The sequence below is a fragment of the Mangrovimonas sp. YM274 genome (assembly GCF_030908385.1).
Lineage (GTDB): Bacteria > Bacteroidota > Bacteroidia > Flavobacteriales > Flavobacteriaceae > Mangrovimonas_A.
The window spans coordinates 3,517,917-3,575,587 of record NZ_CP133091.1; the positions used below are offsets into that span (position 1 = coordinate 3,517,917).

Annotated in this window: 42 protein-coding genes and 1 tRNA gene (2 of these 43 cut by a window edge); 12 read left to right on the top strand and 31 right to left on the bottom strand. The window is 39.7% G+C overall.

Annotation, left to right across the window (positions count from 1 at the left end):
* The 10 genes from RBH95_RS15460 to msrB all read right to left on the bottom strand — a co-directional run.
* Positions 1-603: the 5' end (the start) of an arginine decarboxylase gene (locus RBH95_RS15460; protein ID WP_307900464.1), read on the bottom strand. Its footprint begins 798 nt before the window's first position; the window shows 603 of its 1,401 coding nt (coding positions 1-603); it begins with the start codon at positions 601-603; its stop codon lies beyond the left edge, outside the window.
* Positions 604-924: 321 nt separating this feature from the next.
* Positions 925-1,764, bottom strand: coding sequence for a pseudouridine synthase (locus RBH95_RS15465; RefSeq protein ID WP_307900465.1), 840 nt, complete (start codon positions 1,762-1,764; stop codon positions 925-927).
* 44 nt (positions 1,765-1,808) lie between these two features.
* Positions 1,809-2,723 (bottom strand): geranylgeranylglycerol-phosphate geranylgeranyltransferase, encoded by a 915-nt coding sequence (locus tag RBH95_RS15470; protein ID WP_307900466.1) that lies wholly within the window; start codon positions 2,721-2,723, stop codon positions 1,809-1,811.
* A 13-nt stretch (positions 2,724-2,736) separates the two neighbouring features.
* Positions 2,737-3,666 (bottom strand): mevalonate kinase, encoded by a 930-nt coding sequence (locus RBH95_RS15475; RefSeq protein WP_307900467.1) that lies wholly within the window; start codon positions 3,664-3,666, stop codon positions 2,737-2,739.
* A 37-nt stretch (positions 3,667-3,703) separates the two neighbouring features.
* Positions 3,704-4,786, bottom strand: a complete 1,083-nt coding sequence (locus RBH95_RS15480) for a diphosphomevalonate/mevalonate 3,5-bisphosphate decarboxylase family protein (protein WP_307900468.1) — start codon at positions 4,784-4,786, stop codon at positions 3,704-3,706.
* Positions 4,787-4,795: 9 nt separating this feature from the next.
* Complete coding sequence (locus RBH95_RS15485) at positions 4,796-5,326, bottom strand: DUF1697 domain-containing protein (RefSeq protein ID WP_307900469.1); 531 nt, start codon at positions 5,324-5,326, stop codon at positions 4,796-4,798.
* Positions 5,323-6,552, bottom strand: a complete 1,230-nt coding sequence (locus RBH95_RS15490) for an NAD(P)/FAD-dependent oxidoreductase (RefSeq protein ID WP_307900470.1) — start codon at positions 6,550-6,552, stop codon at positions 5,323-5,325. Before RBH95_RS15490 ends, RBH95_RS15485 begins: the two co-directional genes overlap by 4 nt.
* Positions 6,549-7,415: an acyl-CoA thioesterase II gene (locus RBH95_RS15495; protein WP_307900471.1), complete on the bottom strand. Its 867-nt coding sequence runs from the start codon at positions 7,413-7,415 to the stop codon at positions 6,549-6,551. Before RBH95_RS15495 ends, RBH95_RS15490 begins: the two co-directional genes overlap by 4 nt.
* A 57-nt stretch (positions 7,416-7,472) precedes the next feature.
* Positions 7,473-8,021, bottom strand: a complete 549-nt coding sequence (gene msrA, locus RBH95_RS15500) for a peptide-methionine (S)-S-oxide reductase MsrA (RefSeq protein ID WP_307900472.1) — start codon at positions 8,019-8,021, stop codon at positions 7,473-7,475.
* The gene (msrB, locus tag RBH95_RS15505) at positions 8,014-8,472 is read right to left on the bottom strand and encodes a peptide-methionine (R)-S-oxide reductase MsrB (protein WP_307900473.1); all 459 of its coding nucleotides are present in this window, start codon (positions 8,470-8,472) and stop codon (positions 8,014-8,016) included. The genes msrA and msrB overlap by 8 nt, the downstream gene beginning before the upstream one ends.
* 204 nt (positions 8,473-8,676) lie before the next feature.
* Between msrB and RBH95_RS15510 the strand changes: the two genes are divergently transcribed.
* On the top strand, positions 8,677-11,877 hold the full coding sequence (locus tag RBH95_RS15510) for a T9SS type B sorting domain-containing protein (protein WP_307900474.1): 3,201 nt from the start codon (positions 8,677-8,679) through the stop codon (positions 11,875-11,877).
* Positions 11,878-11,884: 7 nt separating this feature from the next.
* On the opposite strand, the gene RBH95_RS15515 is transcribed toward RBH95_RS15510, so the two are convergent.
* The 8 genes from RBH95_RS15515 to RBH95_RS15550 all read right to left on the bottom strand — a co-directional run bounded on the left by RBH95_RS15515 (position 11,885) and on the right by RBH95_RS15550 (position 24,999).
* Positions 11,885-13,543, bottom strand: a complete 1,659-nt coding sequence (locus RBH95_RS15515; RefSeq protein ID WP_307900475.1) for an alpha-amylase family glycosyl hydrolase — start codon at positions 13,541-13,543, stop codon at positions 11,885-11,887.
* A gap of 3 nt (positions 13,544-13,546) precedes the next feature.
* Positions 13,547-15,355: an alpha-amylase family protein gene (locus tag RBH95_RS15520; protein WP_307900476.1), complete on the bottom strand. Its 1,809-nt coding sequence runs from the start codon at positions 15,353-15,355 to the stop codon at positions 13,547-13,549.
* A gap of 93 nt (positions 15,356-15,448) precedes the next feature.
* Positions 15,449-17,353, bottom strand: a complete 1,905-nt coding sequence (locus RBH95_RS15525) for a glycoside hydrolase family 13 protein (RefSeq protein WP_307900477.1) — start codon at positions 17,351-17,353, stop codon at positions 15,449-15,451.
* Positions 17,354-17,358: 5 nt separating this feature from the next.
* A complete protein-coding gene (locus tag RBH95_RS15530) occupies positions 17,359-19,473 on the bottom strand; it encodes a glycoside hydrolase family 97 protein (RefSeq protein ID WP_307900478.1) in 2,115 nt (704 codons plus the stop codon).
* Positions 19,474-19,521: 48 nt separating this feature from the next.
* Positions 19,522-21,831, bottom strand: coding sequence for a glycoside hydrolase family 65 protein (locus RBH95_RS15535; protein WP_307900479.1), 2,310 nt, complete (start codon positions 21,829-21,831; stop codon positions 19,522-19,524).
* A complete protein-coding gene (pgmB, locus tag RBH95_RS15540) occupies positions 21,828-22,484 on the bottom strand; it encodes a beta-phosphoglucomutase (protein WP_053976176.1) in 657 nt (218 codons plus the stop codon). Before pgmB ends, RBH95_RS15535 begins: the two co-directional genes overlap by 4 nt.
* Positions 22,477-23,826, bottom strand: a complete 1,350-nt coding sequence (locus RBH95_RS15545; RefSeq protein WP_307900480.1) for an MFS transporter — start codon at positions 23,824-23,826, stop codon at positions 22,477-22,479. Before RBH95_RS15545 ends, pgmB begins: the two co-directional genes overlap by 8 nt.
* 132 nt (positions 23,827-23,958) lie before the next feature.
* Positions 23,959-24,999 (bottom strand): LacI family DNA-binding transcriptional regulator, encoded by a 1,041-nt coding sequence (locus RBH95_RS15550; protein ID WP_307900481.1) that lies wholly within the window; start codon positions 24,997-24,999, stop codon positions 23,959-23,961.
* Positions 25,000-25,228: 229 nt separating this feature from the next.
* Here RBH95_RS15550 and RBH95_RS15555 point away from each other — a divergent pair, with 229 nt between their 5' ends.
* From RBH95_RS15555 to RBH95_RS15575, 5 genes are read left to right on the top strand one after another with little or no spacing between them, the layout of a single operon-like run.
* The gene (locus RBH95_RS15555; protein WP_307900482.1) at positions 25,229-28,165 is read left to right on the top strand and encodes a TonB-dependent receptor; all 2,937 of its coding nucleotides are present in this window, start codon (positions 25,229-25,231) and stop codon (positions 28,163-28,165) included.
* 11 nt (positions 28,166-28,176) lie between these two features.
* Positions 28,177-29,757 carry a RagB/SusD family nutrient uptake outer membrane protein gene (locus RBH95_RS15560; RefSeq protein ID WP_307900483.1) on the top strand — a complete coding sequence of 527 codons (1,581 nt, stop codon included), beginning with the start codon at positions 28,177-28,179 and terminating at the stop codon, positions 29,755-29,757.
* Positions 29,758-29,769: 12 nt separating this feature from the next.
* The gene (locus tag RBH95_RS15565) at positions 29,770-30,825 is read left to right on the top strand and encodes a SusE domain-containing protein (protein ID WP_307900484.1); all 1,056 of its coding nucleotides are present in this window, start codon (positions 29,770-29,772) and stop codon (positions 30,823-30,825) included.
* Between the two features lie 6 nt (positions 30,826-30,831).
* Entirely contained in the window at positions 30,832-32,637 is a 1,806-nt protein-coding gene (locus RBH95_RS15570) for a SusE domain-containing protein (RefSeq protein WP_307900485.1), read from the top strand.
* Positions 32,638-32,692: 55 nt separating this feature from the next.
* A complete protein-coding gene (locus tag RBH95_RS15575) occupies positions 32,693-35,590 on the top strand; it encodes an alpha-amylase family glycosyl hydrolase (RefSeq protein WP_307900486.1) in 2,898 nt (965 codons plus the stop codon).
* A gap of 60 nt (positions 35,591-35,650) precedes the next feature.
* Here RBH95_RS15575 and RBH95_RS15580 read toward each other — a convergent pair whose 3' ends face one another.
* Genes RBH95_RS15580 through RBH95_RS15600 form a run of 5 tightly spaced genes read right to left on the bottom strand, consistent with a single transcriptional unit; the run spans position 35,651 to position 42,340 of the window.
* Entirely contained in the window at positions 35,651-38,242 is a 2,592-nt protein-coding gene (locus RBH95_RS15580; RefSeq protein WP_307900487.1) for a hypothetical protein, read from the bottom strand.
* 17 nt (positions 38,243-38,259) lie between these two features.
* Positions 38,260-39,288, bottom strand: a complete 1,029-nt coding sequence (locus RBH95_RS15585) for a UDP-glucose--hexose-1-phosphate uridylyltransferase (RefSeq protein WP_307900488.1) — start codon at positions 39,286-39,288, stop codon at positions 38,260-38,262.
* Between the two features lie 12 nt (positions 39,289-39,300).
* Positions 39,301-40,449, bottom strand: a complete 1,149-nt coding sequence (gene galK, locus RBH95_RS15590) for a galactokinase (protein ID WP_307900489.1) — start codon at positions 40,447-40,449, stop codon at positions 39,301-39,303.
* Positions 40,450-41,331 (bottom strand): aldose 1-epimerase, encoded by an 882-nt coding sequence (locus RBH95_RS15595; RefSeq protein ID WP_307900490.1) that lies wholly within the window; start codon positions 41,329-41,331, stop codon positions 40,450-40,452. It lies immediately after the preceding gene.
* 10 nt (positions 41,332-41,341) lie between these two features.
* Positions 41,342-42,340: a GntR family transcriptional regulator gene (locus RBH95_RS15600; RefSeq protein ID WP_307900491.1), complete on the bottom strand. Its 999-nt coding sequence runs from the start codon at positions 42,338-42,340 to the stop codon at positions 41,342-41,344.
* 124 nt (positions 42,341-42,464) lie between these two features.
* On the opposite strand from RBH95_RS15600, the gene RBH95_RS15605 reads away from it, so the two are divergent.
* Both RBH95_RS15605 and RBH95_RS15610 read left to right on the top strand, forming a co-directional pair.
* Entirely contained in the window at positions 42,465-43,607 is a 1,143-nt protein-coding gene (locus RBH95_RS15605; RefSeq protein WP_307900492.1) for an arabinogalactan endo-1,4-beta-galactosidase, read from the top strand.
* Between the two features lie 12 nt (positions 43,608-43,619).
* Entirely contained in the window at positions 43,620-46,061 is a 2,442-nt protein-coding gene (locus RBH95_RS15610; protein WP_307900493.1) for a DUF4982 domain-containing protein, read from the top strand.
* Here RBH95_RS15610 and RBH95_RS15615 read toward each other — a convergent pair.
* The 4 genes from RBH95_RS15615 to RBH95_RS15630 all read right to left on the bottom strand — a co-directional run bounded on the left by RBH95_RS15615 (position 46,058) and on the right by RBH95_RS15630 (position 49,269).
* Positions 46,058-46,732 (bottom strand): ABC transporter ATP-binding protein, encoded by a 675-nt coding sequence (locus tag RBH95_RS15615; RefSeq protein WP_053976189.1) that lies wholly within the window; start codon positions 46,730-46,732, stop codon positions 46,058-46,060. The genes RBH95_RS15610 and RBH95_RS15615 overlap by 4 nt on opposite strands.
* Positions 46,732-47,997, bottom strand: coding sequence for an ABC transporter permease (locus tag RBH95_RS15620; protein ID WP_307900494.1), 1,266 nt, complete (start codon positions 47,995-47,997; stop codon positions 46,732-46,734). Before RBH95_RS15620 ends, RBH95_RS15615 begins: the two co-directional genes overlap by 1 nt.
* On the bottom strand, positions 47,987-49,072 hold the full coding sequence (locus tag RBH95_RS15625; protein WP_307900495.1) for an efflux RND transporter periplasmic adaptor subunit: 1,086 nt from the start codon (positions 49,070-49,072) through the stop codon (positions 47,987-47,989). Before RBH95_RS15625 ends, RBH95_RS15620 begins: the two co-directional genes overlap by 11 nt.
* Before the next feature lie 115 nt (positions 49,073-49,187).
* Positions 49,188-49,269: transfer RNA gene (locus tag RBH95_RS15630), tRNA-Leu, on the bottom strand.
* A gap of 114 nt (positions 49,270-49,383) precedes the next feature.
* On the opposite strand from RBH95_RS15630, the gene RBH95_RS15635 reads away from it, so the two are divergent.
* Positions 49,384-50,772 carry a dipeptidase gene (locus RBH95_RS15635; RefSeq protein ID WP_307900496.1) on the top strand — a complete coding sequence of 463 codons (1,389 nt, stop codon included), beginning with the start codon at positions 49,384-49,386 and terminating at the stop codon, positions 50,770-50,772.
* 62 nt (positions 50,773-50,834) lie between these two features.
* Here RBH95_RS15635 and RBH95_RS15640 read toward each other — a convergent pair whose 3' ends face one another.
* Complete coding sequence (locus RBH95_RS15640) at positions 50,835-52,193, bottom strand: M28 family peptidase (RefSeq protein ID WP_307900497.1); 1,359 nt, start codon at positions 52,191-52,193, stop codon at positions 50,835-50,837.
* Between the two features lie 119 nt (positions 52,194-52,312).
* Between RBH95_RS15640 and RBH95_RS15645 the strand changes: the two genes are divergently transcribed.
* The 3 genes from RBH95_RS15645 (at position 52,313) to RBH95_RS15655 (ending at position 55,315) form a co-directional block, all read left to right on the top strand.
* On the top strand, positions 52,313-52,678 hold the full coding sequence (locus RBH95_RS15645) for a BlaI/MecI/CopY family transcriptional regulator (RefSeq protein ID WP_307900498.1): 366 nt from the start codon (positions 52,313-52,315) through the stop codon (positions 52,676-52,678).
* A gap of 1 nt (position 52,679) precedes the next feature.
* Positions 52,680-54,089 carry a M56 family metallopeptidase gene (locus RBH95_RS15650; protein ID WP_307900499.1) on the top strand — a complete coding sequence of 470 codons (1,410 nt, stop codon included), beginning with the start codon at positions 52,680-52,682 and terminating at the stop codon, positions 54,087-54,089.
* A 122-nt stretch (positions 54,090-54,211) separates the two neighbouring features.
* Positions 54,212-55,315, top strand: coding sequence for a DUF4407 domain-containing protein (locus RBH95_RS15655; protein WP_307900500.1), 1,104 nt, complete (start codon positions 54,212-54,214; stop codon positions 55,313-55,315).
* Here RBH95_RS15655 and RBH95_RS15660 read toward each other — a convergent pair whose 3' ends face one another.
* The 3 genes from RBH95_RS15660 to RBH95_RS15670 form a co-directional block, all read right to left on the bottom strand.
* Positions 55,316-55,600: an STAS domain-containing protein gene (locus RBH95_RS15660; RefSeq protein WP_307900501.1), complete on the bottom strand. Its 285-nt coding sequence runs from the start codon at positions 55,598-55,600 to the stop codon at positions 55,316-55,318.
* A 173-nt stretch (positions 55,601-55,773) separates the two neighbouring features.
* Entirely contained in the window at positions 55,774-57,021 is a 1,248-nt protein-coding gene (locus RBH95_RS15665; protein ID WP_307900502.1) for an FAD-binding oxidoreductase, read from the bottom strand.
* A gap of 19 nt (positions 57,022-57,040) precedes the next feature.
* Positions 57,041-57,671 carry the 3' end of a DUF885 family protein gene (locus tag RBH95_RS15670; protein ID WP_307900503.1) on the bottom strand. It continues 1,115 nt past the right edge of the window, so 631 of the gene's 1,746 nt are visible here — the last part of the coding sequence; its start codon lies off the right edge, out of view; its stop codon occupies positions 57,041-57,043.

Sequence of the window (57,671 nt, forward strand, 5' to 3'; positions counted from 1 at the left end):
GTTCTTGTATCCAATTCCCAATCTAGAGGTATAAAACTCAAATTTTGGTTCTTCTTCGGAAGCAATCCGAATGCCCACCTTATATTTCCCCTCAATTTCTTGTGAAAGCAAATCCAATTCCTCGTAATTATCGATAATGGGAATACAGTTTTTGTGTCCCTCATTAATCAATCTTGCTATGTTGGTAATGTATTGGGCTCGCTTAAACCCATTACTGATCACGTAGGTATTATTGGTAATTTTCCCTTCCTTTTTAAGGGACTCCACAATATCAATATCAAATGCCGAAGAGGTTTCAATATGGATGTCATTCTTTAATGCCTCGTTAAGTACATGCTTAAAATGAGAACTCTTGGTACAATAACAATAGTTATACTTTCCTTTGTAGCCATGCTTTTTAATGGCCTCTGCAAACCAACCTTTTGCTTTATTGATGTTATTTGAAATCTGGGGTAAATAGGTAAACTTCAATGGTGAACCATAGGTTTCCACCAATTGCTTTAAATCTATGTCATGAAACTGCAGGTTGCTACCTTCCAGTTTAAATTCTTCTTGAGGAAAATAAAAGGACTGATTGATTAAATCAATATATTTAGTATTCATTTTTTTATTTTATGGATTAAAAGTGTGAATTAAAAACTAATTCAATATTAAGTTAAGAATAAAAAAAGAATATCAAAGCTGCAATTGCGCTTGAGTAGTAGGAATAAAGCCATAACTGTGTTGGCTCACCAAAGGGTTTTGGGCGGAAGTTAGCTTTAAAATCCGGACACTCATCTTATGAGTTGCTTTTGAATATGACTTCCTAATTTTCAAAAGCCCGAACATAAAAACAGTACTCATTTGTTCAGCTATAAGAAGTACAAATGACGTATAAAAAATTGAATTACAACCCTTTTTTGAGAAAAAAATTACAATTTTTAACTATAACATTTTCAACAAGTTAACCTCTTGTTCCGAAAGAAGTTTCCAATGCCCTCTAGGGAGATCCTTTTTGGTAAGATGCGCTATGGCCACACAGTCTATCTTGATAATATCATATCCCAAGTGATCAAAAATTGTACGAATAATAGTGTTACCCGTATTTTTAATTTTTAATCCGATAAGATTTTTACTTTGTCCTTCGATATAGCTTACTTCCTCAACAGCAACAAGCTTTCCATCTATCTTAAGACCTTCCTGAATTTTCTTTAAATCCTCGTACTTCAGATTCTTATCCAAATCAATCTGAAACAATCTTGGCACACCGTTTTTGGAGTTGGTAAATTTTTTCACCACAGCTTCATCATTGGTAAACAACAACAACCCTGTAGAATTGCGCCCCAAACGTCCAATAGGCTTCACCCTTGACGACGTAGCATTAGCAATCAAATCCATAACCGTCATGCCCTTAGCATTACTAGTGGTAGTTGCAAATCCTTTAGGTTTGTTTAAAAGTACATAGGCTTTTTTCTCTGGGTTAATACGGGAACCATCAAAGCGCACCTCATCCTCCAGTTTTACCTTATAGCCCATTTCAGTAACCACTTTACCATTTACAGTCACTAAGCCCATGGCAATATTCATATCGGCATCACGTCTAGAACAAACTCCTGAATTGGCAATGTATTTGTTGAGCCTAATCTCATCTGGATTGGAACTTGAAGCTGGTTTGGATTTTGGCTTTATTGGTGCATTCCCTCTTGCATAGCTTTTTTTGTTGCTTGTTCTTCCACCTCTTCCTGAAGGTCCACCCTTTCTGTCACTCCCCTGTTTTCTGCTCATGGTTACTAAATTTTACTTTGCAAAGATAGACGATAATTGCTTGCTTAAACAATTAAAGTGATTTTATCCAACACAAGAGAAATGTCGATAAGAGGAATGCTCACCACGCCAGCTAAAATTATTATTTTCAATATGTTATGCAAAATCAAATATTGAAATTTCGAATGAGATTTCCATAACAATACTTGAAAGAGCATCAGCAGGGCCAAGCTGAAATAGAAGAAATAGCTCATTTTGCCTACTTGAAACTTACAAATAAGCAATAGTGTAGGCACTAAAGTAAGGATACCCAAAACGGTCAACATAGTTTTGGTCGCCTTCTCTCCATAAACAATTGGAATGGTATGATAGTCTTGAGCCAAATCTCCTTTTATGTTCTCCAAATCCTTGGTAAGCTCTCTCATTGAGATAATTAAGAATAAAAACATGGCATGGACAAAAATGACATGCTCGAAGTTTTTATAATATATAAAAATCACGAAAAACGGGGTAATGGTAAGTACAGCAGACGTTAAATTACCAATAAAAGGCAAACGTTTCAACTTATGTGAATACAGCCAAATGGCAAAAATATACACCGAAAAGAACAACACTGCCTTAAACGACACATAGCTAGCCAAAATCACCGCGATAAAATTCAGAACGAAGTAAAAGGAAAGCTTGGTATTTTGACTCACCAACTTATCCAACATCGATTTTTGCGGACGGTTAATCAAGTCCTTTTCGGAGTCGTAGAAATTATTGATAATGTAGCCACCTGCAATCACCGCTGAAGAAGCCAATACCAACATCAACAAATTCACATCGAAAATAACCTCCTTGACAGACTTGTCGTGGGCCAGAATGTAGATAGAAGCCAAGTATTGGGCAACAACCATCATCAAGATATTGTAACCTCGAACCACAGAAAACATGCTAAAAAACTTTAGCAGGATATGTTTTTGTTTTCTGGACAGCATTTAAGGGCTCTGTTTAAAAGTTATAAACAACCTCCAGCTTGTGTCCCTTAAGTGCCTGTTTCGCCTTTTCTAAGTCTTCCGTAAATCCAAGAATGTAGCCTCCACCACCAGAGCCACATAATTTCAGGTAGTAATCGTTGGTTTCAATCCCTTGTTTCCAAAGGTCGTGGAATTGTTTAGGGATCATAGGTTTAAAATGATGCAGAACCACCTTAGACAATTGCTTGGTGTTTTTGAACAAAGATTTAAAATCACCTTTCAAGAAATCCTCCACACAGGCATCGGTATGTTTAATGAACTGATCTTTGATCATGTTTCTAAAGCCTTCCTGCTTCATGTTTTCCATGAAAATCTGCACCATAGGAGCAGTTTCCCCAATAATACCACTATCCAATAAAAACACAGCGCCTTTGCCATCGGTTTTCTGCGACGGAATTCCTGTAGCCTCAATATTGTCTTTGGAATTGATAAGAATTGGTAAACTCAAATAACTGTTTAAAGGATCAAGTCCAGAAGATTTTCCGTGAAAAAAGGATTCCATTTCAGAAAAAATAAGTTTCAGCTTTAAGAGCTTCTCTCTGGTTAAATTTTCAAGAACCGTAATTTTATCTTGGGCATACTTATCATAGATAGCTGCTACCAAAGCACCACTACTCCCTACTCCATAGCCCTGAGGAATGGAAGAGTCAAAGTACATCCCGGCATCAATATCCTTTTTTAACGTTTCCAAATCAAAAGTTACCAAACCTGTAGCCAACTGCCCCAAGAACGTTGCAAAGTCGCGTAAATTTTGATTGGAGTTTTTGGAAGCTTCGGTAGGCACATCGGCCACTTTAAGAGCTCCGTTGTAAAAGTTATAAGGTATTGACAATCCCTTGGAATCCTTGATGATTCCATATTCTCCGAAGAGTAATATTTTAGAGTAAAATAGAGGTCCTTTCATGTATAAGAGCGATTACCTTAAACAAATATACGATTAATTATAATATTTGGTTTGCGCCCAAACCAATTTGGTCGCAAATATATTGCTCATTTTGACAATAGCCAACCAACTCGTCCTTAATAAATTCCAAAATTTGGGTTGCTTCTGCTTTTGGATACAGCACATGTACATTCGCACCAGCGTCCAAAGTAAATCCTATGTGAAGCCCTGTCTTTTCTCGGAAAACCCATATTTTTTGGATGATTTCAAGGGTATTTGGTTTCATCAAAATGAAATACGGCATGCTCGTCATCATCATAGCATGAAGCGTAAGCGCCTCACTTTCTATAAGGGCAATGAATTGGTTTAAATCGCCAGTTTCTAGAATCGGCTTTAATTTTGCTAGATTGTCATGAGCTTGTTCAAAACGTTGTGTCGCAAAAGGATGGCCGTACATCAAATTGTGCCCAACCGTACTGCTCACCTGTTTTTCACCTCGATCCACTAACAAGATTGTATCTTGATAGTCCTTAAAATTATCGTGAACTACATATGGATACTTTATTCCAAACAAATCAGTACTACCTTCAACCGTTTCGTTTTCTCCCCAAACAATCAAATCTCCTTCAATACTTCTGCAGGCACTTCCCGATCCCAAACGTGCTAAAAAAGAGGCTTTGGCTTTAAACTCTTCCTTTGAAATTTTAGGATTCAATTCCCTCTCTATACTCATGAGGCACAATGCCAAGGCACTCATGCCGCTTGCAGAAGAAGCAATCCCAGAACTATGCGGAAAGGAATTGGAGGTTTCTATCTTAAATTGAAAACGCTTTAAAAATGGCAAATAGCTTTCAACTCTCTGAAAAAATGTAGCAATTTTCGGTTTAAAGTCCTCCTTTTCCTTGCCATCCAAAAACACTTCAAACTCAAAGTCATCATGATTGTCTTTGGCTGTATATGTAAGGGTGGTAATGGTTTTACAATTGTTCAGCGTAAAACTGATGGATGGATTCTCTGGAATTTGATCTTTCTTTTTCCCCCAATATTTCACCAGTGCAATGTTACTTGGCGACTCCCAAGTCACCTTGCCATTTGCAACTTGATTACTGTATGGCTTTGGGATAAAATCGTTTGCTGTCATTTGCTCATTTTATGCCGACAAAGATAACAACTTTAGCATAGTTTTATAGTTTCTTGCCGTGGCAGTCACCTTTAATTTCCGTTCAAAGAAATTATTATTGTATTTAGCCCTTCCATACCCCAGGGAGCAATAAAAATAGATACAATCTCCTATTATGACAAATTCTTCATTGGGGTAAGATACTTGCGAAGCTTCCGCTACCAATGTTGAATCTGGAGTATCAAATAATAGCGTAAAATAGCTGTTTTGTTTTTTCTCTTCGGAAAAAGGACAAGCATCAAAAACTTGTTGCAATTTCTCTGGCGACAACACCAAAACCGGAACATCAAAACCGAACTCCGATTGAATGGCCGATTGGATTTTCTCCTGCAAATTCAAAAGATTGGTTTCAGAAGACTTGAAAACCACATTCCCACTTTGAATATACGTTTGCACCTCTTCCAAACCGGAAGCGATTAGAAGCTCCCTCAATTGAGCCATGGGAACTTTTTTCTGTCCGCTCACGTTAATCCCTCTTAATAATGCAATGTAAGTGTTCATGATGACATCGCTTTAGATGCTAAATAAGCCCCAGTCCAAGCATTCTGAAAATTGAAACCACCAGTAACCGCATCAATATTCAACACTTCCCCTGCAAAAAAGAGTCCTGGAAACAACTTGCTTTCAAAGGTTTTAAAATTGACTTCTTTCAAATCCACACCTCCTGCCGTTACAAACTCATCTTTAAACGTGCTTTTGCCATCTACTTCAAAAACGGCCTTGGTAAGTTGTAAAGCCAATGCTTCCAATTGTTCCTTATTCAAATCGGCCCAGCGGGTATCAGGATTGATATTGGCAGCCAATACCAACTGTTGCCACAAACGTTTGGGCAATTCATATTGCGCCAATTTATAGACTGTTTTTTTTGCCAAAGATTGCTTCAAATCCTTCAACATTGCCAAGCAGTCTTCAAAAGATTGCTTTATAAAATTGACTTCTATTTGAAATTGATAGTTCTTTTTCGCCAACTCAAGAGCCCCAAATGCCGAGAGTTTTAAAATTGAAGGTGCGCTCATGCCCCAATGGGTAATCAATAAAGGACCTTCGCTTCTTAAAGCGGAATCCAAAACAGTGACTTCCACATCCAAAGCCACGACTCCAGGGATGTCTGCAATGCGTTTATCTTTTATATTGAAGGTAAACAAAGAAGGTACCGGAGCAACCACAGTATGCCCCAAGCGCTCCAAAAGTTTCCAAAACTTCACGCTACTTCCCGTGGCGATCAAAAGTTTATCGCAAGCTAATTCCATTTCTTTAGTTTGTACATTAAAACCTTCCATTTCACCATCAATACTCTTTTCAACCTCCAAATTGGTTACGTTTTGACTGTAAAGTACTTCAATCCCGTATTTTTCGGCTTCGGATAAAAAACAGTTGATAATAGTTTGGGAAGAATTGGAAACCGGAAACATCCTTCCGTCCTCTTCAATTTTAAGTTCCACACCTCGTTTTTCAAACCACTCAATGGTATCGCCTGTCATGAATTGATGAAACGGGCCCAAAAGCTCCTTTTCACCCCTAGGATAATTCAACACTAATTCCTGCGGAATAAACTCCGCATGGGTAACATTACACCTGCCACCACCAGATACTTTCACCTTTTGAAGACCTTCCTTATTCTTTTCCAGAATACAGATTTGTAGTGAAGGATTTTGCTCTGCAATATTGATGGCCGCAAAAAAACCAGCTGCACCACCTCCCACTATAATGACGTCGAAATGCCTCATTTTTTTAAAGGACGCATTAAACCTTCTTGTGCTACAGAGGCAACAAGTTTACCATCCCTGGTAAAAATATTCCCTTTGGCAAACCCACGAGCATTAGAAGCATTGGGAGACTCAATGGCATAAAGCAACCAATCGTCAAAATTAAAATCCCTAAAATACCACATGGAGTGATCCAAACTAGCCGTTTGGGTATTCCCCCAATGAGCCTTACTAGCATGCCTGTTCATAGCGGCAGCCAAAATATTATAATCTGAAATATAGGTTAGGATCTGCTGTTTTTGAGACAAGTCCAAGTTAGAACTGTCTCCCTTTAACTTGAACCAAACATTGGTGGATGGTGGCAAATCTTTTTTATTGAATGGATCTACAACCTCAACCGGTTTAAATTCTATAGGACGCTCAATTTGCAAAAAGCCTTTGGTCCTTGGCGGAATGGCTTCCCCAAACTGCTCCAACATATCACTCCAACTTAACAATTCCTCTGGCTGTTTAATATTCTTCGGAATCTCTATCTGATGATCATAACCTTCCTCCTTTTTATGAAAAGAAGCCGATAAAATAAAAATAACAGTCCCATTCTGGCTAGCTGTGACACGTCTTACCGAGAAACTTCCACCGTCCCTCATACTCCCAACATCATAAGTTATGGGCAATTCCAAATTTCCAGCTTCCAAAAAATAGGCATGCATGGAATGTAATACTCGCTGATTGGTAATAGTCCTGTACGCAGCATTTATGGCTTGGGCCAATACTTGCCCTCCAAACACATTGGGGCTCCCAACAGTTTTACTGAGACCTTGAAATTGATTTTCAGAATTCGAATCTAAATGGAGTAATTGTAATAAGTCGTTTACTGAAGTCATACGATTGGCTTTAAAGACACTTAGCAAAGGTCTTAAAAAATACGCAAAACCCTACAATTAAGTCTTAGACTTCAATTTAGACTGAAACATTTGTCTTAATTTGGACAATTTCGGAGCAATCACAAAACTGCAATACCCCTGATCGGGGTTGTTGCGATAATAATTCTGATGATAGTCTTCTGCTTTATGGAATACTTGCAACTCAGTAATTTCAGTTACGATAGGAGATTCAAAATACTGCGCCATATCTCGCAACACCTCTTCGGCTATTTGTTTTTGACTATCGTCATGATAAAAAATCACCGAACGATACTGCGTCCCAACATCAGCGCCTTGTTGATTCAAAGTTGTTGGGTTATGAGTGGTCATGAAGACTTCCAAAAGTTCCTTAAATGTAACTTTAGAAGGATTGAATGTTACTTGCACTACCTCGGCATGGCCCGTCAAACCAGAGCAGACCTCCCGATAGGTTGGAGTTCCCGGAACACTCCCTCCCATATATCCCGAAACAACAGTTTCCACACCTTCAAGCTCCTGAAACACAGCTTCAGTACACCAAAAACATCCGCCACCCAAAGTGGCTATTTCATATTGATTATTATTCATGTTCTGACTCTTTTATCATTTGTAACGCTGCAGAATTGACACAATAGCGCAACCCCGAAGGTTCTGGACCATCTGGAAACACATGTCCCAAATGAGCATCGCAGGTATTGCACAAAATCTCTACCCGAAGCATTCCTAACGAATTATCTTTTACATATTTAATTGCATTTGGCTGAGCTGGCTGAGTAAAACTTGGCCAACCCGTATTGGATTTAAACTTACCAGACGCGTCAAACAATAGAACGCCACAGCAAACACATTGGTATTTCCCTTCTTCATACATATGACACAATTCCCCTGTGCCGGGTGTTTCGGTTACATGTTTACGGGTAATTCTAAACTCCTCCCAAGTCAACTGTTTTCGCCATTCGTCCTCCGTTTTTTCAACTCTACAATTTGGTTCTAGATTTCCATGCACTACAAAGTGCATGATGTCTTTCCAATACAACATACAATCATTTGTTTTTCAAAGAACTAAAATTAGTTCTTTTTCATTTCACAACCACAAAACTGAAAATAAACAGACATTTTCTGTTTTTTATTGACAAATACCTATATTTATCGCTTATTCCCCACATAATTCGAACTAAAACAACGCATTTTTATGCTAAAAATGAAAAGCGGTTTCACCTTCTTCTTTTGTCTGATAACTAGCATGTGCTTTTCTCAGTTATCAGATTTTAACTTATCCGTTACCGCTACCGATGAAACTTGTTCTGGGAATGGGACCATAGAAATGACCGTTTCCAATCTTACGGATGGAGCTTCGATAATATATAACTTGTATTTACTACCGGACACAGCAGCCCCCATTGCCCAAACTACAGATAATAGTTTTAATGGTCTGGAAGCCGGCGACTATGTAGTTGAAGCCATACAGGTTTTAGGTTCGGAGGAAAACTCACAGCAGCAAAATGTCACTATAGAAAATCTTTTTTCTGAATTGGATTTTGAACTTTCCGGCTCCACCAATTGCGAGACATTGGGCTCCATAACAGTAAACGTCACATCTGGAAATGCCGAGTCCTATGAAATTTTCTCAGGTCCCGTAACCGTAGCGCCACAGGCAAGCAACACTTTTACAAATCTCCCTATGGGTTCTTATTTAGTAAGGGTTTATGATGCTTGCGGCAATGCGCTTGCCAAAACCTACAGCTTGTTCCCTCTAAATAACAATCTAAATATCTCATCCACAACGCTCCCTACAGTTTATGACTCTTGCGATGAAGTATTGGTGACCTCTATTTTAACCGCGGAAGAAAACTTTCCACTTATTTACCCGTTAACCATTACTTATACAGTGACCCCATCGTCAGGAACACCTTTAGAAACGTACACCCAAACGGTTACTGAAGGTGCCCTTGAAGAAATTGAAATAAGCAGCCTTGTAACTTTGTACGATGATTTACCCTTTGAGGTTAGCATTGTTGTAGAAGACACTTGTGGCAACCAGTTTACAACCGAGGAGCTTCTGGATCCGGCTCCTACAATCCTCTTGAGTGACATTATAAATGAGGTTTGTGGGGCATACATCAAACTCTTTGTAAACGGATTCATGCCTCCTTACGAAGTTACTTTTGATGAATATCCAGCCGATTTTGATCCTGTTGCATCCAACAGCAACTATCCTGGACCATTTTCGGAAAACTCAATCAATTTTGGAGACGTAGACATGTCCGTTCCCATCGGAAACTACACCATCACTTTAACCGATGCTTGTGACAGAACTGCAACTGCAAGTATTACTGTTGAAGACCTTAATGAAGATCCTGAACCACCTATTGTAAATCCAGGGAACAATGCTTGCAACCCGCTAACCGGGGAATTGAGTATTTCTATTTCCGACAAAGATGTTGTTAGTGTTGTATTTACGTCTGCTCCAGATACGTTTGAGTTTGAACTGCCCTATGACGCCTCTGAATTTATCACTGGTGGTATATATAACAACTATGATTTACCCGTAGGTGATTATATCATTTTAGTTACCGACAACTGTGGCTATGAGCATTATGTTGAAGTAACCATACCTGAATTTGTTCAAATGGATATTTTTAGCATTAGTACAGCAAGCTGTACCTCGGGTTCGGGAACCCTAAGAATTTCTTCTCCTTATGGTTTCTTATCCTCCCTCACCATCACCTCTGCTCCAACAGACTTTTCGGAGACCTTGCCTTACGATTACAGTTCAGCCATTACCTCTGGAGGTGTTTTTTATGTTGACTCTCTTCCATCTGGAATTTACACTTTTGAAGCCATCGACGAATGTGGATATGAATTTACAGGAAGTGCCTTGGTTGAATCTTATTTCGCAAATCCAGACGCCTATATATTAGAAAAAAACTGTGGTTCGTTTGATGTGGGCATCAACGACACTGATGAAAGTGTCACTAACAGAAGCTGGTGGTTCCAAAAATACTTCCCAGAAAGCAACGCATGGGGGCATCCATATTCTGGGGTTACCTACACCGAAGGAGACATCCCTAATGACACTAATGCCATTGAAATAGAAAACGAATCGATGATTTACAATATTTTTCTTGTTGGTGAATTCAGAATTATCAAGGTATTTCAGTCATACAACAATTTAGACCCCAATTACTTTTGCATGGATCTTTTAACACCCTTTACCATCACTTCTGAGTTGGTCATTTCGGACGTTTTCGACCTCAACTGTGGGAATATGGGAAGCACCAACGATGTGTATTTTGATGTCTTGGGTGTAGAGCCTTTTAATTTCAGTATTACATCGCCATATGTTTATGACAATGGCACCAGCAATATTTTTTACGACTTGGATCCTGGCATCTATGAGTTTAAAATTGAAGATGCCTGTGGAAGTATCAAAAACACGACCATCAACCTCGAAAATTTAGCACCTTTGGCAAGAGCCAACACCCCAGACAATATGGTGGAGTGTATGGACGACAGTTCCAGCAATGCGTCTTTCGATCTAAGTACACAAAATGGACAAATATTAGGAGGACAAAATCCAGACGATTATACGGTAACTTATCATTTAAGCCAATCTGATGCCGAGACAGGAGACAACCCCCTTCCCAATTTATACACCAATACAAGTAATCCACAGATTATCTATGCTAGGGTTGCCCACAACACATTGGATTTTTGTCCGGCAACCACCTCATTTGAAATTACCGTTGGAACTGTCCCCCAACTAAGTCCAGACGACACCATATCCATTTGCGAAGGCGGCTCAGTATTATTGACGGCAGACCCAGGATATTCTGGCTACGAATGGTCAACAGGCGACACTACCAACGCAATTGCAGTGACCGAGAGCGGCACCTATACTGTTAGCGTTAAAAATGTTTATGACAACTTTTATTGCGAAGCCATAAAAACCTTTACGGTAGTGTCTTCTAGCATCGCCACCATAGAAACTATTGAAACTACCGATTGGTCCAGTACCGATAATTCCATTACAGTTTATGTTAGTGGCATTGGAGATTATCAATATTCTCTTGATGGCATCAACTATCAAGACAGCAGTACTTTTACAAATTTGGAACCTGGAGCTTATACAGTTTATGTAATGGATCTTAATGGCTGTGGTGTTGTGAGTGAAGAAGCATTTCTTTTGAATTATCCCAAGTTTTTCACCCCAAATGGTGATGGACACAATGATCTATGGCGCATTAATTTTGCTGCTAACGAACCAAAAATAGAAATCATCATCTTTGATCGCTTTGGAAAAATACTCACTTCCTTAAGTGCTCAAGATTATGGCTGGGATGGCACTTATAATGGGCACAATATGCCTTCAAGTGATTATTGGTTTGTGGTTAACAGAGCCGATGGCACCACCCACCGAGGTCATTTTACCTTAAAAAGGTAAAGCATCATTACTGCCTTTCCAATAACACAGTATCAAAATTGGAATCTACAGTTACTTTTCCAGATACAACCGTAACCTCTTGATTTGAATAAAAATCATATAAGATTTCACCTTCTGCAAAGATATTTGACACATTCACTTCTTTAGATCCTTTCCCTAAATAGATACCAATAACCACCTCATCAGTAAACCCATTTTTAGAATAGGTTCGCGAAAACACGTAAGGTTCCTTGGATAGCATCTGGTGGGTTCCGGCTCCTACTGCAGGATGATTTCTTCGGAATTGTCCCAACTTTTGCCAATGCGCTAAAACAGCTGATGTCTTAGAATTACTTTGTACGTCCTCCCAATTCATAAAAGACCTTAAAGTAGCATCTCCCGTAGCACCTGCAATTACTAAAGGCCTTGCCAATTCATCTCCATAATACACTTGAGACCCTCCTGGACACAATAGCAACCTATTAGCAGTTTCAAACGGTTTTTCCCTTTTAGGGTCGAATGGTTGCCCGTCGTCATGCGAACTCATGTAATTAAGCACACTATACCCTTTCAACGCAGAATTCAAGCTATCTGAGTACTTTTTGAACATGCTCTCATAATCCATTTGCTTGGCATTCCATTTGGCTTCAAAATTGATTAAGCTATTAAAGGCTTCATCAAAGTAGTTCACTTTTTGATCACCAAAATCAAAGTATTTTCCACCACTAATACCATAATTATACACCTCTCCAATTAAATAGAACTCATTATCATCCAATACTTTTTCTGGATGGTTATTTCTCCATTCCGCAAAGGCATAATCGCATTCTTTTTTAAATTCTTGCCACACATAAGGCTCAGTATGTTTTACCGTATCCACCCTATAGCCATCTATCCCGAATTCGGTGATGTAATCAGTGAGCCATTTCATGATATAAAACCTTGGCGCTCTTGGATGACCCGTTCTTTCAAAAAAGGCATCCAACTCGGCAACTTCTTCTTCATAACGTCCTTCGGCCTTCCATTTTTCCACCAGTTGTGGAGGCAACTCAACATCGTCATTACTTTCGGTTCTAATATCGGGAAGATTGGCCACCAAGGTACATTCTACAGTAGACTCGTAATCTTTATAGGAACATTGCGGATTGGTTCGCACCCAAGTATCAGGCCAAACTGGGTCCTTTTCCGTAACCGGTCCAGTATGGTTGATAACCGCATCTAACAAGATACGAATACCATGTTCGTGAGCCACCTTTACCAATTGGTGCAAATCCTCTTTCGTTCCAAAATTAGGGTCCAATGCCGACCAATCTTTGGTCCAATAGCCATGGAAACCATAAGTCCTTCCGGTACCTTCATTAGTACTGCCATGTATCTGTTCTACGATGGGGGTCATCCAAATAGCATTAATACCCAAATCTGTAAAATAACCGTCTTCAATTTTCTGTATAACACCTTTTAAATCGCCTCCTTCGAACCCGCGAAGAAAACCGGTGATATTGTCCCGATCAAAATTAACATCGTTAGACGTATCGCCATTCTTAAAGCGATCGGTCAACATGAAATACACGTTGGCACCTTCCCATACAAATGGAGCTTCAGGCTTTGCAGTTAATGTCTCAACTTTTTTCTCTTGACAATTCATCATAAAAATTGATAACCCTAAGATACATAGAAAGCGTTTCATAAACTACTGAAATTTAAGAATAAAAGATTCTAAAGGTTTTAAAGGAATTCTTGCCGAAGCACTAGAATCCGTGACATGCAAAGTTGTTTGAAAATCATTATAAAGTTGATCTTTCAAAATATAATCTCCTCCTTGTAATTGCCATTTTTGCCTTAAGGATTCTGGCAACTTCAAATCGAATTCTGTACCAAAATAAGGATCAAAATTGGAGACAATAATCAACTTTTCATTTCCATTCCAACGCGCAAAAGAAAACTGCTTCAAACCATAATGCTCGGTATGATGGGTATTGTAGGTATGAAGCTCTTCATATTCCCCCATCAAGGCTTCACTGGAAATTGTAAAATTTAGCAAGCGCTTGTAGAAATCGCGCAATTCCAGCTCTTCTGGTGTAGACTTGCCTCCATCAAATTGTTTGTCGTTTACCCAGCGTCTTAATGTAGGAACACTTCCATAATCAAAAATGGAAGTTCGGGAAGGATCACCAAAGCCTAAATCTTCAGCTCCAGGCTCTCCAAATTCCTGACCAAAATAAATTAAGGTTGGTGACGTACTGATGGTTGCAGATAGCACCATCGCCGGCTTTGCCTTTTGGGCATCTCCTGCAAATTCAGGGCTCGCAATACGTTGCTCGTCGTGGTTTTCCAAAAAGTGCAACATATGGTGTTCTATGTCGGACAAATAGTTTTGAATAGGCGGAATATTATCGGTTTTGCCATGGCCTTGCATGATATGCTTCAAGGTATCATACAACTGAACCTTGTCGTACAGATAGTCCATTTTCCCTTTATGGATATAGGCTCTATATAAATCTGGATTGTAAACCTCTGCCAATAAAAAGGCATCTGGGTTTTTCATTTTTATAGCTGAATTCATATAGCTCCAAAATTCCACAGGAACCATTTCTGCCATATCATATCTAAAGCCATCCACGCCTTTTTCCAACCAATACAAGGCAATATCCTTAAACTTCACCCAAGAATCCGGTACTATTTTATCTTTCCAAAATTGATAGTGCGCTTGGTAATCCTTATTTTCAAAACCTTCTGGCAACTCAGGAAAATCCTTGTGTCCATCTGGACTTACCCCATAATTTATTTTTACCGTTTCGTACCAATCGTGAAAATTGGGCTGCGCCAAACGCGATCCATTTCCAGTCCACTTGGCCGGGTTTTCATCAAACTTACCATCTGCCAAAGGATTTGGTTGTCCACCCAAAGGTTGGTAATTATTTTCGGGCACTGGCACCTTAAAAGCTTCCCCCGGGATGTAATAAAAATTATTGTTAACACTGTATGCTTTTGAAGTATCATCCTTAGCTCCGAAGCTTTCTACTCCCTCAGGATTTGTGATGCTTTGATAGTTTCTTGCTACGTGATTTGGCACAATATCAATAATGAGTTTTAATCCATTTTTATGTGTACGCTCAATCAAGGCTTCAAATTCTTCCAAACGTTTGGAAACGTCTTCTGCCAAATCAGGATTCACATTATAATAATCCTTCACCGCATATGGAGAGCCGGCACGGCCTTTCACCACATCGGGATCGTCGTTGGAAATTCCATAAGCAGTATAATCGGTAATGACATCATGGTGAGGTACACCGGTATACCAAATATAGGTCACTCCTAGATCCTTAATTTCCTGAAGCGCTTTATCTGAAAAGTCGTTAAATTTTCCAACACCATTTTCTTCAATGGTTCCCCAAGGCTTGTTGGTGGCGTTCGTATTGCCAAAAAGTCGTGTAAACACTTGATAAACGACTTCTTTTTTAGCAGTATTATCCGAGATTGGTTGTGTTTCACTTGTCATAGGAGTCTCTGTTTTTTCCTTGCATCCCAAAACGAGAAGAAGCGCTACTGCAAAATAACATAAACGACTGAAAATCATAACCAAAAAAGTATTTTAAAATGTATTTAATGTTGATAAAAGCAGCATTCCCTTTGCAGGTAATGTTACATTTCGATCCCAAACAATCTTTTCTTTAGAAAGGATATCGGTCATGGATTTCCCTTTAAGTCCCAATTGCTCAAAACGATCCAAGTCTATGGTTTGCTCGACATTATTCTTATTGATAATCAAAACCACTGTTTCCTCTCCCTGGCTTCTAGATAGCAAGTACACGCCATTATCAGGAGCAAAATGCAGGGTACTTCCGTCATGGATTGCCTTACTTTGCTTGCGATAATTCAATAGTGATTTTACAAACTGCTGCATGTCCTTCTTCTCAGCAGACAAACTTTTTCCTGTAAAGGCATTGACAGCATCAGTATCCCAACCCCCAGGAAAATCTGTTCTAATCAGTCCATGGTCGTGAGGTTTGGCTGTGTTTTGCATGAGTATTTCCGTACCGTAGTACATCTGCAGGGTGCGCGGCATCAAAGCCATATAACTTAGCGCCATTTTTGTATGGGGAATGTTTTCCTTTAACTGGGTAAACACACGATCCATATCATGATTGTCTGGAAATACCATTATGGATTTTGGATTGGTGTAGACAAAATCGTTGGCCAAACCTTCATACATCCTTACCAAACCTGTCCCCCATGTTTCTTCTTCATTCAAAGCTTTTACAATGGCTTCCTGCATAGGAAAATCCATCGTAGACTTTAAATGCGATTCGTAGCCTTGCTTATTGGGGGTTCCGGTTTGCCAATATCTTACCAACAAAGGATTGACACTCCACTCTTCTCCCACAATATTGAAATTAGGATATTCGGTCATGATGGCACCGGCCCATTTCCCCATAAATTCCTTATCGGGATATGGGTAGGTATCCTGTCTGATGCCTCCCAACTGAAGCGTTTCCACCCACCAAATGTTGTTTTGGATGATATAATTAGCCATGAAAGGGTTGCGCTGGTTCAAATCTGGCATAGCAGGTACAAACCAACCTTCGCTCATTTCTTTCTTATCAATAATAGAAGCGTACAAATCCTGATTGGTCGTACGTCTGTGATTGGAGTTTTTCACCTTTCCACTAGCCTCATAAGCCTCTTGTTGGTTCACCCAATCCTTAAAAGGTAAGTCCTTCATCCACCAATGGTAACTTCCACAATGGTTCGCCACCATGTCCATGATGAGTTTCATCCCCTTTTGAGATACTTGTTGCGAAAGTGTTTTGTAATCCTCCAAAGTTCCAAACCTTGGATCTACCTCATAAAAATCGGTAATAGCATAACCGTGATATGAAGATTCTGGCATATCGTTGGTCAACAAGGGCGTTGGCCAAATGGCTGTAAAGCCCATGCTTTCTATATAATCCAAATGCTGAATAATCCCTTCAATATCCCCTCCATGTCGACCATAATCGTTTTTACGATCGATGATTTTTTCATTCATATTGGCACGCACATCATTAGATGTGTCGCCATTGGCAAAGCGATCAGGCGTAATCAAGTAAATGGCATCACTGCTGTTGAAACCTTCAAATTGCTCCGAAGACTTGTCACGCTGTTTCAGTTCATAAGTGATGCGTTCTTTTTCCTTTCTGCCATTTTTAAAGACGATATCAAAACTCCCTGCTTTCACAGAAGGCGCTATGTTCAAATCGATAAACAAATAATTGGGGCTATCGGCTTTATGGACTTTAACAATGGAAATTCCCGAAGATTCCACACTTGGCGTAAGCTTGCCAACATCGTCCCCCTTCACCAATAGTTGCACAGATGGATTTTTAAAACCTACCCACCAGTTGGGTGGTTCCACCCTTTCAATTTGAGCGTTTGTAAATAGACTCAGCCCAAGAAAAGCACCACAAATAACCGTATGCTTTAGCCCTCCAAAATATATCCCCAACACTTGTTTCATAATTCTTATTTAATCTCTGTTATACTAATGGCAAAACCTCCTCCTGGAGCAGAATACTGCGACAATTTAGATTTACTGGTCACTTTTTTAGTCTTAATCGTGTAAGCCTGTGGGTTGGTTTTATAATGAGCATCCTTAGCATCGGCATAAATAGTGGCCAAATATTTTTTTCCATCTTCTAGAAAATCCAGTTTGATGTCAGCTGTTCTGCCGTCCACGCCGTTTACATTTCCAACAAACCAACTGCTACCCCCTTTTTCTTTTCTTGCAATGGTGATGTACTCTCCAGGCTCAGCCTCTAGATACACACTTTTCTCCCAATCTATAGCCACGTCTTTTATAAATTGAAAAGCATCCATAAACTGCTTGTAATGTTCTGGTAAATCGGCCGCCATTTGCAACGGACTGTACATGGTAACGTACAATGCCAATTGGTTGGCAATAGTACTATTGACATGCGATTGATTGGCAGGATTAAGCTTACTGATGTCCATTTCAAAAATACCTGGAGTATAATCCATCGGCCCTCCAATTAAACGCGTGAATGGTAAAATGGTCACATGGTTAGGTTTTGAACCTCCAAAAGCTTGGTATTCGGTTCCTCTTGCCGATTCGTTCCCAATTAAATTAGGCCATGTTCTGCAAACACCAGTTGGTCGTACTGCCTCATGAGCATTGATCATGATTTTATGTTCGGCTGCCTGCTCTAAAGCATATTGATAGTGGTTAACAATCCACTGGTTATAGTGGTTTTCGCCTCTTGGCAAAATATCTCCCACATAGCCACTTTTTACGGCAGTATAGCCATGGTCATTCATAAATTGATATGCCTGTTCCAAATGGCGCTCGTAGTTACGAACCGATCCTGAGGTTTCATGGTGCATGATCATTTCAACACCTTTGGATTTGGCATATTGATGAATGCCTTCCACATCAAAATCTGGATATGGGGTTACAAAATCGAAGACATAATCCTTGGACTTTCCAAACCAATCTTCCCAACCTTCGTTCCAACCTTCTACCAAAACGGCATCAAAACCATGTTCGGCAGCAAAATCAATATAATCTTTAACATGCTTCGTGTTGGCGGCATGGGTACCATTAGGCGTTGCTTTGGAAAAATCGGTTACGCCCAACTGTACTGCAGGGTAATCATTGGTGTAGGACCAAGAACTTTTACCCGTGATCATTTCCCACCAAACACCAATGTATTTCACGGGCTTAATCCATGAGGTATCCTCAATTTCACAAGGATCATTCAAGTTCAAGGTAATTCTTGACGCCAAAATATCCCTAGCATCATCGCTTACCATCACCGTACGCCAAGGCGTATTACAAGGGGCCTGCATATAGCCTTTGTCCCCATTGGCATCTGGCGTTAACCAAGATTCAAACACCAAGTTTTTGTCATCCAAATTCAAGTGCATACAGGAATAATTGATCAAGGCCGCTTCATGGATGTTGATATACAAACCGTCATCGGTTTTCATCATCAAAGCTGTTTGCACGCCTGTTTTAGAAAACTGTTCCTGCGAAGCATTTCCTGTTACAGCTGCATCAAACTTTCCTCTAATTTCCGACAATCTTGATTTGGTATAATCGTATTCTTGAGTATCATAATCTCCAGGAATCCAGAGTGCGATATGGTCTCCTGCCATTGCAAATTGGGTGCGCTCTTCCTTGATGACGAAATACACCAAATTTGGCTGCGACGGAAATTCATATCGAAAGCCCAAGCCCTCATCAAACAAACGAAAACGGATGCGCATAGTGCGATCCGTTTCGGTTTGTTTTAGCGTTACCGCCAATTCATTATAATGGTTTCTAATGGTTTGTTCTTCACCCCAAACAGGTGTCCAATTGTCATCAAAAGTTGCTGTTTCGGTATTTACAATTTCAAAGCCATTCAACAAGGAGGTTTTATCATCCTTGAGCTCCAAGCCCAAACTACTTGGTTTTACAACAGCCTTGTTTTTGTAGGACAATTGATAGGTTGGCGTGCCGTTCTGTTTTAACGAAAATTCCATTTCCAAAGCCCCATTTGGCGATTGTAGCACCTGTGCCCAAATCCCCTGAAAGGCCAAAAACAACACTAAAAATAATATACTAACTCTCTTCATCTTTTTTCCTTTAATACCGATTCTTTACTTTGTATTCCAAACTCTGGGCTATCCCAAAGTCGCTGTAGTTCCTTTTGTTACTGTAATTACTTGATCATTCACCAAAATGTCCAAAGCATCACCTGTTTCCAACTCAAAGCTTGTTTGCTTTTGAGACACATTCACTTTCAAAATTTGATGCCTGAAGTTCACTTTGAAAGAATAACTGGTCCATTCCTTTGGAATTTTTGGTTCGAAGAACAACTTGTCTTCCTTCACACGCATCCCTCCAAAACCTTCTACAATACTCATCCAAGTCCCTGCCATGGACGTAATGTGAAGTCCTTCGTGCACTTCCTTGTTATAATCATCCAAATCCAGACGCGATGTTCTCAAATAAAAGGTATAAGCCATTTCCATTTGATCCAATTTTGCAGCTTGAATGCTATGCACACATGGCGACAAGGAACTTTCGTGAACCGTAAATGGCTCGTAGAAATTAAAATGACGCTCCAATTCCTCAGTAGAAAAATGGTCTTCAAAAAAGTAGAACCCTTGTAAAGTGTCCGCCTGTTTTATATAAGGTGAACGCAAAATGCGATCCCAAGACCATTTTTGGTTGATTGGCCGTTCGGATTTATCCAAATCGGCAACCGTTATCAATTCCTTATCCAAGAAGCCATCCTGTTGCAAATACACTTGGTGCTCTTCGGAATATGGGAAATACATATTGCCAGACACATCTTTCCAAGCTTTTAGTTCCTCAGCTCCCAATTGGACTTTGTCCATGATTCTGGAATAATCTTCGGCATACTCGCCTTTTATTTTCTCAATGTTTTCCAAAGCATAATTGATACACCATTGGGCAATGTAATTGGTGTAGAAATTATTGTTGACATTGTTTTCGTATTCATTCGGACCTGTTACGCCCAAGATGACATATTTATTTTTCGCTGTTGAAAAGGTCGCGCGTTGATGCCAAAAACGGGCAATCCCTATCAATACTTCCAATCCTTTTTCTGGAATGTAACTGTAATCGCCAGTATACCTGTAGTAGTTAAAAATGGCAAAGGCAATGGCTCCGTTACGGTGAATTTCCTCAAAAGTGATTTCCCACTCATTATGACATTCTTCTCCATTCATGGTTACCATAGGATACAAAGCAGCTCCATTTGAAAAGCCCAATTTCTCAGAATTTTCAATGGCTTTATCCAAATGATGGTAACGGTATTCCAACAAGCTTCTTGCCACATTTTGATCTTTGGTAGCCATGTAGAACGGGATACAATAAGCTTCGGTATCCCAATAGGTACTACCGCCATATTTTTCACCGGTAAATCCTTTTGGTCCAATATTCAATCGTGCATCTTTCCCTAAATAAGTGTGGTTCAATTGCAGAATATTGAAACGGATTCCCTGTTGTGCTTTTACATCACCTTCTATGGTGATGTCGGCCATAGCCCAAATATTGGCCCAAGCCTCTTTTTGTTTTGCCAACAAACCTTCAAAACCTAAATTATAGGCCTCTTGCAAAGCACTTTTGGCTGCGGCCACTAAATGGGTTTTATCGTGATTTCTATCTACCACATAACCTCCCATTTTGTTGATAGTAAAGGTGTCTTTTGCCTTTACATCGGAAGTGTATTCAAAACTGATTCTGGTATCGTTTTGAGAAATGTTTGGGGTTAAAGCAAGTGCTTTACCATTTACCAAACATTGCGATTCCATAAACGTACAGGTATGGAATTGCGTTTTCATAGTGTGAGCCTCTATGAAGGCTTGTACACCATTGTGGGTAATGTTGGTAATGTTCCAAAATTTGTCATCCCAATTGGAATCTTCGTTGGTGATTCCTGCATCCAAATAAGGCTCAAAAACAATGGCCACATCTTTATTGAGTGGTGTCACCGAATAATTGATGGCGCCCACTTCATCTAAATCAAGACTTAAAAACCTTTTGGAAGCCACCTTTACCTCCACTCCATTTGGAAGTGTTGCCGTAAAGGATCTAGATAACCAACCTTCTTTCATGTTCAGTTCCCTAACAAAATCCTTCACTTCTGTACAAAGGTGCAAATCCAAAGCCTCGCCATCCACATACACGTTAATCCCTATCCAATTGGGAGCATTCAATACTTTGGCAAAATACTCTGGATAGCCATTTTTCCACCAGCCCACACGGGTTTTATCAGGATAATAAACCCCAGCGATATAGCTGCCTTGGAATGTTGGACCGGAGTACTGCTCTTCAAAGTTGGCACGTTGGCCCATGGCTCCATTTCCAATACTAAATAAACTCTCTGAGGATTTAACGCGATCTGGCTCAAACCCTTCCTCAATAATGGACCAATTGTCTGGTTTTATATAATCTTGATTCATTTTTCAATTAGTTCTTTAATAAAATCTGTTGAGATTTCTGTAAAATCATTAAATACATAATCGGCATCTCCCAATACCGTTTTATCTCCTATGCCTATGGCAATCATTTGGGCTGCCTTGGCCGCCTCGATTCCTGCCGACGCGTCTTCAAACACGATGCAGTGTTTAGGTTCTATTCCCAAAGCTTCCGCCCCTTTCAAAAACACTTCTGGATTTGGTTTTCCTTTTACCACATGGTTACCATCCACAATTTGATCGAACTTGGAAAGCAAATCGACCTTTTCCAAAATAACCGTGGCATTTTTACTGGCCGAGCCCAAGGCAATTCCCTGTTTATTCTCGATAAGGTAATTGAGCACTTTAGGAACATCCGGCAGAATTTCTGAAGCATTCATCTGCTCGATGTAGTTCAGGTAATCGGTATTTTTGGAATCCATAAGTTCCTTGAATTCTGCTTCGGAAACCGTCTTGTTGCCCCAAGCCAATATCTTTTCCAACGATTTTACACGACTCACACCTTTCAATTGTTCGTTTTGTGTTTCGGTAAAATCCACGCCAATACTATTGGCTAACTTTTTCCAAGCCAAAAAATGGTATTTTGCAGTGTCTACAATAACACCATCCAGGTCGAAAATAAATCCTTTCTTATTCATTTGCTGTTTCTATTATTTCATCCACATCCTTTACTCTTCTCACTAAAAGTGCCGCAATTAAAAAGCTCACTCCACTAGTTACCAAAGCCAACATGGCATTTTCGTTGTAAAAATATTTTACGATAGGTCCGCCTATAAAGGCATTAATAATTTGAGGGATTACGATAAAGAAGTTGAAAATCCCCATATACACTCCCATTTTTCTGGCTGGGATAGACCCCGCCAAAATAGCATAGGGCATTGCCAGGATACTGGCCCAAGCAATTCCTACGGCCACCATTGATAATATCAACCAATATTGATTTGGAGAGAAATACATGGATATTAAACCAATCCCTCCAATGATCAATGATATTACATGAGTTCGTTTTCTTCCAATTCTCGCCGCTATAACGGGTAAAAAGAAGGCAAAAATTGCAGAAACTAAATTGTACACTCCAAATAGCACGCCTACCCAATCACCAGCATTTTGATACGTTTCACTATGTGTATCGCTAACCGGCAAACCGTAGATATGATGTGCTAAAGCTGGGGTAGAAAACACCCACATTCCAAAAAGGCCGAACCAAGAGAAGAATTGCACCCAAGCCAGCTGCCTCATAGTTTGAGGCATTTTAGCAAAGTCTGTAAAAATATCCATTAAACTGGATTTTTCATCTTCAGGCACTTCTTCTTGATCTGACATTTGAGCCAACTCTTCAGGCGAATATTCTTTGGTCCTAAACACCGTAACAAGAACACTTACCACCAAAATAGCGGCTCCAATCCCAAAGGATAGTAATAAATTAAGAGGCACACCACCATCTTTTCCAGAATTGGAAACCCCGAAAAAGTTAGTAAGCACATAAGGCAACCATGAACCAACCACAGCACCTATACCTATTAAAACTGTTTGAATACTGAACCCTAAGGTTCTTTGATCTGTTCGAAGATTGTCTGCAACCAAAGCGCGAAACGGCTCCATGGCTACGTTAAAAGAAGCATCCATGATCATCAACATTCCAGCTCCCACCCATATGGCAGGCATAAATGCTGTGAACATATCTGCATTAGGCATTAAAACCAATCCTAGTGCCGCCAGCAAAGCCCCTACTAAAAAATAAGGTCGCCTTCGGCCCAATCTAGTCCAGGTTCTGTCGCTGTAATGCCCAATGATTGGTTGAACAATTAATCCGGTAAGAGGTGCCACAATCCAAAACCAGGACAAATGATGTACATCTGCTCCGAAAATCTGTAAAATTCTACTGGCATTGGCATTTTGCAGGGCAAACCCCATTTGAATTCCGAGAAACCCAAAACTCATGTTCCAGATTTCCCAAAAGCCTAATACACGCTTTTTCATTTAAATAGTACTTTTAATTGATACTATTTTGATAAGCGTTAACTTATCAAAACTTATAGGTGAGAAGTGAAAATATAAGTTTTGATCGGGTGTAAAGATAACAAAAAGTTCGTTACCTACGAGTTATCTTTTTTATTTGGTGGATTCTCGCTCTATTAATTCGGTTTCCAAAACCACTGTTTTACAGATCTCTTCCTCAGTTTCACCTTCCAATTTATCTATTAAAAGTTCTGCAGCCTTTTCTCCTATTTGCAAGGCATGCTGGCTTACAGTCGTCAAACTAGGCGTAGCATGCTTGGACAATACGCCATCGGTAAAACCTATGACCTGCAGGTCTTCAGGAATATTTTTATTAAGACGTCTCGCCACTTTCATTGCCGTAAGCGCATAGAGTTCGTTAACCGCAAAAATACCATCCAATTCAGGATTGTCCTTAAAGAGGTATTCAATCTCCCGTTCCAATTCCTCCAAGTGATCTTCAGAATCCAATTCCTCCACTATTTTCAAGATCAAACCAGATTCCGGTTCAAACTTATGCTCTTCCAAGGCCTCCAAATAACCTTGCGTTCTCAAACGCCCTACACTAACATAGTCTTTGGTGGTTATGATAGCAATATGCCTACAACCATTGGCGATTAATTTTTTAACGGCATTTTTTGACCCCTGAAAATCATCTACAATTACCTTATCACAGTCTACTTCATTTACTACTCTATCAAACATGACGATTGGCATTCCTTGCGCAATGGTTTCCTTAAAATGGTGGTAATCCTGCTGCAGCAAAGTTTCTTTGGAAATTGACAGAATAAACCCGTCAATACTGCCATTGGCCAACATTTCCATATTAATGACTTCCTTGTCAAAAGACTCGTTGGAAAGCCCTACAATAACATTGTACCCTCGCTTATTGGCCACTTTTTCTATCCCCATTATGACCTTGGAAAAAAAGTGGTGCACAATCTCCGGAATGATAATCCCAATGGTCTTCGTTTTCCTGTTTTTTAAGCTCAGGGCAATGTTGTTCGGTTTATAGTTATAGAGTTTCGCAAATGCTTGGATTTTTTCACGCGTGTCCTCACTAATTTCCTTACTGTTTCTGAGGGCTTTAGACACGGTTCCAATGGAAACCTCCAACTCTTTCGCAATCTGTTTTAGCGTAACCTTTCTTTTCATAAATTTTTCTTTTCCGGCAATAAATATACTCCTAAATTGATAATCTGTTAAATTCTTGGTGCCATATTCATTTATTTCATATTTTAAGCTAAAGTTTTCAACACGAAAACGTTTGCGCAACCCCTATAAAATGGATATCATAAAAATTGACATAAAATTTACCTAGTTTTATCATTGAGAAGTGAAAATATAACTAAATAAAGTTAACAAACTAATTCAAAAGTATTGTATGAAAACAACGCTAAATTACTTATTATTCCTGTGTTGCATGCTGCCTTCATTCCTGTTTGCGCAGTCCCAACTTTCAGGTGTAGTAACGGAAGAATCTTCATCCTTGCCACTACCTGGGGTAAATGTCATTATTAAGGGCACCACTTCGGGAACGGCAACCGATTTTGATGGGAATTACCAATTGAACGTCAATAATGGAGACGTTATTGTATTTTCCTATGTGGGGTATATTACCCAAGAAATCACTTACACAGGCCAAAGCACCTTAAACGTTAGTATGGTTGAGGATGCTGCCAAATTGGATGAAGTTGTAATTATTGGTTACGGTGCAGTAAAAAAAGATGACCTTACGGGAACTGCTGACATGGTAACTTCTGAAGACTTCAACAAAGGACCTATTGTATCCGCCCAGCAATTAATTACCGGTAAGGTAGCTGGGGTGTCCATTACATCTGGTAGTGGTGCACCTGGTGAAGGACAGGATATCCGTATTAGAGGTACAGGATCCCTATCCTTAAGCAGTAATCCTTTAATTGTAATAGACGGAATCCCTATCAATAACGATGCTGTTGGTGGTGCCAGAAACCCATTAAACCTGGTTAACCCTAACGACATTGAAAGCATGGTGGTTTTAAAAGATGCCTCTGCAACGGCCATTTATGGGTCTAGAGGGGGTAACGGGGTTATTTTGATTACCACTAAAAAAGGAAAGGACAACGATTTTAAATTCAATTTAAATTCTTCTACTACGCATCACACCTCAAATGCTACCGTAGACCTTCTTAATGCAGATCAATTTAGAGAAGTTGTTGCTAACCATCCTCGTGCCAATGAAGCCACATTGGCCCTGCTAGGTAATGCCAATACCGATTGGCAGGATGAAATTTATTCAAATGCTTTTGGTCAAGATCACAACTTTAGTGCTTTGGGAAGTGCTTGGGGAGTTCCAATGAGAGCCTCTTTAGGATATTCCGATCATGATGGTATCTTAAAAAGAGACAACTTTAAAAGAACCACGGGGTCCTTGAGTTTCACTCCTAAATTATTTGACGACCATCTTAAAATTGAGTTAAACGCTAAAGGACAGTACACTGAGAATTTCTTTGGAAACAGAGGCGCTATTGGCTCTGCCAACGTGTACGACCCTACGCAGCCTGTATACAATGCAGATGGCAGTTACTTTGATTGGGTAGACGGTACTGGTACACACATTAGTTTATCACCTATTAACCCGGTAGCTCAATTGAACTTGGTTGATGACACCTCTGAGGTTAGACGTTTCTTAGGAAATGCCAAAATGGACTATAAATTCCATTTCTTACCAGAATTAACAGCGACTGTTAATTTAGGGTTAGACAAATCCAATAGTGCTGGAAGAACAGTTACTTCAGAAGAATATCCTTCAACTGATCCAGATTGGATTGGTTCCAGAAATGAATATTCCCAAGAAAGAACAGACCAATTGCTAGATGCCTATTTGACATACAACAAGTCATTTAATGATGAGGCCCACAATTTAAATGTGGTAGCGGGATACTCCTACCAATCATTTGAATTTGATGGCTACAGCTATAGCAGTATCGATGAGCAAAACGCCATTGAAAACCCAGATGCCGATATTCAATTTGAATACATTGACAGAAGTAAAAGTGTATTGCTTTCTTATTTTGGTAGATTGAACTACGACTATAAAGGACGCTACTTATTAACTGCAACTTTTAGAGCAGATGCTTCTTCCAAACTTAATTCGAACGACAGATGGGGGTATTTCCCGTCAGCTGCTTTGGCTTGGAACCTTAAAAAAGAAGAATTCATGGAAGATAGTGGTGTCACCGAATTGAAACTTAGAGTTGGTTACGGAACCGTAGGTAACGTAAACGGTTTGGGAGACTACTTATTCTTAACTCGTTATACAGGAAGTAACTCTTTTGCAACCTATCTATTTGGAAATAATTACTATCCAACCTATAGACCGGATGCTATCAACAAAGATCTTAAATGGGAGGTTAGTGAAACCTTTAACGTTGGTTTGGACTATGGCTTTGCAGAGAACAGAATTAAAGGGTCTGTTAATGCCTACATAAGAAAAAGTAACGATTTGATTGCCACCTCAACGGTAGATCCATTTACCAACTTCTCTAACAGAATCGCTGCCAATATTGGTGACATGGAAAACAAAGGTGTAGAATTTGACCTTACTGTAATTCCTGTTAGAACTGAAGATTTTGAGTGGTCTGTTAACTACAATGTCTCTTTTAATGACAATGAAGTAACACGTATGCCAGACCAACAGTATGTTGGAGGTATCTCGGGAGGTGTAGGTAACAACATCCAAACCCACATAGAAGGGGAAGCGCCCTATAGCTTCTTGGTATTCCAGCAAATCTATGACGAAAACGGCGATCCTATAGAAGGAGCGTTTGTTGATAGAAATGGTGATAACGTTATCAATGATGCCGACAAGTTCATCTACAAAGATCCTTACGCTGATGTATTAATGGGATTGAACACCAATGTATACTACAAAAATTGGGACCTTTCCGTACAAACAAGAGCTAGCATTGGTAATTATGCATACAACAACGTGGCTTCAGGAAATGCCTACCTAAATAATGTAATTCCTTCAAGTAACAATTATTTAAGCAATATTCATTCTGAATATTTAAATTCAGGATTCCAACAAATTACTGACAATACCTTGTTAAGTAACTACTTTATACAGGACGCCTCTTTCTTTAGAATAGACAACATCACTTTAGGACACACCTTAAACCATGCTATCAAAGACACTACAATTAGACTTTACGGTTCTATTCAAAACGTAGCAGTCTTTACAGATTACGATGGCTTAGATCCCGAAATCAATGGTGGTATCGACAACAGTTTTTACCCTAGACCAAGATCTTTCGTGTTTGGTGTTAATATTGACTTTTAAAAATTGCAACTATGAAAAATATCTTTAATAAAATATCATACGCTTTTATAGCCTTGGCAATGGTGAGCTGTCATAACGATTTGGATCAATCTCCAATAGACCCAGACAGTTTTACCGAAGAAGACGTATATGCCAATGCCGATGAAGCAAAAAGCGCCTTAGCAAAACTATATGCTGGTTTTGCAGTGACGGGACAACAAGGACCTGCGGGAAATCCAGATTTGGATCCAAATGACATCGACGAAGGGTTTTCGCAATTCACAAGAACCTTGTTCTACCTTAATGAATTAACTACAGACCATGCTGTATTAGGCTGGGGTGATGCTGGAGTTGCCGACATGCACGGCATGTATTGGACAGACAGTAACGACTTTACAAACGCCATGTACAACCGCTTGGGACAAGAAGTTTCCTTCTGTAATTCATTTATTGAAAATGCAGGACAATTATCCGATGCTGAAGTACAAACGTTTATCGCTGAAGCACGCTTCCTTAGAGCCTACGCTTACTACAACTTAATGGATTTATATGGAAACGTACCTATCCAAACTACTGTAGCGACTACATTACCAACTCAAAACTCACGTCAAGAAGTTTTCAATTTCATTGAAGCGGAGTTATTGGAAGTGAAAGACCTATTACCTGCCAGCGGTGCCAACGAATATGGCCGTGTAGATCGCGTAGCTGCTTGGGCTTTATTAAGCAGACTGTACCTTAATGCTGAAGTTTATATCAACGAAAACAGATATAATGACTGTATTACCTACTGTAATGAAGTTATGAATTCGTCTTACTCTCTTAACATGTCTGACGGGAACGGAAACGGAACAGCCTATGACGAATTGTTCTTGGCTGATAACGACAGTAATGGTGCCCAAAACGAGTTCATCTTCGCATTGAATTTTGACGGTGTACAAACCCAAACTTATGGGGGAACCACCTTTTTAGTACATGCACAAATTGGAGGCTCTATGGTTCCTGCCGATTATGGTGTAGACAGTGGTTGGGCTGGTTTAAGAGTAACTAGTAGCTTGGTGAACAATTTTGAAGATGGTGATATGAGAGCTATGTTCTATACCGATGGTCAGTCTTTGGAAATTGAGGATATCTCTCAATTCAGCAATGGGTATGCGGTGACCAAATTCAAAAATATCGACACCAACGGTAACCCAGGAGTTGGTTCTGGTCAAGATTTAAGAACAGACAATGATTTACCACTGATCCGTTTAGCAGAAATTTACCTTAACTATGCCGAAGCTACCTTAAGAGGCGGCAATGGCGATATGGCCACGGCGGTGCAAAAAGTCAATGAAATAAGAACAAGAGCTTTTGGTGGAAATACAGGAAACATAACTTCCAGCAATCTTACTTTGGACTTTGTTTTGCATGAAAGATCTAGAGAATTGTACTGGGAATTGTTAAGACGTACCGATTTAATTCGTTACAACCAGTTTACAACAGGAAGCTATTTATGGCCTTGGAAAGGAGATCAACCTAATGGAATTTCTGTAGACTCTTACAGAAACCTATTCCCTATTCCTAACAATAACTTAGCGACCAATCCTAACCTTACCCAAAACCCAGGATACTAAAAACAGATGAAAATGAAACAGCTTATAAATTATTGTTTAATCGTGGCTACCATGTTTTTCGTTGCTTGTAGCAGTGATGACGGCCACGACGACTTCCAAATTACCGAAGGGACATTTGGAGACATTTTAACACCCAACGATGGGCAGTCCTATACCTTAAACCCTTTTGAAAATCAAACCAACACGGCCATTACGATTACTTGGGAAAATGCCGATTATGGTGTACCAACCCAAATAAGTTATATCGTAGAAGCAACCCAAAGTGGTACCGATTTTGAAGAACCTATTGTAATAGGAACTACCAGTTCTAACGTGTTGTCTTTAGACATTGCAACATTTAATGGATATGCGGTGGGAGCTGGACTGCTTCCTTTTACCGAAGGAAGTTTGGACATTAGAGTAAAATCAACTATTGGTAACCAAAGTGACATGCCACTTTACTCCAATGCCATTTCAGTATCCGTAACACCTTTTACTACGGCATTACCTAAATTGGCTGTTCCTGGAAACCATCAAGGATGGGATCCTCCAACAGCACCACTTTTAGCATCTTCTGCTTTTGGAGAAACCGATTACCAAGGGTATGTTTGGTTAGATGGTGGTTACAAATTCTTAGCTCCTGATGCTGCCGGTGCTTTCCAATGGGGCAATACCGACTGGGGAGACGATGGTACTTCTACAGGAGTTCTTGTTGCCGATGATGAAACCGACTGTACTGCCACTGCAGGCTATTACTTTGTAGAAGCTAACACGGGAGCACTTACCTATGCCACAACTGCAACAGATTGGGGTATCATTGGTGAAGCTACACCTACGGGATGGGATTCAGACACTGATTTGGTCTACAATAGTTCTACTAGAACTTTGGAAATAGATATTGATCTTGAACCTGGTCCATTTAAGTTTAGAGCAAATAATGAATGGACTTTTGAATTAGGATCCTTTAACGACGATGGCTTCCTTCAAGCTGGAGGAGATTTAACCTTCGATGGTCCTGCAGGGAATTACCATGTGGTTTTAGACCTATCTAACCCAAGGGAATACACTTATTCTCTAACCCAAAACTAATTTAAGATGAAACATTTATTAAAAATATTTTCTGCTTTTGCACTACTGCTTGTAGCTGTAAATTGTAACAATTCCGATGATTTCACCTTCATCGACCCCGCCGAAAGTTTCAAGATTGTTTCTCCAAACGAAAATGCAGCCTTGTTATTGGATGGTGCCAACACCCAAAATGTGGCGCTTACTCTGGTTTGGCAGGACAACATTTCTGGAGCCGACAATTACACAGTTGAAATGGCTGCCGATGAAGAATTTACAGCGCCTATTGTTTTAGGATCCTCTACCTCCCTTTCATTTTCAATGACCGTAGGAGAACTTAACGCTGTTTTATTGGATAATAATATTCAAGCTTTTGAAGAATCTGATGTGTTTTTTAGAATCCTAGGAGGAGATGATATTTCAGAAGTGCTAAAAATGAAACTTAGCTCTTACCCTGAAAACAATCCTGTAATTACAAGCCCCGATAGCTCTTTTGAAATCGTCCTTACAGATATTTCCGAAGACGAGCTTGCAACAACCATTGAATGGAATGATCCTGATTTTTCAGAGAATCCTACAGCTACCATCAACTACTATGTTGAAGGCGCCATTGCAGGAACCGATTTCGCTACTGTTGAAACCTTAGGAACTACAGAGGATACTATGTTGGAAATGACCTATGGTGAATTGAACGACGTTGCCCTTAACTTGGGAATTGAACCAGAAACTGCTGGATCAATAGATATTAGAATCCGTTCGGTGATTGAAACTGCAGCAGGCGATTTAGAGCGTATATCAAATGTTATTACCATTACGGTTACACCATATGAAACTGCACTTCTACCAGTTATCTATGCAGTTGGTGCTGGCATCCCTACAGCTGGTTGGGTATGGGATTCTCCTGCAGAATTCCCACTTCAGGGAAGTGTGTACTCCGGAAACGTCATGTTATCACCTGAGAACGATGGTAACTTTAGATTCTTTGGACAACAAGATTGGGGTCCAGTTAGCTTCAACTATCCGTGGTATGAGTCAAGAGGATTTACGATTGATGAAAACTTGGTTAACGCCAATGATGGTGACAGCAACTTCCAGTTTATTGGAACTGAGGGGGAGTATTTCCTGGAAATCGATATGGAAAACAAGACCATCACTTTAGGCCCTCCTGTTGTTGGCCCTAACTGTGAGTACGATCAATTATGGTTGGTAGGCGCTGGTATTACTAATGCGGGTTGGAATTGGGACTCTCCAGTGGAATTACCTTGTACTGGAAATGGAGTCTATTCTGGAAATGTTGACTTTAGCAATGACTCTTTTAGATTCTTTGCGCAACAAGATTGGAATCCGATTAGCTTTAATTACCCATATTACGAAGGAGCAGGGTATACCATCGACAGTAACTTTGCAAATGCCAATGATGGTGACAGTAACTTTAGCTTTACAGGAACGCCTGGAGAATATTACCTAAGCGTAGACACCATTAATAAAACCATCACATTGGGTGACCCTCAAATTGAGTGCGAATATGAAACCCTTTGGATTGTTGGTGCCGGAGTTAATGGCTGGAACTGGGACTCCCCAGTGGAATTCCCTTGTACAGGAGCTGGAGTATATTCTGCTGAAGTAACCTTTACAAACGAGGCCTTTAGATTCTTCGCACAACAAGATTGGGGTCCAGTTAGCTTTAATTACCCACATTACGAAAGTGAAGGCTATACTATCGATTCCAATTTTGAAAATGCCAATGACGGCGATAGTAATTTCAGTTTTGTAGGCACGCCTGGGACGTATATACTCACCATGGACACCGTCAACAAAACCATAACCCTTCAATAAGAAGTTTTACAAATGGGCTATGAGAAATCATGGCCCATTTTAATATAAAATAGCTATGAAACATACATTACTTTCTTTATTGTTTTTTTCATTGTATGCGGTTTCACTTGGGCAAACACAAAATGACGTAAGCTTTAACATAAGCCCTTCCCCATTTGAAGAAACCGATGAAATCACCATAACAGTCTCCAACTTGGATGCCTCTATATGGGGTAGCACCAATGGAGCAGACCTATACCTTTGGACCTGGTATTTCGACACCAATGGCAATCAAGCCGGAGATTCCCCGACCAATGGCGATTGGGGCAATTCCAACGAAGCGCAAAAATTCACCAACAATGGTGATGGCACCTACTCCTTCACTATGACTCCTACCGAGCTGTATCAAGATACGGGCATTGGTCAAATAGGAATGCTGGTTAAAAGCGACGATGGTAGCCAACAATCTCAAGATACATTATTCTATGTAGGTGCCGTGACAGTAGTTTTTAACAGTCCAAATTCAGATCCTGTTATTGTGGAATCTGGAGGCAACCTCTCCATAAGCGCTTATATGCAATCTGGAGGAAGCTTACAAGTAGGAAATTTTGAAGTCCTTTACAACGGTAATTCTGTAGCTACAGGTCAGGGGTTCCCAACTTACGGCACTACTTTGACCAATCTAACAGAATCTGGAACAATAACAGTTATCGGCACACCTTCAGGTTCTTCAGAATCCGGAGAATCCTCCTTTGAAGTCATTATAGCCAGCTCAGTAGTGGAAGCCCTTCCAGAAGGCATGGAAAACGGCATCAATTACGATTCCGAAGACGCCACCAAAGCAACCTTGGTTTTAGATGCCCCCAACAAAGATTTTGTATATGTAGCAGGTAGCTTTAATGATTGGAATCCCTATTCAGGCACCTATTTAATGAAGAAGGACGCATCCTCTTCCAAATTTTGGATAGAACTGAATGGTCTAACTTCTGGCGAAATTTATACATATCAATACTGGACCTACACCAATTCACCAGCAGCCAATTCACCAAGTGAAGTAAAAACAGCCGATCCATTTTCAACCTTGGTATTATCTCCTGGGGATGATCCGTATATTCCAGAAGACACCTACCCTAACCTTCCTGACTATCCAGCAGGGCAAAACCATGAAGTAACGGTTTTGCAAACAGCCCAACCAGCCTATGATTGGCAGGTGACCAACTTCACAAAACCCAAAAAGGAAGATTTGGTAATTTACGAAGTGCTGATTCGTGATTTTGACAGCGACAGAAACTTTCAGGATATTATTGACAAGATTGACTATTTCAAAGATTTAAACGTAAATGCCATTCAGCTAATGCCTGTGATGGAATTTGAAGGCAACGAAAGCTGGGGATACAACACGTCCTTCCATATGGCTTTGGATAAGTTTTATGGTACTGAAGCTAAATTAAAAGAACTCATCGATACCTGTCACCAAAATGGTATTGCCGTAATTTTGGACATCGCATTAAACCATGCCTTTGGAAGAAATCCAATGGTGCGTATGTGGTCAGACAATTCAGGGAATATCAATAGCGACAACCCTTATTTCAACCAAACGCCTGCGCATTCTTATAATGTGGGATCAGATTTTAATCATCAGCAGGTACGTACACAATACTACTCAGAACGTGTTGTGGAACATTGGATTGAAGAATTCAAAATTGACGGAATTAGATGGGACCTGACCAAAGGATTCACTCAAAATTGCGCCAACAACGAAGGTTGTACCAACGACTATAATGCCGATCGTGTTGCTCTACTTAAAGAGTATGCCGATTTCAGTTGGGACTTGGACGCCAATCATTATGTCATCTTTGAACACCTAGGAACCGATTGGGATGCCAACAACGATGGACAGACTTCATTGGATGAAGAAATAGAATGGGCCAACTACCGCATCGATGAAGGAAAAGGCATCATGTTATGGGGTAATTTGAATTACCAATACAACGAATTAACCATGGGATACACAGCCAACATTACCTCTATGGAACATACTTCCAGAGGCTTTGACCAACCTAGATTGGTAGGCTATGCCGAAAGCCATGATGAAGAACGTTTGATGTTTAAAAACCTTCAATACGGAAACTCCAATGGCAGCTATGATGTTACCGAGCTTAACACAGCCCTAGGGCGTATGTCGGCTCTTGGAGCCGTAAGTTTAACCATCCCGGGACCTAAAATGATCTGGCACTTTGGTGAATTGGGTATGGAAAATTCAATCTTCACTTGCAACGATGGCACTGTTAACTTACCGGATAATGATAGTGATGGTGCAGGTGATTGTAAATTGGACACCAAACCGCAACCACAATGGGCCAACAACTGGCCAGATGATACTAACCGAAGCCAAATTTATGAGGATTGGGCACGAATCAATGCTTTGAAAATCCAAGAAGACGTATTTGAAGGCGACTACACCATTGAGTCTGGAAACTTGACACCCAAAATTTACATTTGGGATGACGCCCTTCCTTCTACTGAATTGAAGAATGTGGTCATCTTGGCCAATTTTGATGTGGTAGCACAAAACATAGTGCCTAACTTCCCTTATACAGGAACTTGGTATGACTTGATGGACAATACCGGAAATACAAGCATGGAAGTTAGCAGTACAACAGCAACCATTAATATGGCACCTGGCACCTTTAAAATCTACGGAAACTTGGCCGCAACCTTGAGTATTGAAGATCATGTTTTATCTCAAGGAATTAAGGTATACCCTAACCCAACCAACAACAGTTTCCAAATTAATAAAGCCACCACCCAGGTTGCGATTTATGATATCACAGGGAAATTGGTAAAATCATTTTCAGGCGACTTCCAACAAGGCCATGGATTTGATATTTCAAACCTGATGCCAAGTATTTATATGGTAAAACTAAAAAATGAAGAAGGGCAAACAGCGACTTCTAAATTGATAAAACTATAAGTTTATTTGAGTTTTTTGTTTTAAGTTTGAGTGAAAGCTTCTCCTTGCGGGAAGCTTTTTCTATTCTAAACGCACACTCACCATTCCAATACCATGGGGCGCCCGCAATTGGTTTTCCGGGATTCCAGGACCAATAGAAAACTGAAGACTCTCTAAGTTGTTGACATCGAATTTAGAAGTAATATCATGCTCCAAATAGTAAGGCAAAAAGCTAGGATATGGCCTTGGAAGCGTTACCGTTTTTACAGGTTTCAACTCTGAAAGGGATAAAGTATAGTCTCCCATTTCGGGTTCCAATGTCAACATACCTCCATAACTAGAGCCATCTTCCATTACAAAGGCAATTTGCAAAGGCAACGGTTTATCTGTCAACGATCGCCCTTTAAAAACCAAAGTGGCTTTATCCTTTAAACTGGATTGTCTCCCATCAATTTTATCGATGATAAAGTGTTTAAAACTATAATCGTAAATAGGTGTTGCATTCCTGTTTTCGGAATCTTCAACAAACAATTGCTCCAAGTTCATTTGGCACTCCGATTGCCCATTCTCCTCTGTTGGCACCAATTTAAAACCCTTGCGCCAAGGACGTACCAAATCATCGGTGTCCTGTTCGGCATCAAACAAATAAATAGGATTGCTTTCAGAGACTACTTTAACCACATAATCTTCGATATCGTAAAAATCCCAATCCGAAAATTTGCCTTCCATGTTGGCGGGATAGGACCTAAAGGTATCGTCACTTTTCACTACAATATTGTAATGCACAAAACCAATCTGCAGATATTCTGCAGGTAAGGTTGCTGTATATCTATACCCTTGGATATTTTTAAAATCTACCTGAAAACGCCCTTTTGAAGAATATCCTAGCAGTTGAATACTCTTTGGCTTGTTTGGCGCTACATACTGCACTTCCAATTGTAGAGCAGTATTTTCAGTCACTTCCTTTATCGGTTCATGTCTCAGCCATGGTTTATCAACCGTAGTTTTAGGCGCATAAAAATCGTTGAGTTTATTGGTTTTAAAAGCATCATTAACAGACCAAGTCTTTTTGCTCCCTTTTTTACTGATGATATAAGTTCCTGGTTGAATTGAAAATACTTTACCAGTTACCTGAGACTGAAAACCATTCCCTTCATTAATAGCTTCAATGGAAAATCCCTCCCCTAAATCTTTTAAATCAATAGACATTGAATGGGTTTCCCAATTGATAACTGCCACGGTCTTCTTCGGACTATTTTTCCCGAACGGATTATCCACCCAAATAGCATCCGGTTGTACTTCCAAGCGCCAAACACCTTTGGAAAGCTTATCCATAAAATAAGCTCCTTGCCCATCGTATGTCACTACCGGTGAACTGCCATAACCGGCAATCTCCTCTAGCTTTTTTAAATTCTTAGGGTTTGATGATGTTGTATTCGTGTAAAAAAACTTTTCTTCGGAATTATACTCGGCCAAATCTGTTTTGTAATCTATTTTGAAATTGCCAAACGAGGTATTTTCTGGGTACTTTCCAAATTCGGCATACAAAGGAATTTCATGAAACACTTCCGCACAAATCTTTAAAGCCAAAGCCTTGGAAGGTGTATAATTCAAATTCATATAATGCGTATTATATTCGGTATTGGCATAAGCCAAATACGTCGGGTCGTACGCAAAATGGGTCCCTATTTGAATTCCGGCACTTCTAAAACTTCGTGCCATAGCAGGATACACATAGGACTTCCCAACATCGGCCGCATCAAATTCATAGACCAATTTAGCGCCTTGATGTTTTTTAATCACCTCATCAAATGGCATGTCATAATCATTTACATTAGGTAGAACATTTCCAGAAAGTTCCTTACCATAGCCCAACCCTGTGGGATACCACTGAAAGGTGCCTCCCTGTGCTCCTCCTTCAAAATAGGCATCCATAAAATGTACGGCATGGCTCATATTATAGAAAATAGGTTTTTGCGTTCCTGTTTTCCGCATCGCTTCTACCATGCCCTTCACAAAAGCTGTCACCTCTAAAGCCGTACCTTGATGGTGCGGTTCATTACTCACTTCAAAAGCAATGATATTAGGCTCATCCTTATAAGCTACTCCCGTATAAGGATTCACATGATTTAAAAACTGAAAGAGGTAATTTTGCTGTGCTTTTATAGCTTCTGGATTGGTCAAACAATCTGCTTTTCCATATGTATGCGAAAACCCAGGCGTATCGCCATCAGGTTCTGGCCAACCATCTCCCCAAAAGGCTATGGGCGTAATGACATAGTTAATGTTATGGGCCTTTAGTTTGCTCAACAAATAATCGAAAGTGTCTAAATATTCATTCTCCAAAAGATTCCCTTCAACATCGCTTATTTGTGTGTCCCAAACATGAATTCGGTACAAATCAAAACCTAGGCGGGTAAAATGGTAAATGTCACTATCGATGGCCTTTTTGGGATCGATTCCCATACGTTTGGCCGAACGATAAGCATGAGCAAAAGGGACTGTATAATTGACACCAAAACCGAAAACTTCTTCCTTGGTATGCTCCCATCGCATCACCCCATCCCCATCAATAACTACATTGCCTTTTGGAGAGGTTTCCTGAGCCAAAGACCACTGAACCACACTCAAACACAATGCCATTACCAATGGAATAATTCCATTTACTTTCATATTACCAGTTTTAAATATTATAGTTCTACTGAGAGGTCTCTCAATGTTTTTGCAGCACTTTCGGCTGTAATATCACGCTGTGGACTTGCAAACATTTCATAACCCACCATGAATTTCTTCACGGTAGCGCTACGTAACAGTGGCGGATAAAAACTCATGTGCCAATGCCAGTGCTCATTTACTTCGCCATTGGTTGGCGCTTGGTGTATCCCACTAGAATATGGGAAAGAACAGTTGAACAACTTATCATAAACTTTGGTCAACACCGAAATGGCTTCGGCAAATAACAAGGTTTCTTCCTGAGCCATATCACCAATACTCTTTTGCGGCGTCTTTGGCAAAATCATCGCTTCATAAGGCCATACTGCCCAAAACGGAATCAACACCACAAAGGCTTTATTTTCAAAAATGATCCGCTCTTTAAGTTCCAATTCTTGCTTCAAGTAATCTGAAAGCAAGGTCCTGTTATTAGTCTTAAAATATTCCAATTGGCGCGCGTCCTTTTTCGCCACTTCGTTAGGCAATGAAGACTGGCTCCAAATCTGCCCATGAGGATGCGGATTGCTACAGCCCATAATGGCTCCTTTGTTCTCAAAAATCTGAACGTAGTTGATATTCGGCTCACTTCCCAAAGACGCATATTCGGCTTGCCAAGTATGCACCACTTTTTCAATTCCTTCCACACTCATTTGCGCCAAACTTTTGGAGTGATCTGGACTGAAACAAATCACCTTACAAATACCCTGCTCACTTTGCGCTTGTAACAAGCCTTCGTTTACAGTAAATTCCTTGGAGTCACTTTGCAAGGCTGAAAAATCATTGGTAAAGACAAAAACATCATTGTAAGAAGGGTTCACTTCTCCATTGGCCCTAACATTTCCAGCACACAAATAGCAACTTTCGTCATAGCTTGGACGCACATCTGGAGTCGTTTCTTCCTGTTGGCCCTGCCAAGGTCTTTTAGCACGATGCGGAGACACCAAAACCCATTCCCCTGTTAGGATATTTAATCGTTTATGCGAATAATCATGTATATCTGAGTTCATCTTATTTTGATTTTAGTTTATTAAATGTGTTCCTTGAGACAGTTTTACAAAGTGTACACTGCAGTCAATCCCAAAGGTATTTTTATAGTTTTCGGTAACCGTTTTGGCATAGTCTTCCAAAGCATCTTTTTTCACAATATTGATGGTACAGCCCCCAAAACCGCCTCCCATCATTCGGGCACCGGCCACACTTGGATGCGCTTTGGCCTGTTCTACCAAAAAGTCCAATTCGTCACAACTAATTTTGAATTGGTGCTGCATGCCTTTGTGGGCTTCCAAAAGGAAGGCTCCCAACTGCTCCACATCGTGATCTTCGATAGCTTTGGCAAATTTCATCACCCTGTCATTCTCCTGAACCACATACAATGCCTTTTGATAATCGGCTTCGGAAAGTTGTGATTTGACTTTCAACAAATCTTCTTCGGTAGCATCACGTAAAAAAGGAACGTCAAGCAATTGGGCTACGTGTTCGCACACTTGACGTCTATCATTATACTCATTTTCCACCAAGTTATGGCTCACGTTGGAATTGATAAGCATCAATTCATAATCCTTAAAATCTATTGGATAGGATGTTGCGGTTTGCGTTCTACAATCCAACAACAAGGCTTGATTTTCTTCTCCAAACATACTAGCAAACTGGTCCATAATTCCACAGCGTACGCCTACATAATTATGCTCTGCCTTTTGGGATACCAAAATCATTTCGTGCCTGGTAAGCCCCAATCCAAACAATTCATTCAATCCAAATGCGATGCTATTTTCCAAGGCTGCGGAAGAGGACAAACCTGCCCCATTAGGAACATCGCCTCCAAAAACAACATTGAAAGGAGGCACTTCAATGCCTTTCTTTTGCAACTCGCCAATCACACCCAAAATGTAATTTCTCCAGTTCCCTTTTGGAATAGCCTCAACCTCATCCAAAGTAAACTCAAACTGCTCCTTTAAATCATAAGCCACCGCCGAGCAAGTTTCCGAATCACTTTTTCCAATGGTTGTGATAATCCCCTTATCAATGGCTGCCGGAAACACAAAACCTTCATTATAATCGGTGTGTTCTCCTATTAAATTTATCCTACCCGGAGAGCTCACCACCAAGTAATTCTCTCCAAACTTTTCTTTAAAAGTGTCCTGTATTGCTGTAATCAATTCTGTATTCATCTATCCAATCTTTTGTATAGTCCAACTTAAATTATATCGTTTTTGAGGTTGCAAAGTCTGTAAACCCATCCCACTGTTAAAGCTATTGGCAGGTCCTGTTTGCGGTTCTATGGCCATGGCTTTTCTTCCCGGAGGCGTATATACCTGCAAATAATTTTCTTTTGAAGTGGTTGCAATTGCAATATGATAATCCGGTGTTTTAAAGCCAACAGTGGTAGCTCCCAAATAGAAGCAATCGTCAAACTGCTGCTCGCCTATTTGTAATTCTGAAGGTAATTGCAATGCTTCCTTTTCCACAGGAATCATGAACGCATCTACTTTTAGTTTTCCTTGGCAGTCCATTAAAAGCTGACTTTCTCCCAGATTACTGGACTCAAAATAAGGATGCCAACCTAAGGTAAATGGAAAGGCCTCAGTGCCTATATTTTCTACATCAACAGTCAATGTCAATTCGGAATTGCTAACTGCATATGTTAGCTCCATGGCATACAAAAAGGGAAATCCTTCTTGAGACGTAGTTTGCTCATACCTTAAAGTTGCCATAGCTTTTTCTCTTGTAACTTCCTTATTTACTATGTCAAATTCTCTATCATAAATCAAGCCGTGAATGGCATTATCAGGGTCTACCTCTCCTTTTTTCAATTGATAGGTTTGTCCCTCAAAAGTGTATTGCCCTTTGGCTATTCTATTGGCGAAAGGAAACAAAACGGACGATGCAAACGGCAAAGCGCCTTCGTTGGAAATAATCTTTGTACCTTCCAATTGCAGCACATCCAAACTCCCACCGGTCTTCAAATTGACCAATGCCAACAAGGCTTTTTCGGCATTTCTAATTTCCAAAACGTTAGTCGCGTTCTCGCTTATATGCTCTATTGTAAACATCTTACTCCCTTTATAATGAATTCCTAATAATTACTCTTCTAGTATTCTCTATATTTCCTTTTTCGTTATTAACAATCATCTCCGCCAAACGTTTGCCCATTTCCTTAAAATCTGTGGAAATGGTTGTAATGCCTCCCTCAACAATCTCCTTAAGTAAGGTTTCATTATAAGAAATCACTCCAACATCTTTGCCCACTTCCATTTGGAGCTCCTTCAGTTTTTTGATGAGTACAATTAAATGTTGATCATCCAGAACCAAATACACGGCTCCCTTTTCAATCACACGATCCTCAAAAGTTTGAATTACTTCGCAGGCTATTTCAGCAACTTCAGCAAACTCTTGAAAGCCTTTCAACATGCCTTTTGGCTGCTTGGTTTCAGAATAAAGCAATACCAACTTGTGATACTTTTGGAGCAACTCTTTTGCTTCCATCAAACTATCAAAAATGTCTTTTTCAAAATTCTGATGAATAGAAGGATAGCTCCGTAATTCTTTTGGTAATTGATCCAAAATATAAACCTTGTCATCTGGCAAAATATTTATCACATCCTCGGTCCCCTTCAAATTTGCAGGCATGATGACATAATAATGGTAACTACCCAAACTATCTTGAATCAATTTTGAAAAGACCTCATAACTGAAATGGTGAAAGAAAATTTCCACCTGAATCCCTTCATCAAGATTATTCACAAAGGCATTGTACAAATCTTCCTTAAAAGCATTTAGCTCGTCAAAAAGCAAAAACACTTTTTGGGACACGTTGATGTTTTCACTCTTGATGTAATAGCCCTTCCCCGACACCGACTCCACAATGCCTCTTCGCTTCAATTCGTTGAAGGCCATCATCACCGTGTCGCGAGATAAATCGAACTTATTTCGCACGCTATTTATGGATGGCAAACGGTCGCCTTTCTTCAAAAGACCCGCTGCCAAAGCATCTTCTACCGAAGACACTATCTGTTTGTACTTAGGAATTCCAATATGATCTTTTACTGATATCAAACTCATAGAGCACAAAGATACAAAAACTGGTAGGTACTGGTATGATTTTTTAACAGCAATTTTGTAAATTAGCAAAAATAAAGTTCTTTAACAGTCAATAAAACAAACTCTTATCATTAAAATTATGAAAATGATAAACCACACAATCTCAATTCTACTAGCACTTTTCATATCTATGACGAGCTGCTCTTCAAGCGATTCAAACGATGATAACACCGACGATGGGATTATTACGCCTCCGGAAAACGAAACTTTTTACTATGGTGCCGATTTATCCTATGTAAATGAAATGGAAGATTGCGGCGCTCTTTATAAAAACAGTGATGGTCAAACTCAGGATCCCTTCACAATCTTTAAAAATGCAGGAACCAACTTGGTTAGGGTTCGACTTTGGCATAACCCAACCTGGACTAACTATTCTAATTTGGAAGATGTTATAATCACTATACAACGTGCAAAATCCCAGGGCATGGACGTGTTGCTGGATTTCCATTATTCCGATACTTGGGCAGACCCCTCAACACAAGAAATCCCTGCAGCTTGGTTGGATGAAATAGACAACACCACTGCTTTAGGTGAATTGGTTTACAACTACACCTACAATACACTTGAAACCTTATCCAACTTGAACTTACTCCCGGAAATTGTACAGATAGGCAACGAAATCAACCCTATGATTCTACAACATGGTGATTTAGTTTGGCCCATAGATTGGAATAGAAATTCCTATTTACTAAACAAAGGGATTGCTGCGGTAAGAGCAATTTCCGAGGCCAAAGAAAAAGAAATTGGCGTGATGCTCCACATAGCTCAACCAGAAAATGCCCTATGGTGGTTTGAACAGGCTACACAAAATGGCGTTACCGATTTCGACTGGATTGGATTGTCATATTACCCTATTTGGTCTGAGTACACACTTAACAATGTATCAACTCCATTGAACACCCTCATCAACACCTACAACAAACGCTTGATGATTGTTGAAACCGCCTATCCCTTTACTTTAACCAATGCCGATAGCGCCAACAATATTCTAGGCGAAGATGCCTTAATCTCTGGTTATCCCGCCACACAACAAGGCCAATTGGATTATCTCAATCAATTAACAACCATCATAGAAAATGCCGGTGGTGAAGGCCTCATTTATTGGGAACCAGCTTGGGTGTCTACCAACTGCTCAACATTATGGGGACAAGGCTCCCATTGGGATAACGCCACACTTTTTGACCATAACAATACAGCCACATTGGGCATGCAGTTTTACAATCATTAATACACTTTCAAAATGAAATTCAGCATCAATTATATATCGCTCATCCTGATAGCAATTATGTTTCAAACCGCTCTTAACGCACAAACGAGAGAGGTTATCACCTTGAGAGACGGATGGAAATTCAGTAAAGGGCATCACCCTGAAGCTGTTTCCCCGAAGTACAATGACAATTCATGGGAAGAAGTTACCGTACCCCATGATTGGGCTATTTACGGTCCTTTTGATAAGGAAATCGACAAACAAGTAGTCGCTATTGAACAAAATGGCGAAACCGTAGCTACCGAAAAAACTGGACGCACAGGGGCGCTTCCCTATATTGGGGAAGCTTGGTACCGAACCACATTTACTCTTCCAAGTGCTGATCAAAACAAAAAAGTATTGATTGCCTTTGAAGGCGCCATGAGTGAACCGGAAGTCTTTATCAACGGAACGAAAGTAGGCGAATGGAAATACGGTTATGCATATTTTTATTTTGACATCACCGAACATATTTCCAATTCAAAAACTAATACGCTTGCTGTAAAACTCAGCAATAAGGGACTATCTTCCAGATGGTACCCTGGTGCCGGCTTATACCGAAAAGTTCAAATCATTGTAAAAGACAAACAAAGCATTGACCATTGGGGCACATACATTACAACTCCAATGATTACAGACCAAATAGCCAAAGTAAATATCAAAACAAAAGTTTCCGGAGAACAACTGCACTTGGTCACCGATATTTTGGACGCCAACGGAACCACCGTCGCCTCAAACACTTCCGAAACTTTATATGGCAATGAATTTGACCAAAATATCGCTCTGGAATACCCCAACTTATGGAGTCCTGAAACCCCATATTTATATACTGCCGTATCCAAATTATACGCCGGAGATGTTCTTAAAGATGAAATCACCACCCGATTTGGAGTGAGAAGCATCCAATACAATCGCAATACTGGATTTAGCTTAAATGGCGAAGTCACCAAATTTAAAGGCGTTTGTTTACACCATGATTTAGGGCCATTGGGAGCTGCCGTGAACACTTCCGCCTTAAGACGACAATTACGCATTTTAAAAGATATGGGATGCAACGCGATTAGGAGTTCACACAATATGCCTTCCATGGAACAATTGGAACTTTGCGACGAAATGGGTTTTATGTTTTTAGCAGAAAGTTTTGACGAATGGAAAAAACCAAAAGTGGAAAACGGCTATAATCTCTATTTTGATGACTATGCCGAAAAAGACGTGGTGAATTTAGTAAGAGCCACCAGGAACCATCCCTCAATCGTCATGTGGAGTTCTGGAAACGAAGTGCCGGACCAATGGGGTTCGGAGGGTGTAAAACGCGCCAAGTGGTTACAGGATATTTTTCATAGAGAAGACCCAACACGCCCTGTCACTGTAGGGATGGACCAAGTAAAAGCCGTTATGGAAAATGGCTTTGGAGCCATCATGGACATTCCTGGATTGAACTATCGTGTACACCTTTATGAAGAAGCTTACGAAACCTTTCCTCAAGGGTTTATTTTAGGATCTGAAACCGCTTCCACAGTGAGTTCACGTGGTATTTACAAATTCCCAGTAGAAATTGCCAGCATGAAAACCTACTCAGATTTTCAATCTTCTTCCTACGATTTGGAATATTGTAGCTGGTCCAATTTGCCTGACGACGATTTTGTACTTCAGGATGACAAGCCTTGGGTGATTGGAGAATTTGTATGGACCGGTTTTGACTATTTGGGAGAACCCACGCCCTACGATGAAGCCTGGCCTTCCCGCAGTTCGTATTTCGGTATTAATGATTTGGCCGGTTTACCCAAAGACCGTTACTATCTTTACAGAAGCAGATGGAACACCGAAGACGAAACGCTGCACATACTCCCTCACTGGAATTGGGAAGGGCGCGAAGGAGACATCACCCCCGTATTTGTGTATACGAGTTATGACAGCGCCGAATTGTTCCTAAACGGAAAAAGTCTTGGCATTCAAAAAAAGGATTCCACAACTAACCAAAACCGGTACCGTTTAATGTGGAAAGATGTCAAATACCAACCAGGCACCTTAAAAGTTGTAGCTCTTGACGAACATGGAAACGCTGCTGCGGAAAAAGAAATCAAAACGGCCGGCAAGCCTTATCAATTAATTTTAGAGCCCGATGTAAAAACCATCAAAGCCGACGGTGAGGACATCGCTTTTGTAACCGTATCTGTTGTGGACAAAAATGGCATTCCATGTCCTACGGCTACCAATCAATTGGATTTTAAAGTGAAAGGCAATGGTACTTATCGTGCCGCTTGTAATGGAGATGCTACTTCTCTTGAACTATTTCATTTACCAACCATGAAATTATTTAGTGGAAAATTGGTTGTTTTGGTACAATCCACAACCCAAGCTGGGGACATCGAATTAACGGTAAGTGGAAAAGGTCTAAAAACAGGAAAACTAACCTTGAAAAGCGAAACGCCTTAAGAGATAATCACACCATCACTCATAGTGATAATTCGGTCTGTCTTTTTTGCAAAATCCTCATCATGGGTAACAATCAAAAGAGACAGACCTTGTTCATCGCAAAGCTGCTTGAACACATTAAATACATTTTCAGAATTGTGACTATCCAAATTCCCCGTCGGCTCATCTCCTAAAATAATAGACGGATTATTGATTAAAGCCCTAGCTATGGCCACACGCTGCTTTTCACCCCCTGAAATTCTAGAAGCTCTTTTATCAGCCAAATGCCCTATATTGAGGATTTCCAACTTGTTTCTAGCATCATGCTCAATTTCCTCCAAAGACTTCTCTCCTAATTTTTTTGCTGGCAACATGACATTTTCCAAAACAGAAAACTCAGACAATAAATAATGAAACTGAAATACAAAGCCAATGTGCTTATTTCTTAAGTAGGACAGCTTGTTATGATGTTGTCCAGTCACCAATTCATTGTTCAGATAAAGCTCTCCTTCATATTCCGTATCCATAGTTGATAGGATATACAACAAAGTTGACTTTCCACAGCCAGATTTCCCGATAATAGAAGTGAATTCCCCCTTCTTTATAGACATATTGATATCCTTCAGCACGTGAAATAACACGGGCTTCCTAAAGTATTTATTGATATTTTTTGTCTCCAAAACTGTACTCATTACTGACCTCTAATTATTTTAACAGGATCTATCTTTTTAGCCTTTCGAGATGGCAAATAACCAGCAAAAAAGGTAGAGACTAACGCGAAAGTGATTCCGATGACATAAAACCAAGGATCGAAATTCACAGGAAACGTCTTGATAGTTGGGAGCGCTTCAGTTTCAAACGGCAGGGTATCAATCAAACTGGTAAGCCCAAATCCAACAAGTAACCCCAACAAACCACCAACCAGACCAATAATCAACGCCTGACACATAAAAATATATTGCACATCCTTCCCAGAAAATCCAGTCGCCTTTAAAATGGCGATGTCATTCATCTTTTCATAAATAAACATATTTAGGATATTATAAATCCCAAAACCAGCCACAATCAAGAGCGCAATGGAAACCGCATAGGTAATTAAATTTCGAATTGAGGTACCCGTCTCAAACTGGGCATTAGCCGTTTTGATATCCACCGCTTTTAAACCAAATTGATTTTCCATTTCTTGAGCCATACTATAAGCATCCTCAATATTGTAGAGCTTCACATTGATATCGGTGATGTAATTTTCGGCTTCGCCTAAAATACGCTGCACCGTTTTAATAGTAGCAAAACTTTGAATGTCGTCCACCTCAGCCAAACCACTTTGATAAATCCCAACAATTTTCAAAGGGAATACATCTCCTTTGATCGTACTGACCTGGATTTTGTCTCCCAGTTTCAGAGTCATCTTTTCAGCAATTCCAGAACCCAATAAAATACCATTATCTACCTTGTGCAAATCTTCGTGACTTCCCTTTACCACATAATTTTGAAAGTCGAATAAACGTGCTTCCTCCAAAGGTTCTACACCTCTCAAATTTCCACCGAGCTCAATAGACCCTGAAATATAAAATATATTGGATTTTATTTGCGGAATAGCACCTTTCACCCGCTTGTCCTTGTTGATATAGGCCATAATCGGCAACGCGTTGTGAATCTTTTTTTGGCTTTGCTTCGGCTTTATGGAATGGACTACCTTAAAACTATTCTCCAAAGTTTCATAGGCTGCGATGGGCTGTTCTTTAGAAGGCTCAATTTCACTATAGATATGGATATGCGGAGTTTGATTCAAAATCAAGCCATCCAACATTTTATTCAAACCTGTCATAAAACAGACCAAAGTAATATAGGCACCAATGCCAAAAGTCACCCCAAGTGCTGCCACGGAAGTCTGTTTGATCTTACTCAGCAGATGCGTTTTCGCAATGGCCAATATGACCTTCCAGTTAATTGCCATCTGGTTTGTATATTGCCGTATCGGCATCTATGCCCTCCAAAATTTCCACAGATTCAAGATTTTCCAAACCTGTTTTTACAGCAACCAGACCGTTATCCGTTTTTACTTGTCCCTTATCTGTCAAATAAGATTTTGGAATGGTAAGCACCGCTTCCTTTTCCCTAATGATAATATTGGCTTCTCCAGATAATCCGGAATACAACTTCTTAGGTAAACGATCAAATTCTGCTTCTACTGTAAATGTTTGGTTCCGCAAATCCTTTTTTGGCAAAATTTTGGACACGCTGGCCTCAAAAACCTCACCTTTATAGGCATCCAAACTCACAATGACCTTTTGACCCAATTCTATTTTTACAATATCCACCTCATCCACCAACATTTCAATCACAAAATCATCGGCACTCCCAATAGAAGCCATGGGCTCCATAGTAGTTACAATCTCCCCCTTGTTTTTATAAAGTGCGTACACCATGCCGTTTATTTCACTTTTAATGGTGAAATCCGTGGTATTGATTAGGGAAGTTTTATAATTATTTTCGGCTTGCTTTAGGGCTGTTTGCAATTCATTTTTGGTACGATCATACCTACTTTGTAGCAATTGCAAATTATTTTTTGAAAGTTGGTAATTGAGTTCCTTGGTATCATACTCCAATTTTGAGCCAATGTTCTGTTCCCAAAGATTTTTTTGCCTGAAGAAATTAATGGAATCATTCTTATATTTCAATTGCGCAGCCGCAATTTCCTCTTTAATCCCCAGCAATACGGCAGCACTTCCATTGTAGTTGTCTTTAGCCAAATCGAGAGCCAATTTCGCATTTCGAGAATTTAACTCAGGCGCATTGTTGGTTATTTGAATGATTTTATCCCCCTTAGAAACTTTCTGCCCTTCTTCCACTAAATTGTCTTCCAAAATACCAGAAACAATAGCATATGCCTCATACAGGCTGTCCGGTTGAATGACTACAGAAGAGTACACGGCCTCAGTAAGATCTTGCTTTTTGGGAAGCGTTTTTTCGTCATCGCTCCCACAAGACACCAGAAGGCAAGCACCTAAAAAGAAACTTATTGCTTTCATGGCTGCTAATTTCCAACTCTAAAATATACTAATAATTAGTGGGATACAATGATTTTAATCACTAGGAGATAAAATAAAAAAAGCTTCTCATTTCTGAGAAGCTTTTCGCTTATTGTGCGGGCGGAGAGACTCGAACTCTCACACCTCGCGGCACTAGATCCTAAGTCTAGCGTGTCTACCAATTCCACCACGCCCGCAATAAGTCTTAGTTTCGGGATGCAAATATATAAATAACTTTGAATATACAAACCTTTCTTTCAAGAAAAAATCGTTCTGCTTTTCGTATTTTTGAATCAAATTCAAATTTAATTATGGAAAACATTCAATCTTACGTGGATCAGCACAAGGACCGTTTTCTAAGCGAGCTCATCGAACTCCTTAAAATTCCGTCAATTAGCGCCGATTCAGCATACAAAAAAGACGTACTGAGCACTGCCGAGGCCGTTAAAACGCAATTGGAAGCAGCCGGTTGTGATTTAGTAGAAATTTGTGAGACCAATGGCTATCCTATTGTTTACGGAGAAAAAATAATTGATAAAAACTTGCCAACCGTACTTGTTTACGGTCACTACGACGTGCAACCACCAGATCCATTAGAGTTATGGACTTCCCCTCCTTTTGAGCCAGTTATTAAAACTACCGAGCTCCATCCAGAAGGTGCCATTTTTGCAAGAGGCGCTTGCGACGACAAAGGACAAATGTACATGCATGTGAAAGCCATGGAATTTATGACCAAGACCAATCAGTTGCCTTGTAATGTAAAATTCATGATTGAAGGTGAAGAGGAAGTTGGAAGTGAAAACCTAGGGGATTTTGTAAAGGCCAATCACGAAAAATTGAAAAATGACGTGATTTTAATTTCCGACACGGGAATGATTGCCAAAGATGTGCCTTCTATCACAACAGGACTTCGCGGTTTGAGTTATGTTGAAGTTGAAGTTACCGGTCCAAACAGAGATTTACACTCTGGTTTATATGGCGGTGCGGTGGCCAACCCCATCAACGTGCTTACCAAAATGATTGCCTCGCTTCATGACGACAACAAGCATATTACCATTCCAGGGTTTTATGACAAAGTTGAAGAACTGAGCAAAGAGGAACGTGCCCAAATGGCTAAAGCACCGTTTTCTTTGGAAAACTATAAAAAGGCATTGGACATCGATGCTGTTTATGGAGAAGAAGGCTACACTACCAATGAACGCAATTCCATCAGACCTACCCTTGACGTGAACGGAATTTGGGGCGGTTATATTGGTGAAGGTGCTAAAACGGTTATTGCCAGTAAAGCTTACGCTAAAATCTCCATGCGGTTGGTACCAAACCAAGACTGGCAAGAAGTCACAGACTTATTCAAAACGCATTTTGAAAGCATTGCTCCTGCTGGTGTAAAAGTAAAAGTGACACCACATCACGGTGGTCAAGGTTATGTTACGCCTATTGACAGCATTGGCTATCAAGCCGCCAGTAAAGCTTATAGCGACACCTTTGGAAAAACGCCAATTCCACAACGTAGTGGCGGAAGTATTCCTATTGTTTCCTTATTTGAACAGGAGCTGAAAAGCAAGACCATTTTGATGGGCTTTGGTTTAGACAGTGATGCCATCCACTCTCCTAACGAACATTTCGGCGTATGGAATTACCTAAAAGGTATTGAAACCATTCCGTTGTTCTACAAATACTTTACAGAACTTTCTAAATAACACTAAAAAAGGTCTAAACTTTAAATTCAGTTTAGACCTTTTTTTTATATCCTAGGTGACTTTTATTTCTTTACAATTTTATACATACCGGATTTCTTTCCAGAATGTATTTCTAATAGATAGATTCCTTTAGAGAGATGTTTCAAACTAATTTGGGACTGATTGGTTTTCATCTGTGAATTCAAAACCAACTTCCCGCTAATATCATAAAGATTTAGTTCGGTTGCACCTTCCCCAACTACCTCAACATTTACAAAATCTAGAACAGGATTAGGATGTACTTTAACTTCCGACTCTAAAAAGGCATCCATTCCCAACGTATTAAATGAAATGCATTCACTAAATTCAACACAATCCCCATTGGTTACTTCAACGGAATAATTTCCATCTTCACTAGGCATAAATGATTGAAATACGGCGCCATCAATTGGCATATCCGTATCACAATCATACCATTGATAAGTTACTCCTGTTTCATTTACCGTTAATATGGACTCTGTTTGAGTGATGCCAGAATCTACTCCTGTCAATCCTCCTTTGGAGACCATATAGGCCATGATCAATTTTGCTAATTCATGGTAATAGGGAAGATTCAATGTCGATATTCTATCCAAAGACGAATGGTAATAAGGCGTTTGATCATTAGTTTCCCAAGACTCTCCCACCAAAACTGCCGAATAGCCTTCATCCCAAAACCTGGAGTGATCACTGGCCAAAGTTCCTGGATTTACTACATTTTCATTTAAATTGAAATCATACGTACTAAGCAATGCCACAATATCATCAGACATGCTTAAAGAGTTTCCAAAATCCCGAACATCAATGTCGAAATGGTTATCATTGTTACCATCATAACCCATCATATCGATATTGAGAACTCCCAAGATGTTATCATCATTTTCCGAAGCTAAATTGGCATAATAGCCAGATCCCTGCAACCCGTTTTCCTCTTCATCCCAAAGGGCGTATACGATGGTATTGTCCAAACATTGGGAAGAAAGAATCCTAGCAATTTCCAATACGGTTGCTACACCACTAGCATTATCATCGGCACAATAATCGGCCACACTATCGTAATGTGCACAAATAATATAAATATTGTCTGGGTTGGTTGTACCTAATTGAGTGGCGACAATGTTTCTACCATTGGCATTGAAGGCTTGGTCCGTAACCGTAAGGTTATCCCACTGTTCAAACGTCTGCTTTAAATAATCGGCCGCCGTATCGTTGTTTGCCTGCTGCCTATTAAGAATTGTAACGGTGTTTCCATAGACCACGGTAGACTGTTCGCCTGAAAATTCATTGACGGTTAAAACCAAGGAATCCAAATTAACTTGATTGATAATATCAGTTTCCGATTGTCCAAAGGTAACCATAGTGCATAAGGCTATCCCCAACACACTTAAACGCAACTTATTCATTTTATTTGAGATAGTATTCGTACCAAATATAGGGTATAAAAAGAACTTTTCTATTTTCAGAATTTGGTATTTCAAATTTTTATTCTACATTAGTAGAACTAATTCTAAAAACATAGAACATGAAGCTCTCCAATGCCGAAGAAGATTTAATGAATTATATCTGGGAACTCAAAACAGCATTTATGAAAGATTTGTTGGAGGCCTACCCAGAACCAAAACCTGCAAAGACAACTGTCGCTACTTTACTAAAACGAATGACCGACAAAGGTGTCATTGCGTATCATACCTACGGTAAGTCACGTCAATATTATCCTTTAATTAAAAAGAAAGACTACTTCTCTACACACGTAAAAGGACTTATAAAGAACTTTTTTAATGACAGCGCCTCTCAATTCGCTTCCTTTTTCACTCAGGAAACCGACTTGACCAAGGAAGAATTGGAAGATTTAAAAGCGCTTATAGATAACGAAATCAAAAAGAAATAACATGATGCATTATCTTATCAACTCGTCTGCTTGCCTCTTAATATTTATAGTGTTCTATAAAGTATTTTTAGAGAAGGAAAGCTTTCATACGTTCAAAAGATGTTATCTGTTGGCTAGTTTGATCATTCCTTTTGCCATACCCTTCATAACGTATACAACGTACATTGAACAAACCTCTCCTGCAGATTTACCTCTATTGGAAATTATACCTATAAACAACAATATACCACAAGAAAATACAACCAATTGGTCTTCTATTATTATTTGGAGCATTTACACTTTTGTAGCGCTCTTTTTTGCTTTCAAATTTCTATGGAACATTTTCAGAATTGCGAAGCAAATAAAGACCCATGAACAATTACCGCAAAAGGATTGGATTTATGTGCTAATGCCAAAAGGCACGGTTCCCCACTCTTTTTTAAAATATATTTTTATTGAAGGTGACGCTTACAACTCAGATACAATCCCAAATGAAATTCTTACCCACGAACAAATTCATGTTACGCAACGCCACAGTATAGACAATTTATTGGTAGAGTTTGCCAAGGTTGTGTTTTGGTTCAACCCTATTATTTATTTGTTCAAAAGAGAGATTAAACTAAACCATGAATTTTTAGCCGATCGTGGGGTGCTGAAGCAGGGATACAATCCTAAAACATATCAAAATCTGTTACTGAGCTACACCACAAAACAGTCCAATTTTCAATTGGCCTCATCTATCAACTATTTATTAATCAAAAAACGTTTTACAGTTATGAAAACCAACACCTCATCAACAAAAACATGGATTCTAGCATTATTAATCCTTCCTATAGTTACACTTACCACCTATGGTTTTAGCACAAAAAATGAAGTCGTAGCAACGCAAAATTCTGATAAAGAAAATTTAAACTCATTAGACCTTTACCTCGATGAAAAAGGAAACCTTATCCATAATGATGAAACCATGAGCCTAGAAGAAATTGAAGCCCTATTGGCAAAAAACAAACATCTACATGTTTCTATTAAAACGGATCCAAAATCTAACAGAAATTATGCCGAACATATCATAGATGAATTAAGATCTAAAGGTGCCCTGAAAACAACCTTATGTAGCAGTTTTGAAACGGAAAGTGATTCGTCGCGCCAAACCACCTATGCACTTATCAATGGTCAAAAAACTGGTCCGACCGAAATGGTCAAAAAAGACATCAAAAATTTAATCCTCTCTGTTGAAAATGCGAATTTAATGAGCTTTAGAATAAAATTTCCCCGAAAACCTACCCAATCTATCCCCAGCAATACGTTGAATGCTATTACCAAGCAATATCTATTGGAAGCAGAGAAAGATGATAAGGTTATTATTTTCGATATAAAATCTTCTAGCAGTCAAACAAAATACTATCCAATTGTCATCACAGTTTTGGATTGATAAGGTCTGAAGAGACCTCATATAAATTTAAGAAAAAAGGCTTCAATTATTTGAAGCCTTTTTTTGTAACATTTCTTCACTTTTCACGTTCTAATAGTCTATCAATCAAAATCAAACACGTTATGTTAAAAAAATTTTTCATCATCTGTTCAGGCGCCGATGGCGATATTTTGGAAACCTGTTCTTCGGGGGAACAAAACAAATACGCCGGGATTGGTGCTACGGTATTTTTCACGGCAGTCATGGCTTTTATTGCTTCGGCTTATGCCCTCTTCACGGTTTTTGACAATCTATTTGCCTCCATTTTCTTTGGCCTCATCTGGGGATTGCTCATTTTTAATCTGGACCGCTTTATTGTATCGACCATCAAAAAAAGAAACAGTGCAGTTGACGAGTTCCTTCAGGCCACCCCAAGAATAATTTTGGCCATCATTATTGCGGTGGTGATTTCAAAACCATTGGAACTTAAAATCTTTGAAAAGGAAATCAATCAAGTATTATTGGAGCAGAAGAATACCTTGACTCTCAACAACCAAAACCAAATTGCAGAACAGTACACTCCAAAAATCACGGAGCTGGAAAGTTCTATCAAGAACCTGCAGCAGCAAATTACCAGTAAAGAAACTGAGGTGAATGCTCTTTACGACACCTACATCTCCGAAGCTGAAGGAACAGCGGGCACCAAGCTTTTAGGTAAAGGTCCTGTGTATAAAGAAAAACGAGAAAAGCACGATGCCGCGTTGGCAGAATTACAGCAGCTTAAAACCGATAATGCAAATAAAATTTCAAATTTAGAATCGGAAATTACACTGCTAAAAAGCAATTACAACAGCCAAGTCAGCGACTCGCAACCTATCATCGATGGCTTTGATGGCTTAATGGCCAGAGTAAACGCCTTGGGGGAACTTCCTTGGCTCCCATCGTTTTTTATCTTCCTTCTTTTTTTGGCCATAGAAACGGCTCCTATTTTTGCCAAGCTTATTTCTCCTAAAGGTGAATATGATTTCAAACTGGAAGATGCCGAAACTGCCATTAAATCTTGGGTAACACAAAAGGTGAACGAGCGCTCCATGTTATTGCAAACAGACAAAGCCATTAACAATAAAGTATACAGCGATATCGCCGAAGAGGAAGAACTCTACAGCTACAAGCGTAAAAAAGCTAGGGAGCTGATGCAATTACAGGCCGATGCCTTTTTCAAGCATCAAAAGAAAACTTTAAGCTAATTAGGCTACTGCAGATTGCTCTGATTTAAAGTGATTATACAAACTATCACACCCCATCCCTATTATGGATAGACTTTTTTGTTTATCCAAAGCCTCATTGTGCAATTTCAGCAAAGCTTGAATGCCGTATTTATCAATTTCCTCAACCCCTTCAATACTTAAGGTCATGGCATTGATTCTTTCAAAAACATTGTGAAATTCGGAATGGAATAAATGAACGGTTCTTTTGGTAAGAACACCTTTAACTTTAAAGAAGTTGTTGTAACTAGTAATTTTCAAACTCATAACAATAGGTTTTTAAGGTTAATCAATAAACTTGGGCTATTAATCAATTGACTTACAAGTAAATATCAAAATAAAAAAACTAATCGTCTATTATTTTCGACCAAATGCAACAACTTTAGATGACAGGAAATCAACAAACTAAACCTATTATTTTTACATTAAGATATTGTAAATCAATACCTTCTATCGGGAGAAAAAGAAGATACAGACATAGATAATTGCTTTCCAGAAATAAGTTCAGAAATCAATTTTCCTGTACCTGTGGCCATAGTCCAGCCCATCATGGCATGACCTGTGGCTATGGTTAAATTTTGGCATTTTGAAGATTTGCCAATGTATGGAAGACCATCTGGTGTTACAGGCCTTAAACCTGAAGCCGCATCATCTATTTCAGGCTTGATTAGACGAATATTAGGGTAGTATTGATGAACAGCATTGGCAATAGCATTGGATCGCACCTTATTTACAGCATCGTTGATGCCTGCAATCTCCATGGTACCTGCAAAACGCGTAAATCCATTCATAGGGGTGACCGCCACTTTAGATTCGGCCAGTATGGTTGGAATACCAATCCCGGTGTCCCGAAACGTATTGATACAGTAACCTTTCCCCGCTTGAAGCAACAAACTAAGCCCTATTTTTTTACTCAACAAAGGGCTCCAGGCCCCTGCCGCCAAAACAAACTCATCGCCTTTTAGACTTTGGCTTGAAGTATGAAGCTGGGTGATTTTTAATCCAGACAAAGTGACGTCCTCAACCTTTTCATTCAACAAAAAGGTAACACCTGCTTTGTTCAAATAGGTTTTCATTTCAGTCATAAATTCATATGGCGTACTATGCGAATCGCATGTATAGTAAGTCCCACCAATGACATTTAACTTAACCTTGGGCTCTAAAGATTTCAATTCCTCCAAACTAATTTCGGAAGCCTCCAGACCTTCCTTTTTGGCTAGCTCTGCCATGTGGATTTCTTCTTCCAACATCCTTTCGGTTTGACACAACATTAACAAGCCTTTATGTTCCAATTGAAATCCAAATCCTTCCGAAGTTTTAAGCTCATTATACAGTTCCTGACTCATCAAAGAAATTTCCTTGATAACGGGAATGGCTTTTTGAACATGTCTGGAATTACAGCTTTTATTGAAAGCATAGGCCCACTTGATAAAATCTACATCCAATCGCGGTTTGATATAAAGTGGACTTGCGGGATCGAACATCCATTTTAGGCCCTGTTTCATAACACCAGGAGCAGACAGCGGCACAATATGACTAGGAGACAGATATCCTGCATTGACATATGAAGCACCTGCATCCATATTGGACTGATCCACCACTGTTACTTGATGCCCTTCCTTATGGAGATAGTAAGCCGAACACAGTCCAATAATACCTCCCCCCACTACTACAACCTCCTTGACCATCGTTCTACAAAACTACATACTATTTGACACTCTTAATCCTTTGAATATAATTGTTCACCCTATTTTCTAAAATAGCCAAGGTTACGGTTCCCTGCTCCAATATCACTTCATGAAAATCCCTTATGTTGAACTTCGGTCCTAATTCGGCTTCTGCCTTATGGCGTAATTCCCTAATTTTTAATTCTCCTATTTTATATGACAAGGCTTGTCCAGGCCAAGAAATATAACGATCGGTTTCGGTATTAATTTCATGTAAAGACAATGCTGTATTGGTCGCCATAAATTCTACAACCTGCTCCCTTGTCCAGCCCTTGGCATGAATTCCAGTATCCACCACCAACCTACAGGCACGCCACATTTCATAGGTCAATTTTCCGAATTCCTCGTAAGGAGTAGTGTAAATCCCCATTTCATCAGCCAAATATTCAGCATACAACCCCCAACCTTCACCATATGCCGACAAATACAAATTCCTTCTGAATTTTGGAATGCTATCACCAAGTTCCTCGTTCAAACTAATTTGCAAATGGTGTCCAGGAACTGCCTCATGGGCTGTCAATGCCGGAAGCGTATACAAAGTTCTACTAGGCAGGTCATAAGTATTTACCCAATAATATCCAGGATCGGTACTTTCTTTGGAAGTACCTATA

Coding starts and splice junctions, on each gene's coding strand:
- RBH95_RS15480 (WP_307900468.1), bottom strand. CDS start 4,786: ATGACAGCAAACGATTTTATCCCAAAGCCATACAGTAATCAAGTTGCA.
- msrB (WP_307900473.1), bottom strand. CDS start 8,472: ATGTTGTATTGGAAAGACATCATGCACTTTGTAGTGCATGGAAATCTA.
- RBH95_RS15530 (WP_307900478.1), bottom strand. CDS start 19,473: ATGAAGAGAGTTAGTATATTATTTTTAGTGTTGTTTTTGGCCTTTCAG.
- RBH95_RS15525 (WP_307900477.1), bottom strand. CDS start 17,353: ATGAAACAAGTGTTGGGGATATATTTTGGAGGGCTAAAGCATACGGTT.
- RBH95_RS15635 (WP_307900496.1), top strand. CDS start 49,384: ATGGAAAACATTCAATCTTACGTGGATCAGCACAAGGACCGTTTTCTA.
- RBH95_RS15520 (WP_307900476.1), bottom strand. CDS start 15,355: ATGACAAGTGAAACACAACCAATCTCGGATAATACTGCTAAAAAAGAA.
- RBH95_RS15645 (WP_307900498.1), top strand. CDS start 52,313: ATGAAGCTCTCCAATGCCGAAGAAGATTTAATGAATTATATCTGGGAA.
- RBH95_RS15665 (WP_307900502.1), bottom strand. CDS start 57,021: ATGGTCAAGGAGGTTGTAGTAGTGGGGGGAGGTATTATTGGACTGTGT.
- RBH95_RS15650 (WP_307900499.1), top strand. CDS start 52,680: ATGATGCATTATCTTATCAACTCGTCTGCTTGCCTCTTAATATTTATA.
- RBH95_RS15555 (WP_307900482.1), top strand. CDS start 25,229: ATGAAAACAACGCTAAATTACTTATTATTCCTGTGTTGCATGCTGCCT.
- RBH95_RS15470 (WP_307900466.1), bottom strand. CDS start 2,723: ATGCTGTCCAGAAAACAAAAACATATCCTGCTAAAGTTTTTTAGCATG.
- RBH95_RS15515 (WP_307900475.1), bottom strand. CDS start 13,543: ATGAAACGCTTTCTATGTATCTTAGGGTTATCAATTTTTATGATGAAT.
- galK (WP_307900489.1), bottom strand. CDS start 40,449: ATGAATACAGAATTGATTACAGCAATACAGGACACTTTTAAAGAAAAG.
- RBH95_RS15560 (WP_307900483.1), top strand. CDS start 28,177: ATGAAAAATATCTTTAATAAAATATCATACGCTTTTATAGCCTTGGCA.
- RBH95_RS15510 (WP_307900474.1), top strand. CDS start 8,677: ATGTGCTTTTCTCAGTTATCAGATTTTAACTTATCCGTTACCGCTACC.
- RBH95_RS15585 (WP_307900488.1), bottom strand. CDS start 39,288: ATGAACTCAGATATACATGATTATTCGCATAAACGATTAAATATCCTA.
- RBH95_RS15595 (WP_307900490.1), bottom strand. CDS start 41,331: ATGTTTACAATAGAGCATATAAGCGAGAACGCGACTAACGTTTTGGAA.
- RBH95_RS15565 (WP_307900484.1), top strand. CDS start 29,770: ATGAAACAGCTTATAAATTATTGTTTAATCGTGGCTACCATGTTTTTC.
- RBH95_RS15580 (WP_307900487.1), bottom strand. CDS start 38,242: ATGAAAGTAAATGGAATTATTCCATTGGTAATGGCATTGTGTTTGAGT.
- RBH95_RS15655 (WP_307900500.1), top strand. CDS start 54,212: ATGTTAAAAAAATTTTTCATCATCTGTTCAGGCGCCGATGGCGATATT.
- RBH95_RS15640 (WP_307900497.1), bottom strand. CDS start 52,193: ATGAATAAGTTGCGTTTAAGTGTGTTGGGGATAGCCTTATGCACTATG.
- RBH95_RS15600 (WP_307900491.1), bottom strand. CDS start 42,340: ATGAGTTTGATATCAGTAAAAGATCATATTGGAATTCCTAAGTACAAA.
- pgmB (WP_053976176.1), bottom strand. CDS start 22,484: ATGAATAAGAAAGGATTTATTTTCGACCTGGATGGTGTTATTGTAGAC.
- RBH95_RS15615 (WP_053976189.1), bottom strand. CDS start 46,732: ATGAGTACAGTTTTGGAGACAAAAAATATCAATAAATACTTTAGGAAG.
- msrA (WP_307900472.1), bottom strand. CDS start 8,021: ATGAATAATAATCAATATGAAATAGCCACTTTGGGTGGCGGATGTTTT.
- RBH95_RS15490 (WP_307900470.1), bottom strand. CDS start 6,552: ATGAGGCATTTCGACGTCATTATAGTGGGAGGTGGTGCAGCTGGTTTT.
- RBH95_RS15660 (WP_307900501.1), bottom strand. CDS start 55,600: ATGAGTTTGAAAATTACTAGTTACAACAACTTCTTTAAAGTTAAAGGT.
- RBH95_RS15465 (WP_307900465.1), bottom strand. CDS start 1,764: ATGAGCAGAAAACAGGGGAGTGACAGAAAGGGTGGACCTTCAGGAAGA.
- RBH95_RS15535 (WP_307900479.1), bottom strand. CDS start 21,831: ATGAATCAAGATTATATAAAACCAGACAATTGGTCCATTATTGAGGAA.
- RBH95_RS15625 (WP_307900495.1), bottom strand. CDS start 49,072: ATGAAAGCAATAAGTTTCTTTTTAGGTGCTTGCCTTCTGGTGTCTTGT.
- RBH95_RS15550 (WP_307900481.1), bottom strand. CDS start 24,999: ATGAAAAGAAAGGTTACGCTAAAACAGATTGCGAAAGAGTTGGAGGTT.
- RBH95_RS15485 (WP_307900469.1), bottom strand. CDS start 5,326: ATGAACACTTACATTGCATTATTAAGAGGGATTAACGTGAGCGGACAG.
- RBH95_RS15545 (WP_307900480.1), bottom strand. CDS start 23,826: ATGAAAAAGCGTGTATTAGGCTTTTGGGAAATCTGGAACATGAGTTTT.
- RBH95_RS15620 (WP_307900494.1), bottom strand. CDS start 47,997: ATGGCAATTAACTGGAAGGTCATATTGGCCATTGCGAAAACGCATCTG.
- RBH95_RS15495 (WP_307900471.1), bottom strand. CDS start 7,415: ATGACTTCAGTAAACGACTTATTACAATTACTCCATTTAGATTCGAAT.
- RBH95_RS15575 (WP_307900486.1), top strand. CDS start 32,693: ATGAAACATACATTACTTTCTTTATTGTTTTTTTCATTGTATGCGGTT.
- RBH95_RS15570 (WP_307900485.1), top strand. CDS start 30,832: ATGAAACATTTATTAAAAATATTTTCTGCTTTTGCACTACTGCTTGTA.
- RBH95_RS15605 (WP_307900492.1), top strand. CDS start 42,465: ATGATAAACCACACAATCTCAATTCTACTAGCACTTTTCATATCTATG.
- RBH95_RS15610 (WP_307900493.1), top strand. CDS start 43,620: ATGAAATTCAGCATCAATTATATATCGCTCATCCTGATAGCAATTATG.
- RBH95_RS15475 (WP_307900467.1), bottom strand. CDS start 3,666: ATGAAAGGACCTCTATTTTACTCTAAAATATTACTCTTCGGAGAATAT.